Annotated in this window: 48 protein-coding genes and 2 pseudogenes (2 of these 50 running past the window's edge); 31 read left to right on the top strand and 19 right to left on the bottom strand. The window is 71.3% G+C overall.

Translation table 11 applies throughout. The features are described 5' to 3' along the window. Positions 1 to 2,364: the 3' portion of a beta-N-acetylglucosaminidase domain-containing protein gene (locus ACIOHP_RS37135; protein WP_401894452.1), read on the top strand. It extends 657 nt beyond the left edge of the window; the window shows 2,364 of its 3,021 coding nt (coding positions 658–3,021); its start codon lies beyond the left edge, outside the window; its stop codon occupies positions 2,362 to 2,364. 78 nt (positions 2,365 to 2,442) lie between these two features. On the opposite strand, the gene ACIOHP_RS37130 is transcribed toward ACIOHP_RS37135, so the two are convergent. Next, entirely contained in the window at positions 2,443 to 3,207 is a 765-nt protein-coding gene (locus ACIOHP_RS37130; RefSeq protein ID WP_401894292.1) for a sugar isomerase domain-containing protein, read from the bottom strand. Positions 3,208 to 3,392: 185 nt separating this feature from the next. On the opposite strand from ACIOHP_RS37130, the gene ACIOHP_RS37125 reads away from it, so the two are divergent. The 6 genes from ACIOHP_RS37125 (at position 3,393) to ACIOHP_RS37100 (ending at position 12,692) form a co-directional block, all read left to right on the top strand. Further along, positions 3,393 to 4,274: a MurR/RpiR family transcriptional regulator gene (locus tag ACIOHP_RS37125; RefSeq protein WP_307024634.1), complete on the top strand. Its 882-nt coding sequence runs from the start codon at positions 3,393 to 3,395 to the stop codon at positions 4,272 to 4,274. Between the two features lie 109 nt (positions 4,275 to 4,383). Next, positions 4,384 to 8,610 (top strand): NEW3 domain-containing protein, encoded by a 4,227-nt coding sequence (locus tag ACIOHP_RS37120; RefSeq protein ID WP_401894289.1) that lies wholly within the window; start codon positions 4,384 to 4,386, stop codon positions 8,608 to 8,610. Continuing rightward, a complete protein-coding gene (locus tag ACIOHP_RS37115) occupies positions 8,607 to 9,263 on the top strand; it encodes a peptidyl-prolyl cis-trans isomerase (RefSeq protein ID WP_401894287.1) in 657 nt (218 codons plus the stop codon). Before ACIOHP_RS37120 ends, ACIOHP_RS37115 begins: the two co-directional genes overlap by 4 nt. Positions 9,264 to 9,427: 164 nt before the next feature. After that, a complete protein-coding gene (locus ACIOHP_RS37110) occupies positions 9,428 to 10,804 on the top strand; it encodes an extracellular solute-binding protein (RefSeq protein WP_361548032.1) in 1,377 nt (458 codons plus the stop codon). A 2-nt stretch (positions 10,805 to 10,806) separates the two neighbouring features. Continuing rightward, positions 10,807 to 11,814, top strand: coding sequence for a carbohydrate ABC transporter permease (locus ACIOHP_RS37105; protein WP_401894284.1), 1,008 nt, complete (start codon positions 10,807 to 10,809; stop codon positions 11,812 to 11,814). After that, positions 11,811 to 12,692: a carbohydrate ABC transporter permease gene (locus ACIOHP_RS37100; protein ID WP_361548026.1), complete on the top strand. Its 882-nt coding sequence runs from the start codon at positions 11,811 to 11,813 to the stop codon at positions 12,690 to 12,692. The genes ACIOHP_RS37105 and ACIOHP_RS37100 overlap by 4 nt, the downstream gene beginning before the upstream one ends. On the opposite strand, the gene ACIOHP_RS37095 is transcribed toward ACIOHP_RS37100, so the two are convergent. Both ACIOHP_RS37095 and ACIOHP_RS37090 read right to left on the bottom strand, forming a co-directional pair. Then, positions 12,682 to 14,901: a glycoside hydrolase family 3 N-terminal domain-containing protein gene (locus ACIOHP_RS37095; RefSeq protein ID WP_401894281.1), complete on the bottom strand. Its 2,220-nt coding sequence runs from the start codon at positions 14,899 to 14,901 to the stop codon at positions 12,682 to 12,684. The two genes, ACIOHP_RS37100 and ACIOHP_RS37095, sit on opposite strands and share 11 nt — an antisense overlap. A gap of 353 nt (positions 14,902 to 15,254) precedes the next feature. After that, positions 15,255 to 16,478: an N-acetylglucosamine kinase gene (locus ACIOHP_RS37090; protein ID WP_401894280.1), complete on the bottom strand. Its 1,224-nt coding sequence runs from the start codon at positions 16,476 to 16,478 to the stop codon at positions 15,255 to 15,257. A gap of 8 nt (positions 16,479 to 16,486) precedes the next feature. On the opposite strand from ACIOHP_RS37090, the pseudogene ACIOHP_RS37085 reads away from it, so the two are divergent. Beyond that, positions 16,487 to 17,754 (top strand): annotated as a pseudogene (locus tag ACIOHP_RS37085) (glycosyl hydrolase). A 46-nt stretch (positions 17,755 to 17,800) separates the two neighbouring features. Here ACIOHP_RS37085 and ACIOHP_RS37080 read toward each other — a convergent pair. Beyond that, positions 17,801 to 19,276, bottom strand: coding sequence for a glycoside hydrolase family 3 N-terminal domain-containing protein (locus ACIOHP_RS37080; protein WP_361548017.1), 1,476 nt, complete (start codon positions 19,274 to 19,276; stop codon positions 17,801 to 17,803). Positions 19,277 to 19,373: 97 nt separating this feature from the next. Next, a pseudogene (locus ACIOHP_RS37075) lies at positions 19,374 to 20,247 on the bottom strand (nitrate/nitrite transporter); the annotation flags it as partial. A 128-nt stretch (positions 20,248 to 20,375) separates the two neighbouring features. On the opposite strand from ACIOHP_RS37075, the gene ACIOHP_RS37070 reads away from it, so the two are divergent. Continuing rightward, positions 20,376 to 21,002, top strand: coding sequence for an RraA family protein (locus ACIOHP_RS37070; RefSeq protein WP_401894277.1), 627 nt, complete (start codon positions 20,376 to 20,378; stop codon positions 21,000 to 21,002). A 26-nt stretch (positions 21,003 to 21,028) separates the two neighbouring features. On the opposite strand, the gene ACIOHP_RS37065 is transcribed toward ACIOHP_RS37070, so the two are convergent. Continuing rightward, positions 21,029 to 22,669, bottom strand: a complete 1,641-nt coding sequence (locus ACIOHP_RS37065) for an esterase/lipase family protein (protein WP_401894275.1) — start codon at positions 22,667 to 22,669, stop codon at positions 21,029 to 21,031. A 659-nt stretch (positions 22,670 to 23,328) separates the two neighbouring features. Here ACIOHP_RS37065 and ACIOHP_RS37060 point away from each other — a divergent pair. Then, positions 23,329 to 23,673 (top strand): hypothetical protein, encoded by a 345-nt coding sequence (locus tag ACIOHP_RS37060; protein ID WP_401894273.1) that lies wholly within the window; start codon positions 23,329 to 23,331, stop codon positions 23,671 to 23,673. 115 nt (positions 23,674 to 23,788) lie between these two features. Here the strand turns inward: ACIOHP_RS37060 and msrB are convergent, their stop codons facing one another. The 4 genes from msrB to ACIOHP_RS37040 all read right to left on the bottom strand — a co-directional run bounded on the left by msrB (position 23,789) and on the right by ACIOHP_RS37040 (position 27,125). After that, a complete protein-coding gene (gene msrB, locus ACIOHP_RS37055) occupies positions 23,789 to 24,196 on the bottom strand; it encodes a peptide-methionine (R)-S-oxide reductase MsrB (RefSeq protein WP_307024659.1) in 408 nt (135 codons plus the stop codon). A gap of 19 nt (positions 24,197 to 24,215) precedes the next feature. Next, positions 24,216 to 25,604 carry a UDP-N-acetylmuramate--L-alanine ligase gene (gene murC, locus ACIOHP_RS37050; protein WP_401894271.1) on the bottom strand — a complete coding sequence of 463 codons (1,389 nt, stop codon included), beginning with the start codon at positions 25,602 to 25,604 and terminating at the stop codon, positions 24,216 to 24,218. 159 nt (positions 25,605 to 25,763) lie between these two features. Beyond that, positions 25,764 to 26,237, bottom strand: a complete 474-nt coding sequence (locus ACIOHP_RS37045) for an indole-3-glycerol phosphate synthase (protein ID WP_199924593.1) — start codon at positions 26,235 to 26,237, stop codon at positions 25,764 to 25,766. Positions 26,238 to 26,369: 132 nt separating this feature from the next. Then, positions 26,370 to 27,125, bottom strand: a complete 756-nt coding sequence (locus ACIOHP_RS37040; protein ID WP_401894449.1) for a pyrimidine reductase family protein — start codon at positions 27,123 to 27,125, stop codon at positions 26,370 to 26,372. A gap of 286 nt (positions 27,126 to 27,411) precedes the next feature. On the opposite strand from ACIOHP_RS37040, the gene zapE reads away from it, so the two are divergent. From zapE to ACIOHP_RS37005, 7 genes are all read left to right on the top strand, one after another. After that, positions 27,412 to 28,518: a cell division protein ZapE gene (zapE, locus tag ACIOHP_RS37035; protein WP_361548000.1), complete on the top strand. Its 1,107-nt coding sequence runs from the start codon at positions 27,412 to 27,414 to the stop codon at positions 28,516 to 28,518. 395 nt (positions 28,519 to 28,913) lie between these two features. After that, positions 28,914 to 29,492: a carbonic anhydrase gene (locus ACIOHP_RS37030; protein ID WP_361547997.1), complete on the top strand. Its 579-nt coding sequence runs from the start codon at positions 28,914 to 28,916 to the stop codon at positions 29,490 to 29,492. 5 nt (positions 29,493 to 29,497) lie between these two features. After that, a complete protein-coding gene (locus ACIOHP_RS37025; RefSeq protein ID WP_401894269.1) occupies positions 29,498 to 30,955 on the top strand; it encodes a SulP family inorganic anion transporter in 1,458 nt (485 codons plus the stop codon). A 107-nt stretch (positions 30,956 to 31,062) separates the two neighbouring features. Beyond that, the gene (locus ACIOHP_RS37020; RefSeq protein ID WP_401894266.1) at positions 31,063 to 31,839 is read left to right on the top strand and encodes a slipin family protein; all 777 of its coding nucleotides are present in this window, start codon (positions 31,063 to 31,065) and stop codon (positions 31,837 to 31,839) included. A gap of 90 nt (positions 31,840 to 31,929) precedes the next feature. Beyond that, complete coding sequence (locus ACIOHP_RS37015) at positions 31,930 to 33,297, top strand: PhoX family protein (RefSeq protein ID WP_401894263.1); 1,368 nt, start codon at positions 31,930 to 31,932, stop codon at positions 33,295 to 33,297. Positions 33,298 to 33,422: 125 nt separating this feature from the next. After that, positions 33,423 to 34,265, top strand: a complete 843-nt coding sequence (locus tag ACIOHP_RS37010; protein ID WP_401894260.1) for a polysaccharide deacetylase family protein — start codon at positions 33,423 to 33,425, stop codon at positions 34,263 to 34,265. 18 nt (positions 34,266 to 34,283) lie between these two features. Beyond that, positions 34,284 to 34,463, top strand: a complete 180-nt coding sequence (locus tag ACIOHP_RS37005) for a hypothetical protein (RefSeq protein ID WP_361547982.1) — start codon at positions 34,284 to 34,286, stop codon at positions 34,461 to 34,463. Here ACIOHP_RS37005 and ACIOHP_RS37000 read toward each other — a convergent pair. Then, positions 34,455 to 35,126, bottom strand: coding sequence for an ABC transporter (locus ACIOHP_RS37000; protein WP_401894256.1), 672 nt, complete (start codon positions 35,124 to 35,126; stop codon positions 34,455 to 34,457). The two genes, ACIOHP_RS37005 and ACIOHP_RS37000, sit on opposite strands and share 9 nt — an antisense overlap. Then, the gene (locus ACIOHP_RS36995) at positions 35,123 to 35,983 is read right to left on the bottom strand and encodes an ATP-binding cassette domain-containing protein (RefSeq protein ID WP_401894254.1); all 861 of its coding nucleotides are present in this window, start codon (positions 35,981 to 35,983) and stop codon (positions 35,123 to 35,125) included. Before ACIOHP_RS36995 ends, ACIOHP_RS37000 begins: the two co-directional genes overlap by 4 nt. 96 nt (positions 35,984 to 36,079) lie before the next feature. Between ACIOHP_RS36995 and ACIOHP_RS36990 the strand changes: the two genes are divergently transcribed. The 7 genes from ACIOHP_RS36990 (at position 36,080) to ACIOHP_RS36960 (ending at position 43,323) form a co-directional block, all read left to right on the top strand. Continuing rightward, complete coding sequence (locus tag ACIOHP_RS36990; protein ID WP_401894448.1) at positions 36,080 to 36,781, top strand: aminoacyl-tRNA hydrolase; 702 nt, start codon at positions 36,080 to 36,082, stop codon at positions 36,779 to 36,781. Next, positions 36,778 to 37,416, top strand: coding sequence for a TetR/AcrR family transcriptional regulator (locus ACIOHP_RS36985; protein ID WP_401894252.1), 639 nt, complete (start codon positions 36,778 to 36,780; stop codon positions 37,414 to 37,416). The genes ACIOHP_RS36990 and ACIOHP_RS36985 overlap by 4 nt, the downstream gene beginning before the upstream one ends. A 128-nt stretch (positions 37,417 to 37,544) precedes the next feature. Further along, entirely contained in the window at positions 37,545 to 38,126 is a 582-nt protein-coding gene (locus ACIOHP_RS36980) for a TIGR03086 family metal-binding protein (RefSeq protein ID WP_401894251.1), read from the top strand. Between the two features lie 216 nt (positions 38,127 to 38,342). Next, positions 38,343 to 39,710 carry a DUF692 domain-containing protein gene (locus ACIOHP_RS36975; RefSeq protein WP_401894249.1) on the top strand — a complete coding sequence of 456 codons (1,368 nt, stop codon included), beginning with the start codon at positions 38,343 to 38,345 and terminating at the stop codon, positions 39,708 to 39,710. A gap of 250 nt (positions 39,711 to 39,960) precedes the next feature. Beyond that, positions 39,961 to 40,728 carry a DUF4142 domain-containing protein gene (locus ACIOHP_RS36970; protein WP_401894246.1) on the top strand — a complete coding sequence of 256 codons (768 nt, stop codon included), beginning with the start codon at positions 39,961 to 39,963 and terminating at the stop codon, positions 40,726 to 40,728. Between the two features lie 85 nt (positions 40,729 to 40,813). Beyond that, positions 40,814 to 41,602, top strand: a complete 789-nt coding sequence (locus ACIOHP_RS36965; protein ID WP_361547962.1) for a TIGR04222 domain-containing membrane protein — start codon at positions 40,814 to 40,816, stop codon at positions 41,600 to 41,602. Between the two features lie 98 nt (positions 41,603 to 41,700). Next, positions 41,701 to 43,323, top strand: a complete 1,623-nt coding sequence (locus tag ACIOHP_RS36960) for an alpha/beta hydrolase (protein WP_401894244.1) — start codon at positions 41,701 to 41,703, stop codon at positions 43,321 to 43,323. Here ACIOHP_RS36960 and hemQ read toward each other — a convergent pair whose 3' ends face one another. Beyond that, positions 43,324 to 44,055 carry a hydrogen peroxide-dependent heme synthase gene (hemQ, locus tag ACIOHP_RS36955; RefSeq protein WP_327719971.1) on the bottom strand — a complete coding sequence of 244 codons (732 nt, stop codon included), beginning with the start codon at positions 44,053 to 44,055 and terminating at the stop codon, positions 43,324 to 43,326. A gap of 5 nt (positions 44,056 to 44,060) precedes the next feature. Continuing rightward, entirely contained in the window at positions 44,061 to 45,512 is a 1,452-nt protein-coding gene (gene hemG / locus ACIOHP_RS36950) for a protoporphyrinogen oxidase (RefSeq protein WP_401894242.1), read from the bottom strand. Positions 45,513 to 45,669: 157 nt separating this feature from the next. On the opposite strand from hemG, the gene ACIOHP_RS36945 reads away from it, so the two are divergent. Together ACIOHP_RS36945 and ACIOHP_RS36940 are read left to right on the top strand one after the other, a co-directional pair. Continuing rightward, positions 45,670 to 46,653, top strand: coding sequence for a DUF4349 domain-containing protein (locus tag ACIOHP_RS36945; protein WP_401894241.1), 984 nt, complete (start codon positions 45,670 to 45,672; stop codon positions 46,651 to 46,653). A 27-nt stretch (positions 46,654 to 46,680) separates the two neighbouring features. Then, positions 46,681 to 48,066, top strand: a complete 1,386-nt coding sequence (locus ACIOHP_RS36940) for an FAD-dependent oxidoreductase (protein ID WP_401894238.1) — start codon at positions 46,681 to 46,683, stop codon at positions 48,064 to 48,066. 3 nt (positions 48,067 to 48,069) lie between these two features. Here ACIOHP_RS36940 and ACIOHP_RS36935 read toward each other — a convergent pair whose 3' ends face one another. Then, complete coding sequence (locus ACIOHP_RS36935) at positions 48,070 to 48,393, bottom strand: hypothetical protein (protein WP_361482638.1); 324 nt, start codon at positions 48,391 to 48,393, stop codon at positions 48,070 to 48,072. A 125-nt stretch (positions 48,394 to 48,518) separates the two neighbouring features. On the opposite strand from ACIOHP_RS36935, the gene ACIOHP_RS36930 reads away from it, so the two are divergent. Continuing rightward, positions 48,519 to 49,337, top strand: coding sequence for a rhomboid family intramembrane serine protease (locus ACIOHP_RS36930; RefSeq protein ID WP_401894235.1), 819 nt, complete (start codon positions 48,519 to 48,521; stop codon positions 49,335 to 49,337). A gap of 1 nt (position 49,338) precedes the next feature. Here the strand turns inward: ACIOHP_RS36930 and hemE are convergent, their stop codons facing one another. Then, positions 49,339 to 50,397: a uroporphyrinogen decarboxylase gene (hemE, locus tag ACIOHP_RS36925; RefSeq protein WP_351678205.1), complete on the bottom strand. Its 1,059-nt coding sequence runs from the start codon at positions 50,395 to 50,397 to the stop codon at positions 49,339 to 49,341. A 122-nt stretch (positions 50,398 to 50,519) separates the two neighbouring features. Here hemE and ACIOHP_RS36920 point away from each other — a divergent pair, with 122 nt between their 5' ends. The 3 genes from ACIOHP_RS36920 (at position 50,520) to ACIOHP_RS36910 (ending at position 53,571) form a co-directional block, all read left to right on the top strand. Continuing rightward, entirely contained in the window at positions 50,520 to 51,188 is a 669-nt protein-coding gene (locus ACIOHP_RS36920; protein ID WP_401894232.1) for a DUF3000 domain-containing protein, read from the top strand. A gap of 246 nt (positions 51,189 to 51,434) precedes the next feature. Then, positions 51,435 to 52,097, top strand: coding sequence for a response regulator transcription factor (locus ACIOHP_RS36915; RefSeq protein WP_046260003.1), 663 nt, complete (start codon positions 51,435 to 51,437; stop codon positions 52,095 to 52,097). A 169-nt stretch (positions 52,098 to 52,266) separates the two neighbouring features. Then, positions 52,267 to 53,571: an HRDC domain-containing protein gene (locus tag ACIOHP_RS36910; RefSeq protein WP_401894229.1), complete on the top strand. Its 1,305-nt coding sequence runs from the start codon at positions 52,267 to 52,269 to the stop codon at positions 53,569 to 53,571. Between the two features lie 25 nt (positions 53,572 to 53,596). Here the strand turns inward: ACIOHP_RS36910 and ACIOHP_RS36905 are convergent, their stop codons facing one another. The 3 genes from ACIOHP_RS36905 to ACIOHP_RS36895 are packed head-to-tail and all read right to left on the bottom strand — an operon-like array spanning position 53,597 to position 56,697. After that, positions 53,597 to 54,427 (bottom strand): carbohydrate ABC transporter permease, encoded by an 831-nt coding sequence (locus ACIOHP_RS36905; protein ID WP_361482653.1) that lies wholly within the window; start codon positions 54,425 to 54,427, stop codon positions 53,597 to 53,599. Beyond that, entirely contained in the window at positions 54,424 to 55,380 is a 957-nt protein-coding gene (locus tag ACIOHP_RS36900; RefSeq protein WP_361482656.1) for a sugar ABC transporter permease, read from the bottom strand. Before ACIOHP_RS36900 ends, ACIOHP_RS36905 begins: the two co-directional genes overlap by 4 nt. A 3-nt stretch (positions 55,381 to 55,383) precedes the next feature. Further along, the gene (locus tag ACIOHP_RS36895) at positions 55,384 to 56,697 is read right to left on the bottom strand and encodes an ABC transporter substrate-binding protein (protein WP_401894225.1); all 1,314 of its coding nucleotides are present in this window, start codon (positions 56,695 to 56,697) and stop codon (positions 55,384 to 55,386) included. Positions 56,698 to 56,858: 161 nt separating this feature from the next. On the opposite strand from ACIOHP_RS36895, the gene ACIOHP_RS36890 reads away from it, so the two are divergent. Beyond that, positions 56,859 to 57,363: the beginning of a glycoside hydrolase family 2 protein gene (locus ACIOHP_RS36890; protein ID WP_401894223.1), read on the top strand. 1,868 nt of this gene lie beyond the right edge of the window; only the first 505 of its 2,373 coding nucleotides appear in the window; the start codon lies at positions 56,859 to 56,861; the stop codon falls past the right edge of the window.

Genomic DNA, 57,363 nt, shown 5'->3' with positions numbered 1-57,363 from the left:
GAACTGGCCCGGCTCGAGGAACTGGTCGACCGCGCCGCCGCCAACCACGTCCGCTTCACCTACGCCCTCTCCCCCGGTCTGTCGGTCTGCTACTCGTCCGAGTCCGACATCGCGGCCCTCACCCGCAAGTTCGACTCGCTGTACGCGATCGGGGTGCGGTCCTTCGCCGTCCCACTGGACGACATCAGCTACACCAAGTGGAACTGCCCCGCTGACGAGCGGGAGTTCGGCACGGGCGGAGGCGCGGCGGGCACGGCGCAGGCCCATCTCCTCAACGAGGCGTGGAAGTCGTTCTCGGCCGGCCACACCGGCCTCGACCCCCTGGAGATGGTCCCCACCGAGTACTCCGACCTCGCCGACTCCCCCTACAAGACGGCCCTGCGCGAGAAGCTGGACCCGTCCGTGGTCGTCGAGTGGACCGGCGCGGGAGTGATCGCGCCGACCATCACCGCCGCGCAAGTCGCGCAGGCCCGTGAGGTGTTCGGCCACCCGATCCTGATCTGGGACAACTACCCGGTCAACGACTACGTCACCAGCCGTCTCCTGCTCGGCCCCTACACGGGACGGGAGGCCGACGTGGCCGAGGCGGCGACCGGCGTCACCGCCAACCCGATGGTCCAGGGCGAGGCGAGCAGGCTCGCGCTGTTCACCTCGGCCGCCTACCTCTGGAACCCGGACTCCTACGATCCCCGGGCCGCCTTCCTCGCCTCGGTACGCGACCTCGCCGGTCCCGGCGCCGCCAGATGGCTGCGGATCTTCGCCGAGAACAACTACTCCTCCCAGCTCGACCCGACCGAGTCCCCCACCCTGACCGAGCTCATCGCCGACTTCCGCACGGCGTACGAACAGGACCGCGGGCTCGACCGGGCCGCCGCCGCGCTGCGCTCGTACTTCACCGACATGGCCGCCACACCGGCCGAGTTGCGCGCCCGCCTCGACAACCCGGGGTTCCTGGACGAGACGTCCGCCTGGCTGGACAAGCTCGGTCGGTACGGGAGCGCGGGGCGGACGGCCGTGGACCTGCTGCTCGCCAACAAGCGGGGCGACGCGGCGGCGGTGTCGAAGTACTGGGCCGAACTACGGGACGCACGCAAGGAGTTGGACGCCATACCCGAGCAGGTCTCGCCAGGTGTGATGGACCAGTTCCTCTATACGACGATGCTGGAGAACGCCCCCGACCCGGGCGTCGACGCCGTCTTCTCTCCGCGCTCGCTCTCCCTGAAGCCCGGCGCCTCCGAGACGGTGACACTCGACTTCTCGGACAAGGAGGCCCGCACGGTCACCTGGAAACTGGCCGTTCCGGACGGTGTCACCGCCTCGCCGGACCAGGGCACCGTGACGGTTCCGGCCGGGGGCCGCGCCTCGGCCACCGTCACGCTGACCGGGGTCACCGAAGGCGTCCACTCGGTCGTGGTGTCAGGCACGGGCATCCTCGACCGGGCGATCCCCGTCCAGGTCACCGAGAACATCGGTTCGTCGAAGGCGCTGACCGCCAACTTCAGTGGCGCGTCGGTCAGTTCGATCGACCTGGCCACCGGCACGTCCAAGAACATCGCGGTCGGCGACAACCCCGGCGAGGTCGTCGTGAGCGCCGACGGCCGTACCGCCTACGCCGCCAACCAGGGCTCGAACACCGTCAGCGTCATCGACGTGGCGAGCGGCTCGGTCAGCGGCACGGTCGCCGTGGGCCGCGTCCCCGCCGGGCTCGCTCTCACCCCGGGCGGCGGGACGCTGTGGGTGGCCAACTACACGGACGGGACGGTCCAGCCGGTGAACACCTCGACCCTGGTGGCGGGTACGCCGGTCACGGTGGGCGACGGTCCCGAGAACATGGCGATCACGCCGGACGGCACGACCCTGTACGTGGCCAACATCCACGACAACACGGTCAGCCCGGTCGACCTCGCCACCGCGAAGGCGGGTACCGCGATCCCGGTGGGCCCGAGGCCCTTCAACGTCGTCGCCGCACCCGACGGCAGGACGGTCTACGTGTCCAACTCCGGCGGCTCGACGGTGACCCCGATCGACACCGCCACGAACGACACCGAACCGACCCTCCTGGTCACCGGCCAGGCGTACGGACTCGGCCTGTCACCGGACGGCCGGACCCTGTGGGTCAGCCCCAGCACCGGCGACTACGTCACGCCGGTCGACACGGTGACCGGCGCCCCGGGCACCAAGGTCACGGTAGGCAGGTCGGCCTTCGACGTGGGCCTGGACTGGAGCGGCAGCACGGCGTACGTCACGACAGCCGACGGAAACAAGCTGATCCCGATCGACACGGCAACCGGGACCCCGGGGACACCCCTGACGACCGGCGCCTATCCATTGGCCGTAGCCCTGACACCAGTGCCGATGAAATAACGTCCGGCTTCCGCACCCAAGGGGCGCGGGGAACTGCGCGGCCAGCCCCCACCGGCCCGCAGCTTCCCCGCAACCTCCTCAACTCGCCGTACGCCTGATCCGCCCCGCGTACTTCGTCTCCAGCTCCAGATTCCCCTCGAAGCCCCCCGGCACATTGGCCGAGACATACACCGGCGGCCGCTCCCCCGCGGCAAGCAGCACAGCCGACGCCTCCGCCACCGCCATCTGCACCAGCATCACTCCGGTAAGCGTCGACAACGCACACACCGCACCCCCACCCGGCAGCTCCAGCAGCGCGTCCCCGCGCGGGGCCGCGTTGTCGAGGACGACGTCGGCGAGGTCGGCGAGCTTCTTGCCGCTGGGGTGGCCGGCCGGGACCGCGCGGGTGTGGGAGAGGGAGGTGATGGCGAGCAGCCTGTGGCCCTGCTGCTTGGCGTGGAGGGCCATCTCGACGATGACGTTGTTCACGCCGGAGTTGGAGATGATCACGAAGAGATCCTGGGGGCGGGGGGCCGCGAGCTCGTACAGCCGTGCGGCCACGCCCGGCTGCCGCTCCAGGAGCGGGTCGTCGAGGACGGACGGGGCGTCACCGCCGTACAGGACGAGGTCGGCGATGCTCAGCCGGTTCGTGGGCACCAACCCGCCCGCCCGGCCCGCGACTTCCAGGACCATGGCCTGGGAGTGGCCGGTTCCGAAGGCCTGGATGACGCCGTCGGCGCGTACGCAGTCGGCGATCAGTTCCGCGGCGCGGGCCACGTCGGCGCGGGCGGACTCGGTGATCTGCTGAAGGACGGCCAGGCTCTGCTGCGCGAAGCCCTGGGCGCTGACGGACTCGACGGACACGCGGCACTCACTCCCCACTGATGGATTGAACCACCCTATACATCTCCATCGGTGAATCAATAAACCATAGGATGGCCACTGCATTCAATCGCCTCCCCATCGGTGCCGATCCCACCCGTACCTCACCGTGAATCCGGTCCTGGTATTCAATGAGTGGCCTGAACGGTGGCTGATACCTTCTTCTCATGCCTCCGACGGACGTCACGACACTGATCCGCACCGAGCTGCCCCGGCTGGCCGGCTCCCTGCGCAAGGTCGGCGAGCTGATCCTGGAGGATCCGGCCGCCGTCACCCACTGCTCGGCCGCCGAACTGGGCCGCCGCACCGGCACCTCGCAGGCCACGGTGACCCGCTTCTGCCGGGCCATCGGCCTGGACTCCTACCAGCATCTGCTGATCGAACTGGCCAAGGAGCACGGCCGGGGCGAGGTCTCCGACTGGGGCACCGCCGAGATCGGCCCGGACATCTCCCCGGACGACAGCCTGGAGCGGGTCGTGCAGGTCGTGGGCAACGCCGACCTGCGGGCCGTCCAGCAGACCATCGAGCGGATCGACCTCGACGCGATCGAGCGCGCGGCCCAGGCCATGGCCCGGGCCCGCCGTATCGACCTCTACGGCACCGGAGGCAGCGGGGCGGTGGCGCTGGAGACGGAGACCCGGCTGTTCCGCATCGGCTGCTCGGTGCGGGGCTGGACCGAGGTGCACGGCGCGGTCACGTCCGCCGCCCTGCTCACCCCGGCGGACGTCGCCGTGGGCATCTCGCACTCGGGGGCCACCCGGGAGACCATCGAGCCGTTCGAGCTGGCCAAGGAGCGCGGCGCGACCACCGTGGCGATCACCTCCGACCCGCGCTCGCCGCTCGCCAAGGCCGCCGACATCCGGCTTGTCTCCTCCGCCTCGGAGACCAACTTCCTCACCGGCATCGGCGGCCGGCACTCCGTCCTGGTGCTGCTCGACTGCCTCTACGTCCGGGTCGCGCAGCTCTCCTACCAGCGCGCGAGCGCCTCCCTGGCGCTGACCGACCACATCGTGCCGCAGCACTCGGCGAAGGGTCGGCGCACCCGCTGACAGCAGTGATATTGCATAGATGATTCACCGAGAACACGCGTAGATGGTTGTTTGAACCATCCCTGCGGTGCCAGGATGGTGCTCCGCCGAGCATCCTCGTAGGAGACCCATGCGCGTCACCTCTGTCGAGTCGACCGAGCTTTTCGTCGGAACCGTCGAGCAGCCGTACCAGGTGGTGGTCGCCGAGATCAGCCACGTTCCCGGCCGCACGGTCCGTCTCACGGCCGAGGGCCCGGGCGGTCTCCGCAGTGTCGGGGAGACGCTGGCCATCACCGCCGACGACGGCACCGCACGCGCCGAGATACCCGTGACCGGCGAGGGCGACGAGATCACGGTCGTCGCCGTCGACGGTGAATTCAGCGACCGGCACACCGCCCCGTTCACGGCCGCCGAGCCCGGCTGGACCATGTTCATGGTCAGTCACTTCCACTACGACCCCGTCTGGTGGAACACCCAGGCCGCCTACACCGAGACCTGGGACGTCGCCGACGACCCGGCCGCCTCCGGCCTCCCGGCCCGCACCTTCGACTCGCGCGGCCAGTCCGGGATGAGCCTGGTGCGCGCCCACTGCGACCTCGCGCGACGCGACCCGGCGTACACCTTCGTGCTCGCGGAGGTCGACTACCTCAAGCCTTACTGGGACGCCTTCCCGGAGGAGCGCGCCTTCCTGCGCCAGCTGATCCGCTCCGGCCGCGTCGAGATCATGGGCGGCACCTACAACGAGCCCAACACCAATCTCACCGGCGCCGAGGCCACCGTACGGAACGCGCTGTACGGCGACGGATACCAGCGCGGGATCATGGGGGCGTCGCCCGAGACCGCCTGGCAGCTGGACGCGTTCGGGCACGATCCGCAGTTCCCCGGGCTGATGGCGGACGCCGGGGTCACCTCCAGCTCCTGGGCGCGCGGGCCCTTCCACCAGTGGGGGCCGACGCTCTCCGTGTTCGGCGAGGAGCCCCGGGATCCCCAACGGATGCAGTTCCCGGCCGAGTTCGACTGGATCGCCCCCTCGGGGCGCGGCATCCTCACCGCGTACATGGTCAACCACTACGGCGCGGGCTGGGCGATCGACAACGCGCCCACCCTGCCGGCGGCCGAACAGGCCGCGCTCAAGCTGTTCAAGGGCCTGAAGAAGGTCGCGCTCACGCGTAACGTCCTGCTTCCCGTCGGCGGGGACTACGCGCCGCCGTGCCGCTGGGTGATGGGCATCCACCGTGACTGGAACGCCCGTTACGTCTGGCCCCGGTTCATCAGCGCGATACCCCGGGACTTCTTCGCCGCCGTACGGGCGGAGCTGGCGGCGGAGGGCCGCAAGGCCTCCCCGCAGACCCGGGACATGAACCCGGTCTACACCGGCAAGGACGTCTCCTACATCGACACCAAGCAGGCCCAGCGGTACGGCGAGAGCCTCCTCGCCGACGCGGAGGCCTGGGCGACCCTCGCCTCCCTCACCACCGGACACCCCTACCCGGACGCGGCGCTCGACAAGGCGTGGCGCCAACTCGTCTACGGCGCCCATCACGACGCCATCACCGGTTCGGAGTCGGACCAGGTCTACATCGATCTCCTCACCGGCTGGCGGGAGTTGTACGACCTCGCCGAGACCGTCCACGCCGACGCGACGCAGGCCCTCGCGGACCGGGTCGTCCCGCTGCCGGGCGACGGCGCCGACCTGGTGGTCTTCAACTCCGCGACCTGGACGCGCAAGGACGTGCTGAACGTCCGGGACGAGGGGCTCCTGCCGGTCGACGAGAGCACCGGGCTCCCCCTGCCCGCCGTGCGCGAGGAGGACGGCCGGCTGAGCGTCGTCGTACCGGACGTGCCCGGACTGGGCCTCAAGGCCGTCCCGCTCGCCGGGGGCACCGCCTCCGGGTGGACACCGGCCGAAGGGGCCACGATCCGCAACGAGTTCTACGAGCTGACCGTCGACCCCGCGCGCGGCGGCGGCGTCAGCAGCCTGCGGGCCCTTCGGGAAGGGGCCCGGGAACTGCTGCGCGCCGGCGACATCGGCAACGAACTCGTCGTGCAGGAGGAGTACCCGAGGCACCCACGCTTCGGCGAGGGCCCCTGGCACCTCACGCCGACCGGCACAACCGCCGCGCGCAGCGGGGATGTCAGGGCGGACATCGATGTCGAGCACTCCCCCGCCGGACAGCGCGTCACGGTCCGCGCCGACCTCGGCCTCTTCACCTATACGCAGCGGCTGACCCTGTGGAAGGGCGTCGACCGTCTGGACGTCTCCACGACCGTCGACGGGTACGACGGTGCCGACCGGCTCATCCGGGTGCGCTGGCCGTCCGACGTGCGCGGCGGGCTGCCGGTGCACGAGGTGGCGGACGCGGTGATCGGGCGCGGGTTCGGGTTCGTGGAGGTGGACAGCGAGCAGTTCCCCTGGACGCTGGACAACCCGGCCAACACCTGGTTCGGGCTGGGGTCCACCGCGCGGGTCGCCGTGCACGACGACACCGGCGCGCTCCTCGGGCACCGCTCGATCGGGGTCGCCGAACTGATCTACGCCGACTGGGACATGGCCGGTGAGCTGGGCGCCGGGCTCGCCGCCGCCCTAGTCCGCGCCGGGGTCACCGCGACCTCGACCATCGCGGGCGGGCCCCGTTACGGCGACCTGGAGGTCGACTCCAACCTTCCCGACATCCGGATCGCCGTCGGCGGCCCGGACCGCAACTCCGTGGTCGCCGAGGCCCTCGGCTGGGACCCGGCCGCCGGGCGCGAACTCCGGCGGCAGCTCGCCGAGGGGGACGTGGCGGCCGTGTGGGTCGCGCCGCGCGCCTCGCTGCGGGAGGAGTGGGTGCCGGGCGCCGATCTGCGGGACCTGGAGCGGCTGCCGCTGCTCGTCGTGGCGGGCGGCGAGGATGACGCCAAGGCGGTCGACGCCCTCGTCGCCGACCTGGACGACTTCACCGTCACGGCGACCGCGGCGGGCGGCGGCGAGGCCCTGCCGCCAGGCGACGCCTGGGACGGCCGGAGCTTCTCGGTCCTGAACCGGGGTACGCCCGGCTGTGTGGTCACCTCGTCCGGCGACCTCCACATGTCCCTCATGCGCTCCTGCACCGGCTGGCCCTCCGGCATCTGGGTCGACCCGCCGCGCCGCACGGCCCCGGACGGGTCCGCCTTCCAGCTCCAGCGCTGGTCGCACACCTTCGACTACGCCGTCGTCGCCGGCGAGGGCGACTGGCGGGAGGGACAACTGCCCAAGCGCGGGCACGAGTTCAACCGCCCGCTCACCGCCCGGCTGCGGACCCGGCCCAAGGACGCGCTCCTGCCCCGGAACAGCTCCCTGCTCCAACTGGAGCCCGCGGGCGAGGTGTTGCTGGACGCCCTGAAGCCGGCCGGCTCCCCGCTCGCCCGGGGCGGCACGGCACAGCCGGACCCGGGCAGCGGTGTCGTCGTCCGTGTGCACGAGGTCAACGGCCGTCCGGTGCGGGCGCGTCTGGCGCGGCCCGGCGGGTGGACGGAGGGCGCCCGGGCCAACGTACTGGAGACGCCCGGGGAGCCCCTCGCACCGGATACGGACGGGATGCTGCGGGTCGACCTGGACGGCTTCGAGGTGGCCACCGTCCTCGCCACGCCCGCGGATGCCCTGGAGACACCGCCGGACCCCGGAGTCGCCGCCGCCGAGCCCGCCCAGCCCGTCCACACCCGCTACTGGCTCCACAACTCCGGCCCCGCCCCGCGCGGCAACATGCCGGTCGCCGTATACGTCTCCCCCACCACGCTCACCGTCTCCGGCCCCGTCACGGCGACCGTCCGGATCGGCTCGGAGCTCACCGACGCTCCGGTGTCGGGCACGGTGACCTTCGAGGCGCCTCCCGGCTGGTCCACCGAGCCCACCGAACTCCCGTACACACTCGGCCCCGGCGGCTTCAGCCTCACCGAGGTCACGGTGACCCCGCCGCCCGATCCCGAACCCGGCCGGCACTGGCTGGCCGCACAGCTGTCGTACGGCAGGCAGACGTACGAGGACGTGGTGGCGCTGGACGTGCCGGACGGACACACAGGGCCGACGCTCGTGTCATGTCTGGGAGTTGACAGGGTCGTCGTACGACGGGACGAACGCGTCCACGTGCCCGTCACCCTGCGCAACACCACCCGGGGCCCCATCAGCGGCACCCTCTGGGCGCTGTCCTCCTGGGGCACCTGGCCCGGGGTCGGACCGGGCGTCCAGGGCTTCACCGTGGCCGGCGGAGCGGAGGCCGACTGCGTGATCGAGGTGGACGGCTCGGCGGTGCCACCGGGTTCCTACTGGCTGATGGCGAAGGTGGGCTGGCACGGCTGCGTGGCGTACACGGAGGCCGTGGAACTGGAGGTGAAGCCGTGACGGACGAATACGCGGCTCAGGTGCTCGGCAGACCGGTGCCCAAGGACCGCGTGGACGCTCTCCTGGAGACCGTCCCGGCCCGCGACCGAGAGACCCGGCCAGAAGCGCTGGCCCGGGCCGAAAGGCAACGCCGGCGGTGGGCGACGCAGGTCGTAGTGATCGACGAACTGGCCCGGCGGGCCTGCGCGCAGCGCGGCCCGCTCAGGGGCGCGGGGAACTGCGCGACCAGCCACGACGGCGCCGCACCCGAGAAACGACCCATCACGGCCCTCCCCGCGGAGCGCGACGTCGCCGACCTGGGCAGCATCGTCGCGGTCGCCCTCGCCCACTCCCCGGCCGCACGCGCCCTGCTGGACGAGTTGGAACGCGAGCAACAGATCCCCGAGGAGGCGGTGTACGACTACTACGACCGCAACCGCGACCGCTTCCTCACCCCCGCGGAGCTGACCCGCGGCGCGGACCCCTTCCACGAGACGTCGGACCTCCTCCCCTACGCCCAGGTCCGCGAGGGCATCATCGTCGAGCTGCGCCGGGCGGCAGGCCGTCGCGCCTTCTTCGACTGGCTGGACCGGGCACGGGCCGACGTCGTGTACGCACCGGGCTACGAGCACCCCGGCGATCCCTCGCACCCGGACCACGAGCACCGGCACTGATCGGGTCGTTGACCTCTCACGGAACCACCACGGAACCGAAAAGCAACACGGCTAGGCATTGACCTCCGATGAATTCTGGTCCACCTTTTCATCAATCGGAGTCGAAGTTGGTTCATTGAACCAGCCACATCCCTGACTCGCCCGGTCGCAGGAGGGCCCATCACATGCGCGCACAGAGACTGACCCGCACCTTGACCTGTCTCGCCGTTCTGTCGCTGACCGCCGCCGGCTGCGGCCTGTCGGGCGGCGGTTCGGGCGACGGGGACGCCATGGCCGGCGGCTGCAAGGTCGACAAGGGCAACGTCGGGTCGGGCAGGCTGACCGGGGACGTCAAGGGCACGATCACCTTCCAGACGACGAATCTGAAGAAAGACTTCGGGGACTTCTTCAACGGAGTGATCGCCGACTTCGAGAAGGCCCACCCCGGCGCCAAGGTCAAGTGGATCGACGACCCCGGCGACAACACCTTCACCAGCCGCACGGTCGCCGACGCCCAGGCCTGCACGCTGGCGGACGTCATCAACGTCAACGCGCCGACGGCAACAGCCCTCACCAAGGCCGGCTACCTGCTCGACGTCGGCACCAAGGACCCCGACGCGTCCAAGCCCTTCGTCCCGTCGTTCTGGAAGTCCGGCACCTTCAACGACGCCGACGGCAAGGCGATCCACACCACGCTGCCCTGGTACACCGGCGGTGTCCTCCTGACGTACAACAAGGACCTGCTGGCGAAGGCGGGCATCGACCCGGCGAAGCCGCCGACGAGCATCTTCGGGCTCTTCGCCGACTACGAGAAGATCGCCAAGGCCTCCGACGGCAAGTACTTCGCGACGATGGCCAACCCCATCTGGCGCATCCCCGCCGACTTCGACCAGATGGGCATCAAGGTCCTCTCCGCCGACGGCAAGTCCGCCGTCTTCGCCGACGACCCGCGCACCACCCAGTGGGTCGCGTGGATGGCGAAGCTCTACAAGGCGGGCGCGATGCCGAAGGACTCGCTGTCCTCCAGCAACGACCCATCCACGCTCTACAGCCAGGGCAAGGTGGCCTACGGTTCGACGAACCCGAGTTTCGTGCGGTTCGTGAAGCAGAACAGCCCGTCGGTCTACGACAAGACGGCCGTCGGCCAGCAGCCCTACGACGCGCTCGGCCGGGCCTCCGCCGGCGCCCCGCAGTACATCTCGGTCGCCGCGACCAGCAAGCACGCGTCCACGGCACTGTCGTTCGCGGAGTTCCTCACCAACGCCGAGAACCAGACGGCCTGGTGCAAGGACCCGGCCGTGGTGATCTTCCCGACGACCACGGAGTCGCTGAGCGACCCGTTCTTCCAGAACACCACCGGCAGCGACCCGTTCTCCCAGGCCCGCAAGCTCGTCGCCGACCAGCTGAAGACGGCCAGCACCAACCAGACCAACCTCTCCCCGGCCGTGCAGAACGCGATCGTCTCCCAGGTGCAGCTGGCCATGCAGGGCAAAAAGAGCGCGGCGGACGCGGTGAAGGACGCCCAGGAGAAGGCCGACGAGCTGCTGAAGCAGGCGGGCTGACCGTGACGGCTCAGATCACGAAGCCGGTGTCCGTGTCCGGCGCGGAGCGCACCCCCGCCGCGCCGGGCGCGAAGCCCTCCCGACTCCGGGCCCTGCTGCCGGGCCCGGCAGCAGGTGCCAACGGGGCCGCGATGTACCGCCGTTGGTGGCTGCCCTGGCTGTGGACGGCCCCCGCGATCGTCTGCGCCGTGGTGTTCGGCGTGTTCCCGTTCCTCAACACGCTCCTGCTGTCGTTCACTGACGCCAAGCCACTGGGCGGCGCCGCGAGTTTCGTCGGGCTCGACAACTACACGCGGATGCTGGACGACTCCGACTTCTGGCTGGCGACGCGCAACAGCATCCTGTACGCCGTGATCGTCGTCCCGCTGATGGTCCTGCTGCCGCTGATGCTGGCGGTCCTGGTGGAGAAGAACCTCCCCGGCATCGGCTTCTTCCGCTCGGCCTTCTACACACCGGTGCTGGCCTCCAGCGTGGTCGTCGGTCTGAGCTGGCAGTGGCTGCTCGCCGACGACGGACTGGTCAACACCTGGCTCGAGAAAGCCCACTTGATCCGGTCGGCGATCCCGTTCCTGTCCGACCCGTGGCTGATCCTGCTGTCCGCGATGGGCCTGACGCTGTGGAAGGGCCTCGGCTGGTACATGGTCTTCTACCTGGCCGCGCTCGGGAACGTACCGAAGGAACTGCACGAGGCGGCGGCCATGGACGGCGCCGGCTCGGTCCGCCGCTTCTGGCACATCACGGTGCCCGGCGTACGGCAGGCCATGATGCTCGTCGGCACGCTCACCGGTATCGGATCGCTCAGGGTGTTCACCGAGATCTACATGCTCGGCAGCTCCACCGGCGGCCCCGGCGGCGCCGACCGCACCCTGCCGTTCTACATCCGGGACGTCGGCCTGGACCCCATCACCGGCAACGCCGGTTACGGCTCCGCCGTCAGCGTGGCCCTGTTCCTGCTGACGCTGGGGCTGACCCTGCTGGCGCAGCGCCTGACGAAGGAGGACGAGTCGTGACGACCGCTGTTCCGGCCACGCGCCGGCGCCTGCTGCCACGCTGGCGGGACTACGGCCGCCCGCGCGAACTGGTCGTCCGCTACCTGCTGTTGTTCCTCGTGCTCGGCCTCACCGTGGGCCCGTTGGTCTGGCAGCTGCTGGCCTCCCTGAAGAGCACGAGCGAGGACGTCTTCGGCGCCGACGCCACCCTCCTGCCGCACGACCCGACCCTGCGCGCCTACCGCACGGTCTTCGAACAGGTCCCGGTGGCCTCGTACATCAAGAACAGCCTGATCGTGGTCGCCCTGTCGGTCACCAGCCAGCTGGTCTTCTCCACGACGGCCGGCTACATGCTCTCCAAGCCGGGCTGGAAGGGCCGCAAGGCGGTTTGGGTGGTGCTGATCGCCTCCATGATGTTCCCCTTCGAGTCGATCATGGTGTCGCTGTTCCTGAGCATCCGCGACCTCGGCCTGGTCGACAGCTTGGCCGGCGTCTGGCTGCCCGGCTTCGTCGGCGCCATCAACGTCCTGCTGATGCGCGCCGCGTTCCTCGCCGTCCCGCGCGAGATCGAGGACTCGGCCATGCTCGACGGCGCGAACGAGTGGCAGCGCTTCCGGCACCTGTATCTGCCGTCCGCGTGGGGCGCGATCCTGGTGGTGGTCATCAACACCTTCATCAGCGCCTGGGACGACTTCCTCTGGCCGCTGATCGTGCTGCGCTCGGAGAGCAACATGACGCTGACGCTGGGCCTTTCACGGCTGCAGAGCTCGTCGTTCGGCTATGACCAGCGGATGGTCATGGCCGGGTCCGTCATCTCGGTGATCCCGGTGCTGGTGCTGTTCGTGATCACCCAGCGGTGGTTCTACAAGGGCGTCTCGTCCGGGGCCGTCAAGCTCTGACGCCCCGCATGTCCAGCACGATCGGCACGGCACGCAAAGCCGCCCGGGCCGACTCCGCGACACGGATCTCGGCGGAGTCGGTCCGGGCTTCCCCCGTCAAGAGGGGGAGAACGACCGTACGACGCTCGCCCGGTGCCAGGCCGACCCCCTGGAACGCGCACAGTTCGAGGGTGCGCGGCCAGGTGGACGTGATGAGGCGCCGGAGATAGACCTGCACGACCGAACGCCCGTACCGCTCCCCCGTGTTGGTGACGTCGACGGTCACGGTTCCGTCGGTGATCCGGGGTGTGCCGTACGCGAAGCTCGTGTACGACAGTCCGTGCCCGAAGGAGTGGCGCGGCTCCGCGCTCTCGTCGACGTATCCGCCGTACTCGGTGTCCTTGTGGTTGTAGTAGACGGGCAGCTGGGCGGCGGAGCGCGGGACGGAGACGGGGAGCCTGCCGGTGGGCTCCGCGAGTCCGAGCAGCACCTCGGCGATCGCCTCGCCGCCCCATGGGCCCGGGTACCAGGCCGTGAGCAGCGCACCGGCCGTGTCGGGGACGACATGCGGGCGGCCCTGGATCAGAACGACCGCCGTGGGCGTGCCCGTTGCGACGACGGCGTCCAGAAGCCGGTACTGGGCGGGGCCCAGCCGCAGATCGGCCAGGTCGACGCCCTCGCCGCAGGTCATCTCCGAAACCGCCCTGAGCGCGGCCCCGTTGGCGTCGAACTCGGTGTCGGCGGTGCGTGCGCTGCTGCCGCCCAGCACCAGCACGGCCACGTCGGAGGCGGCGGCCGCGGCGACGGCCTCGGGGATGCCGGAGAGGTCGTCGCCGGTGAGGGCGCAGCCGTGGGCGTGGCGGATGTCCACGCCGGGCGGGGCGAGCCGGCGGAGTCCGTCGAGGACGCTGCTGCCGGTGCCGGGGCGCTGTGGGGCGGTGTAGTCGCCCGACTGGTGTGCGGTGGTGGCGGATTGGGGCCCGATCACGGCGATACGGGAGACGGTGTCCGGGATCGGCAGCATCCCTTTGTTGTCGAGGAGGGTGACGGCGGCCCGGGCGAGCTCCTTGCTGATCTCCCTGCCTCCGGTCGGCGGAGGGGGTGTGGTGCGCTGTCCGTCGAACAGTCCCAGCCGGAACTTGAGCCGCAGGACGCGGGCGACGGCGGCGTCGAGCACCGGCTCCTCGACCAGCCCCCGCTCGACCGCCTCCCCGAGATGTGTGAAGCCTTCGTCCCAGAGGCTCAGGTCGATACCGGAGTTGAGGGCGAGGGCGCCCGCGGAGACCTTGTCCCCGGTGATGCGGGCCAGCCGGTCCACGGCGAGGCCGTCCGCCATGACCAGTCCGTCGAACTCCCAGTCGTCCCGCAGGAGTTCGGTCAGCAGGGCGCGATTCCCCGAGCACGGCATGCCGTCGACCTCGTTGTACGCGGCCATGACCGCGGCCGCTCCGGTCCGGACGCCGGCACGGGCGGCGGGGAGGTGGATCTCGTGCAGTTCCCGCAGGCCGAGTTCGGACTCCGCGGAGTTGCGGCCGCCGACGGTGGCGCCCTGTCCGGCGAAGTGCTTGAGGACGACGGGGGCCTTGTCGGCGGCGAAGTACTCGTTTTCGGTGCCCTGCATGCCCCGCACAAGCGCCTCGGTGAGCCGCGCCGCGAGGTGGGGGTCCTCGCCGAAGCACTCCTCGGTGCGGCCCCAGCGGGGGTCGCGGGCGATGTCGAGGGCCGAGACGAGGGCGACATGGCCACCCCTGGCGCGGAGTTCGGCGGCGGCGTGCGCGGCGGCCCGCTCGTACAGCTCAGGGTCCCAGGTGCCGCCGACGGCCAGGTTGACGGGCAGGACCGTGCCGTCGAGGGCCATGAGCCCGTGCGGCACCTCCTCGACGAACAGCACGGGGATACCGAGCCGGCTCCGCTCGACGACATGCCGCTGCACCAGCTCGGCGAGAGCCGCGGCGTCCTCGGCGCCGGGCCCGTTCCCGTGGTCCACGCCGGACCACGCGTCGGCACGCTGGAGCCCGTACAGCGCACCGAGTCCGGCGAACCGCTCGGTCTCGGCGTACAGGGCATCGGTGAGTTCGTAACTCCCGTCGGGGTTAAGGCGATAGGCGTCCCAGCCGTACATGCGCTGGTTGAGCTGGCCGACCTTCTCGGGGAGGGTCATACGAACGAGGAGGTCATGGACACGGGCGTCGAGGGGGGCGGTGGGGTCGCGGTAGAGGGGCTCGCTCATCAGCCGCCTCCACCGTGCGTGGGGCGGGCGAGGGCACCAGGGAGCTGAGGCCGATTCAATGTCCACCTCCACCGTGCGCGGAGCGGGCGAGGGCACCAGGGAGCTGAGGCCGATTCAACGTCCACCCCCCACCTTGCGCGGAGCGAGCGAGCGCACCAGGGAGCTCAGGCCGATTCAACATCCACCACTCACCTTGCGCGGAGCGGGCAGGAGCACCAGAGGGGTGAGGCCGGTTCAAAGTCCACCTCCACCGTGCGCGGAACGAGCGAACGCACCAGCGAGCTCAGGCCGATTCAACATCCACCCCCACCTTGCGCGGAGCGGGCAGGGGTATGCGCGAGGCGAGGGGCCCTTCATCGTCCACCACTCCCGTGTGCGAGCCGGGCCAGGGCCACGGCACCCCGGCAGCCGTCGGCGACCCAGTCGAGGGTCAGGCCGAGGGCGTGGAGGCGGGCGGTCAGGGGTTCGGTGAGGGGGCCCTCCGGGCCGAGCAGACCGCCGGTGGCGACGAGCGGTTCGCCCGGGCGGGGTGCCAATGCCCCTACGGTTTCCGCCAGTTGGTCGGCGGCCTCGTCGAGGATGCCCACCGCCACGGTGTCCTTCTCCCGGGCCGCCTCGACGACCAGCGGGGCCAGGCGGGCCAGCCGGATCGGGGGGTCGGTCATGACGGCGGGGAGGAGGTACGCGCGGTAGGCCTCGCGATGGGCGAGCGGCCAGTCCGGTACGGCGGGGCCGCCACCGTCGTACGAGACCGCTTCGCCGCCCGCCGAAGGGCCGCCCCCGCCACCCGACGCCCCGGTGCCACCCGGCCCCGCGGGCTCACCGAGCCCGTCCGGGGTCACGCCACCGTCCGGCACCGTGCCGACGCCAAGCAGCCCCCCATCACCCGGCGCCCCACTCGCACCCAGCACCACGCCACCCCCCGGCAGCACCCCGTCCGGCACCCCGAAAGCCCTCCCCACCAGCACCGCCAGCCCCGTCCCCGGCCCCCGCCCGTCCGCCATCCGCAACGCCGCCCGCACCGCGCTCCGCCCGATCCAGAACCCGCTGCCGTCGTCACCCAGCAGCCAGCCGTCGCCGTCCACCGTGGTCGTGGCCCGGCGCCCGGCGATACGCATGGCGACGGCACCCGTGCCGGCGACCAGGGCGAGGCCGTCGGCCGGGGTGCCGGGTGCGGAGGCGAAGGCGGCCTCGATGTCGCTGCAGAGGGCGACCGGCCCCGGCGGGACGCCCAGCCGTCGCAGGGCCCCGGTGAGCGCGGACCGGGCGTGGACGTATCCGGGGTCGTCCGCCGACGTCCCCGTCGCGCCCGCGAACCCGCCCGCCACGGCGACGACCCGGCCCCGCGCCGACTCCGGCACCGCCGCGGCGATCGCCTCGGCCAGATGGTCGGTGAGCTGTGGCTCCGGGACCGTCAGGGCGTTGCCCGGACCTCCCGAGCCCTCGCCGAGCAGGCGGCCGTCCGCGGCGGACGCGCACATCGCCCGGGTGCGGGTGCCGCCCGCGTCGAGTCCGACGACGAGGTCGTGCCGCGCGTCGCCCGAGTCTGCCAAGTTCTGGTTCAAATCATTGCCCATCACTGACTATGGTGGTTGATACATTCGCGCAGAACAAGAGCCGCCGTGCACCGAACCCGAGGAGGATCCCATCCGTACGCTCCGCTTCGGCGTCAACTACACGCCCCGCCGCGGCTGGTTCCACGCCTGGCAGGACTTCGACCCGGCGCACGCCCGCGAGGACCTGGAGCAGATAGCCGGCCTGGGGCTCGACCACGTCCGCGTCTTCCACCTCTGGCCCCTGCTCCAGCCCAACCGGACCCTCGTCCGCACCACCGCCGTCGACCAGCTGGTGCGACTCGTCGACCTGGCGGGCGAGGCCGGCCTGGACGTCCTGGTCGACGGCGTGCAGGGCCATCTGTCGAGCTTCGACTTCTACCCGGAGTGGACCCGCAGCTGGCACCACCGCAACGTCTTCACCGACCCGGACGCCATCGAGGCCCAGGCGGAGCTGCTCCGCACCCTCGGCCGCGCCCTGGCCGGCCGCCCCCATCTGCTCGGCCTCCAGCTCGGCAACGAGCTCAACAACCTGGTCGAGCACAATCCGGTGACCCCCGCCGAGGTGGACCACTACCTCGACACCCTCCTGGCCGCCGCCCGCGACGGACTCGGCGAGCGGGGCATGGTCACCCACTCCGCGTACGACGCCGCCTGGTACGGCGACGACCACCCCTTCACCCCCGAGTCCTCGGCCCGCAAGGGCGATCTGACCACGGTCCACCCCTGGGTGTTCTCCGGCGACTGCGCCCGCCGCTACGGCCCCCGCTCCCCGCAGGTACGCCATCTCGCCGAGTACGGAACCGAGTTGGCGAAGGCCTACGCCGAGGACCCGGCACGCCCGGTGTGGGTCCAGGAGACGGGCGCGCCCGAACCGCACATCCCGGCCGCCGACGCCCCGGAGTTCGCCCGCGCGACGGTCCGCAACTCCGCCGACTGCGAGGGATTGTGGGGCGTGACCTGGTGGTGCTCCCACGACGTGGACCGCTCTCTCGCCGACTTCCCCGAACTCGAGTACACGCTGGGCCTGTTCGACTCGGCCGGCCGCCCCAAGCCGATCGCCGAGGCGCTGGCGGAGGCGATCACCAAGCCGCACGCGCCCCGACCCCGCGACACCGCCCTGGTGCTGGACTGCACGCCGGGCACCCGGTCCGTGTCGGGCCCGGGCGGGGAGTACTTCGAGGAGTGGATGCGGTTGCGCACGGAAGGGGTGCGCCCGGCGGTCGTCCTGTCCGAACGGGCCGAGGACGAGGGGTACTTGGCCGCGCGCGGGATCAAGGAAGTCGTACGGCTTTCCTGACCAGGTTCCGGGATCAGGTTCCGAGGAGGTCGTACGAGCGTCCTGATCAGCTTCCGGTGAGCAGCTCCGCCACCGCCCGCAGGTTCACCCGCCCCCGGCCGTAGGAGCACAGCGCACCGCCCTCCGGCAGCCCGGTGTCCACCCGTACCGCGTCGGGCCGCCGGGCCAGGAGGGCCTCGCGCAGCGCGGCCTGCCAGGGGTGGAGCCCGGCGTCGCAGGTGGCGACGACGAGGGGCCGTTCGCGGGTGAGCATCCCGTCGACCAGGGCGGCCGGATCCTCCGGTTCACCGGCGACCGCCGTGCCCACGGCCGTGGGGTCGAGGGCACGGACCTCGGTGAGCAGGTCCTCGCCGCCCCAGTTGAGAGCGGGGTGCGGGTGCGGGAACAGGTCGACGACATGAGCGCCGCGCACCGCGGACGGCGCCCCCTGGCCGCGCACGGCCCGGCGCGCCGCCTCCAGTCCGGCGTCGGCGTCCCACGCGGCGACCTTCTCGGTCGGCGTCGCGTACCGCTCGGCGAGCCGCCGCACGCGTTCCGCCGCCTCCCACACCCGCTCCTCCGGCAGCACTCCGGAGCCCAGCGCGTCGAGGACCTCGTCCCGGCAGGCGAGCGTGACCTCCAGGTCCGGTACGGCGACGATGACCTGGTCGGCTCCGGCCGCGAGGGCGATACGCGCCCCGGCCGCCTCCCCGTACTCGTCGGCGATCGCCTTCATCTCCAGGGCGTCGCTGACCAGGACGCCGTCGAAGCCGAGGTCGTGCCGGAGGAGGTCGCCGAGGATGCGGCGGCTGAGGGTGGCGGGCCGGTTGGCGTCCAGCGCCGGGAAGACGACGTGCGCGCTCATCAGCATCGGCACCCCCGCGGCGACGGCGGCACGGAACGGTTCCAGGTCGGCGCGGAGTGCGTCGTAGGGCCGGGGGTCGACCGCGATGCCGTGGTGGCTGTCGGTGTCGGTGCCGCCGTGGCCCGGGAAGTGCTTGGCGCAGGAGGCGATGGAGCGTGCCTCGGTGGCAGTGATCCAGGCCCGCAGATGGCGGGCGGCCACCTCGGGGTCGGCGCCGAAGGAGCGGGTGCGCACGATCGGGTTGCTCGGCAGGTGCTGGAGGTCGGCGACGGGGGCGTACGAGACGCTGATGCCGAGGGTGGCCAGATGCCCGGCGAGTGCGTCGGCGCAGCGTGCGGTGAGGTTGGGGTCGTCGGCGACGCCGAGGGCGTAGGAGCCGGGCACCTCGGGCGCGCCCGCGCCCACCAGGTGTCCGATGCCGCCGCCCTCGTTGTCGATGGCCACCAGCAGATCCGGCCGGATCGCCCGTAGCGCGTCGGTGAGCTCGCGGACCTGCTCGGCGTCCCGCACGTTGCGGGTGAACAGGATGACCCCGCCCAGACCCCGGTCGACCAGCCGTTTCAGGGTGTCGGGGAACGTGGTCGTGCCGTCGAACCCGGCGACGAGACAGCGGTGCGCCGCCTCGTCCAGGTCGGACGGGAGGGCGGGGCCTGCGGCCGGGTGCGCTGAAGGGGTCACATCCGGATTCTTCTGGCTGGTTCAGCCGGAAGTCAACATTGTGATGGATAGTTTGATTCACCACACATCGCGCGGCTCGTGAGGTGGGGCCGGCCTCGCGCATCCGGCCGTAGGCGTAGACACAGCCGGCCAGGGCGAGGTCGGACAGGAGCATGAACCCGATGGAGTAGGAGTCCTTGGCGCCGCGCCGACGATGCCGGTCACGCTGCCGACCTGGGGCTGCGGGGTGACCCGGGCGACCAGGGCGAACACCGCGCCGCTGGTGGCGCCGAGGGCGGCCGCCATCACCAGGAGACAGATCGTGGCGCCCGGCATCAGGGCCGGGTCGAAGGCCTGGACGACACCGAGGACCGCCACCGCGACCAGGGCGAACCCCGGCGGCCCTGGTGCCCGCGTCGGTGGCGTCGAGCTCGTACCAGGTCTTCAGATACGTGGGCAGATGGACACCGAACGTGACGATGCCGCCGAACCCGATCGCGTACAGGGCGGACAGCTCCCAGGTCACCCGCAGCCGGGCGGCCTCGCCGAGGCGCGTGGTGAGCGGGGTGGACGGGACGGGCCGGTCGGGGCGGTCGTTGATGAGGAAGCAGGCGAGCACGGCGTAGACGGCGAGGGCGATCGCCAGGACGACGAAGGGCAGGTTCTCGCTGTGCCGGTACATGCGGGGCGTGAAGTAGCCGGACAGGGCGACCCCGCCCATTCCCATACCGAAGACACCGAGCGCCGCGCCCCGTAGCGGTCGGTGAGCGCGCCGACCGGCACCCGGCCTAGGGAACGACCAGCACGGGGATGGCGACCAGTTCGGACTGCGCGAAGGACGACATGTGCAGTTCGTCGTCGAAGTCGGCGGCCAGCGGGGCGATCAGGTTCCACGCCCAGAACGTGAGCGTGAACCCGACGGTGGCCACCACGAGGTTGCGCCAGGCGGCGACGGTGGGACGGTCGTCGCCGGACGTCGCCACGTCGGTCATACGTGCTCCCAGACTCCGTGATCCCTCGTCCATGACGGCACGACTCGGGAGGCCGGGCAACTTTTCCGAGGAGCTCTTTACCTCGCTCGATCTTGAGCGTCACGACGGAATCCGGGTCGAATGGACCCATGGACACCGCAGGCACCGACGCCTTCCAGGAGATTCCCCCCACCACCCTCGCCGACCTGCTGGGCCGTGCCCAGGTCATGGACATCGGCATCCGCCCGCTGTGGGACGCGCCGCGCGTCGCGGGCCCCGCGTACACGGTGCGCTGCGAGCCCGGCGACAACCTGATGCTGCACGCCGCCATCCATCGCGCCGGGCCCGGTTCGGTCGTCGTCGTCGAGTCGGGCGACCTGGACTACGCGCTGGCCGGCGGCAACGTCTGTGCGGTGGCCCGGCGCCGGGGCATCGCCGCCTTCGTGGTCGACGGCCTCATCCGCGACCTCGCCGAGGTCCGCGAGGCCGCCTTCCCGGTCTTCGCCCGCGGAGTCGTCCCGATCCCCGGCACGAAGAAGAAACTCGGCACCCTCGGCGAACCGGTCCACGTCGGCGGCGTCCTGATCCACCCCGGCGACATCGTGGTCGCCGACGAGGAGGGCATCGTCGTCACACCCGCGGCGCGCCGGGAGGAGATCCTCACGGCGGCGCGGACGAAGCTCGCCGAAGAGGCGGAGGAATCCCTGGACGCCTGGGAGGCCAACCATCGCGCGCGCATCGACGACGCGCTGCGCGAGCTGGGCTACACCGGCTGACGTCCCCTGGTCCCCCTGGTTCTCCCCTAGTCCTTCGCGGGCTCGGGCTCCTCCGTGAACGACACCGCCAGGGTGGCCTCGAAGCCGGTGCCCTTGACCGGGAAGCGCCACGCGCCGTCCCGCCCCGATCCCTCGGCCCGGACCACGCCCGTCGATTCGACGCGGGTGGCGGCCTCCAGTTCCTCCCGGGAGTCCGTGAGGCGTCCTTCGCCCGTGTGCAGATACAGCGCGGGCTCGTCGCCGTCGTCCGTCAGCAGCTGAAGGTAGTACTGCTTGCGGAAGACGACATTGTCCGAGAAGCCGATCCCGAACGAGTCCCGTTCACCGAGGTACACGTCGAGGCGGAACACCAGGCCCGGTGCCCCGTCCGGGGTCGCGGGCCGCACGGTCCGGTCGACCCAGCCCTCCCAGATCAGCCGGCCGGGCCCGGCCCAGCCGGTGGTCCGGTCTCCCGCGGCCGACAGCGGCTCGTTCAGCTCCTCTTCCAGAGGGGGCGGTCCGTCGGTGAGGCGGTCCGAGCGGAACGGGCCGTAGCAGTTCTCCGCCTCGGGACTCTGATGGAACAGATCGAAGTCGACTCCCCTCGGTTTCACCGAGACCCCGAAGTAGAACTCGCTGCGGCCGAAGAAGTCCTTGCCCCGCAGCACTTGCGCCGATTCGAGGTGCAGCCGCACGTGGTGGGTGCCGTGGAAGAACCTCATGGCGATCTCGAACGCCTCGCGCGAGGTGATGAGGGAGTCCGGCCCGCCGTGGCACTTGTGCACGAACGTCCGTGGTGCGCCCGGCAGTTGGGCCGACGCCTGCTTCACCAGTCCGTCACTGCGGTTGTGGACCAGGCTGCCTTCGTCGGTCAGACTCACGATCCGGTTCGCCACCGAGGCGATCGCGACCCCGAAACCGCGGTGGTCGGTCCCCACCACGGTCAGGACGCGCTCGACGGGGAACCAGTCGTTCCAGCGCCTGAACTCCGTGCTCCCCGGATCGAACGCCGCGAGTTCGTCGGCCGCCTCGGCGACCCCCGGTACATGGTCCACGAGTACGCGCGGCAGCACCTGGAAGGCGATGCCCCGGTGCGGGGTACCGAGCGTCACGATCCGGTGGACCAGTTCTTCCGGACGCGGCTCCCCCGCGGGGGCGTCGCTCATCTGCCGGAGCGCGGCCCGTACGACGAGCCCTCCCATGCTGTGCGCCACGATGTCGACGCCCGGGAACGGTTCCCCGCCACCGCCGTTGCGGGCGGCGGCCCGCCGAATGATGTCGATCAGGCGCACCAGACCCGCCCCGTATCCCTCGATCGTCCTCGGTTCGAGGTCGTAGTAGCGGTAGATCCACAGCGTCCCGTCCACACCGTCGCGCAGCACCCGATCTGCCATACCCGGATCGAGGACCACGCTCCCGGACAGCAGATCGTCGTCCCAGTCCCACGCGCCCGGCGGTACGGGCAGCGGTCGGGTGTAGTAGCCGACGACGTTGGTGGCGTCCCGGTAGGGATGCTCCGGGTACTTCAACGCCCGGAGCACGAAGCCCTCGTAGATGAAGTTCTCACCGCGACGGCTGGGATACACGGTCCCTTCGTTGAAGCCCTGGTAGGCGTTGCGCCGAACGCCACCGACATCCGGTCCGCCGAACCCTCGCACCAGAATCAGTGGCCGTACGAAAGCGGTCATCGCGCCCTCCCCCGATCGTGAACGTGGGCACCTCCGCAGTCCCGCCCTACCAGAGTCCCGGCCGCGTGAACACACTGGCTCCGGCAACTACGCCCCGAATCAGGCTCGTTCAGGAGGTCATGCGCAGAGACCGTGCGCCCGACGACGTACCGGCCGGCGGACCGGGAGGCCTCGCGAAGGCGACACCGGAAGGCCGGACCCTGGTGGTGGTGTCCCAGCCGAACGGCAGGGCCACATCGAAGCGACCGTCGTGACCGGCGCCCTCGACGCGAGACCACGGGTCCACGCCTTCCAGAAGCCGAGCCCCGAGGACGCCGGCCGGCACGCACGGGTGCGGCTGTGGGACCCGGAGACCGCTCGCCCCCTTCCCGCGTCCCAGCGGTCGGTCGCCCAGGACAGGCCGAGCAGGGCCTGGCTGTTGGGGACGGGCGACCGGATCGCCGTCTCCGTCACGCGCCAGGCGCGCGACGGAGAGAACGGCGCCCACACCTACCTCGGCGTCCACGCCACACCGGAGGACGTGGTCCGGACGGCCGACGGAGAGATCGTCCTGCTCTGCCTCAACAGCGCGCTGGTCCTGCTGGATCCCCGCACCGGACTCCAGAGCTGCGGCCCTGTCCCCGTGGCGCCCGCCTCGCCGTCGGGCAACGAGGCCTGGGGTGGACAGCTCACCGCGCGGCCGGGCCCACCCGGACCAGGTGGCGGTGGTCACGCGGGAGTGGGCCGGGGACGGCCGGATCGAGGTGTGGGACGTGCGCAGGGGTACCGGGCTGTCCCGGCTGGAAGGCGCCCCGCTCGCTTATGCCTCGGACGACTTCGACCGGCTCACGGTCTTCACCCCGGACGGCGACCGGCTCGCCGCCCGCGGCGAGGACCACCGGGTGAAGTGGTGGCAGGTGGACGACGAGCGCGGCACGGGACGCACCGGTCGCCTGGAGGAGGTGAGCAGTCTGCTGAGCGCGCCGGAGGACGGGACCTCACGAACGACGACCACGACACCGTGACCCTGCGCCGCGGCACCCGGCCCCTGCAGCCCCGCGCAGCGCACGGCACCGCGCCTGCGTCCGGCCCGGGACACGTCACCGTGCCCGGGCGGCTGACGCCGCGACCCCCGTCGGATCAGCCCTCGTCGGGTGTCAACCGCAACGAGATGCTGTTGATGCAGTACCGCTGATCCGTCGGGGTGGCATACCCCTCGCCCTCGAACACATGCCCGAGATGCGACCCGCACCGGGCACACCGCACCTCGGTCCGCACCATCCCGTGGGACCGGTCGGACACCAGTTCCACGGCGTCGGTGTCCTTCGGGTCGTAGAAGGAGGGCCAGCCGCAGTGGGACTCGAACTTCGTGGTGGAGGTGAAGAGTTCGGCGCCGCAGGCGCGGCAGGAGTAGACGCCCGTCGTCTTGGTGTCGGTGTACTCACCGGTGAAGGCGGGCTCCGTGGCGGCCTGGCGCAGCACGGCGTACTCGGCCGGGTTCAGCTCCGCACGCCACTGCTCGTCCGGCTTTTCGACGTCGTACGACATGTTGCTCAGCCCCTATCCACTACGCGAGACGGTCCAGGATGCGCGGGCCGAGGTCCGTGACGTCGCCCGCGCCCATGGTGAGAACGAGATCGCCGGGCCTCGCCATTCCCGCGACCACCGCGGGGACGTCCGCCTTGTCGTGGACCGGTGTCACGTCCGCGCCCGCGGCGCGCGCCGCGTCGATGATCAGGTCGCTGGTGACGCCGGGGATCGGGTCCTCGCGGGCCGGGTAGATGTCCAGGACCAGCGAGGCGTCCGCGAGGGACAGCGACTGGCCCATCTCCTTGCCCAGCTCCTGGGTGCGGGAGAAGAGGTGGGGCTGGAAGACCACCAGGATGCGGGCGTCGCCGGCGGCCCCGCGCATCGCCTCCAGGTCGGCCGTCATCTCGGTCGGGTGGTGGGCGTAGGAGTCGATGACCTGGACACCGGCCACCTCGCCCTTGAGCTGGAGGCGCCGCTTCACGCCCGTGTACGCGGCCAGGGCGGGGGCGAGGTCCGTCGCGGGGATGCCGAGCGCGACGCCCGCCGCGAGGGCGGCGACCGCGTTGTGCGCGTAGTGGCGGCCGGGGACGGAGACCGTGAAGGTGAGCGGCGTGCCGTCCAGCTCGACCGTGACCTCGCTCTTCAGACCCTGGGCCACCACCGACAGCACCCGTACGTCGGCGTCCTCCGCCTCGCCGTACGTCACCGTCCGCACCGAAGGAGCCACCCGTCGCGTCAGCTCCCGCGCGCCCTCGTGGTCGGAGGAGATCACCAGCGTGCCGCCGGGGACGATCTTTCCGGTGAACGTCTCGAAGGACTCGTAGATCTCGTCCATGGACGCGTAGTTCGCGTGGTGGTCGAGCTCGACGTTGAGGACGATCGCGACCTCGGGGGCGTACTTGTGGAAGCTGCGGTCCGATTCGTCCGCCTCGGCGACGAAGATCTCGCCGTCGCCGTGCAGCGCGTTGGAGCCGGGGGCGTCCAGGTCGCCGCCGATCGCGTACGAGGGCCGCAGGCCGAGCTCCGACAGGGAGACCGCCAGCATCGAGGTGGTCGTGGTCTTGCCGTGGGTGCCCGCCACCGCGATCGGACGCAGGCCTTCCATCAGGGCGGCCAGCGCGTCGGAACGGTGCACCACCGGGATGCCCAGCTCGGCCGCGCGGGCCAGCTCCGGATTGTCCTGGCGGATCGCGGACGACACGACCACACAGCTCGCGTCGTCCGCGAGGTGCTCCGCCGCGTGCCCGATGTGCACGGTGGCGCCCAGCGCCCGCAGCGCCTCGGCGGTCGCCGACTCCTTGGCATCGCTGCCCGCCACCTTCGCCCCACGCTGCGCGAGGATCTTCGCGATCCCCGACATCCCGGCGCCGCCGATGCCGATGAAGTGCGGTCGGTCCATGGCGGTGGGAAGGGTGCCGGGTGCCACGTGATGTCTCCCTGTGCATACAGATACGGCGGACGTACAGGCGCCCCAGCCTAATTGCCCACGGTGCCGCGACCGACCCAGGGGCGCGGGGCTGTATCGATTCGCGGCCACCGCCGCGTGGGCGCGACCAGCCCCCACCCGCCCGCACCCGAAGAACGGCTACGCCTTGCTGTGCGAGAACAGCTTCAGCACCGGCACCCCCACCTTGTGCCGAGCCCGAGAAGCCCAGTCCCGGTGGAAGAACTCCTCCACGTAATGCGGATCGGTCAGCACGATCACCTCGTCCGCCCCGACCTCCTCCACCAGCCCCTTCAGCGCGTCCAGCGGATGGTCCTCGATCAACCGCCCCTCCGCCGCGTTCCCGGAGCCCCGCAGCGCCTGCAGGGACACCTCCAGCGCCCGCTCCCCGAAGGGCCTCGCGGCATCGCCCTCGGGTACTTCACGTTCCTTCGCCGCCTCGTCCAGTTCGCCCAGGGCGACGTCGTCGATGGCCCGCAGCAGGCGGTCCGCCTGGTCGCCGCGCGGCTGGAGCAGTACATGGAAGGAGACCTGCTCGTCGCCGTGCAAGGTGGTGACGAACTCCACGTCGGCGGACGTCAGGGCCTTTTCGATCATCAGTACGCTTGTGAACACCGAGCGCCCCTTCTGCGGAAACCATCCTGCCCCGTGATCTCACGGGGCTGCGAGATTCAGTGTGCCCGTCGGAAGCTAAACGGAACGGTAGATTCCGCCGATTTCGGGACCGGCGGTACCGCTGAACGAATTTCAAGTGCGCTGGTAGCGGCCGAAGAGAAACCCCTCCTCCTCCAGCAGGGACGCCAGTGCGAACCGATGCGGAACCGCGACGGACGGTCCCCCGGCGATGCGCTGGGCATCACCGGCGGTGAGCATCGGGGAGACGGTCAGACAGAGCTCGTCGAGCACGTCGGCGGCCACGAACTGACCGAGCAGCCGCGGGCCGCCCTCGGTCAGCAGCCGGGTGAACCCGAGGTCCGCGAGAGCCCGTACGGCACGGGCGGGCTCCACACCGACGCCGGCACCGGCGATCACGACCCGGGCGCCCGCCTTCTCGGCGGTCGCGATCCGGTCGGGTGCGGCCGCCGCGCCGGTCAGGATCAGGGTGGGGACGAGGGGGGAGGTGAACAGCGGAAGGGAGAAGTCCAGCTCCAGACTGGCGCTGACCACCGCGATCGCCGGTGCGGGTCCCTGCCCGGCCGCCTCCCGGCGCTCGGCGAACTCGGCACGCGCGCGTGCGGGCCGGTAACCCTCCTGCCGTACCGTTTCCGCGCCGACGACGACCACGTCCGCCAGCCCCCTGAGCGTCCCGAAGATCCGCATGTCGGCCGCGGTGGAGATGGGCTGCGACTTCCCGTCGTGCTGAGCGGCACCGTCGAGCGTCGACACCATGTTCGCCCGCAACCAGGCCACCGGCGCCCCGCCGGTCACGGTCTCGGGATAGGCGTAGGCCTCGGCCAGCTCGTCGAGACTCCACTCACGGTCGACGAGATCGGCACCGGGCAGGACACCCGTGCCGGAGTCGGCCGACGAGGAAGGACCGGCGCCGGTCCCACCCAGAGCACGCACCCCTTGGCCCCCCTCTCCGACGACACCGGACCCGTCCGTCCCGGATACCCCACCGAAGCCTTCTGTCACAGCGACGCCGGTACCGCCGTCCGCGGCGCCGGACACCACGACCGCACCCACGTCCCCGGGCCCACCGCCGGAGGCCCTCGTCATTGTCTGGTCGGTCACAGGGAACAGGCGTCGCATGTCGTGCAGTGTGGCACGGCGCTTAGCATGGGGAACCGTGTCGTCCTCCACCACCGCCTCCGGGATCAGCCCGATAGCAGACGCGGCCCCGATGTCCCTGTGCTCCCGTGAGCCGCACGTCCCCGCGGACCGGCTCGTCGCCGAGATGGTGCCGCCGCCGCGGTTCGACTCGGTGCGGTTCGGCACGTACATCCCGGACCCGAACCAGCCCAGCCAGTTCGAGGCCGTCCGGGTGCTGGAAGGCTTCGCCGGCGGACTCGGCGGGGCGCATGCCGTCGGCGGCGGGAAACGCGGGCTCTTCGGGTTCGGGAAGGCCAAGGCGCCCAAGGTGCCGGCCGGCCCCCGCGGCGTCTACCTCGACGGCGGCTACGGCGTCGGCAAGACCCATCTGCTCGCCTCCCTCTGGCACGCCACCCCGGCGGAGCCCTCGCTCAAGGCGTTCGGCACCTTCGTCGAGCTGACCAACCTCGTGGGCGCCCTGGGCTTCCAGAAGACGGTCCAGACGCTCTCCGGCCACCGTCTGCTGTGCATCGACGAGTTCGAGCTCGACGACCCGGGCGACACCGTCCTCGTCTCCACCCTGCTCGGCAAGCTCGTCGACGCGGGTGTCGCCCTCGCGGCCACCTCCAACACGCTCCCCGGCAAGCTCGGCGAGGGCCGCTTCGCCGCGGCCGACTTCCTGCGCGAGATCCAGGGGCTCAGCGCCCACTTCCGGCCACTGCGCATCGACGGCGAGGACTACCGCCACCGCGGTCTGCCCGCGGCACCGGCCCCCTACTCCGAGGAACAGGTCACCAAGGCGGCGTACGCCACCGAGGGCTCCTCGCTCGACGGCTTCCCGCAACTCCTCGAGCACCTCGCCCGCGTGCACCCCAGCCGGTACGGAGCGCTGACCGATGGCTTGAAGGCGGTGTGCCTCACCGACGTACAGCCGATTCCGGACCAGTCCACCGCGCTGCGGCTCGTCGTGCTCGCGGACCGGCTGTACGACCGTGAGGTTCCGGTCCTCGCGTCCGGACAGCCGTTCGACCAGCTGTTCAGCGAGGAGATGCTCAAGGGCGGGTACCGCAAGAAGTACTTCCGGGCCATCTCCCGGCTCACCGCACTGGCCCGCGACGGCAAAGGTCTCGTCGGGCCCGCCTAACCGGTGAACTCTCGCAGGTCAAGGGCTGGTTCCCGCCAGCGGACCTACGCTTTTCAGGCTCTCTTCAGCTCGAAACGTTAAGTTAACCCTGCAAACAACTTTGCAGGGTTAACGTGTTTCTTGACCAGGCATTGACCATGTCTTGGCAAGCGCGTGAGCCGTGAACCACGGGGAGGGGGACGCATGTTGCGGGACAAACCGACATGGATCGGGATCTCAACCTCAGCCGTGAGTCCACTCCCCCTCACCCTCTTCGCTATCTCGGCATCGTTCGCGACCGCGCACACAGCCAGTGAGGCTTCGACCAGAGCTCTGCCTCGCAGATAACGGCAGTACCCCCCACCTGTCATGCACGTCCGACGCGCCGCTGCAGGCGCGCCAGGAGGAGTCACCACATGCAGCCCCTCATCGACAACGCCCGTCTGTTCGGACAGCGCCCTGAGGAGTTCGCCAGGCTCGCAGAAGGCCAGTCCCCTCAGGTCCTGTTCATCACCTGCTCCGACTCCAGGGTCGTCCCGGCCCTGATCACGGGCGCCGGCCCCGGCGAGCTCTTCGAGCTGCGCACCGCCGGCAACATCGTCCCGCCGTACACCTCCGAGCACCCCACCAGCGAGGCGGCCACCATCGAGTACGCCGTAGAAGTGCTCGGCGTCAGCGACATCGTGGTCTGCGGCCACTCGCACTGCGGCGCCGTCGGCGCCCTGGTGCGCGGCGACGACCTGACCGCCGTGCCCGCCGTGCGTGACTGGCTCGCGCACGCCGCGCCGCGCCCCTCGGGAGCGCCCGAGGACCCGTGCGTCACCGAGGGCGTACAGAGCCACGTCCTGACGCAGCTGCTGCGGCTGCGCTCCTACCCGTTCATCGAGAAGAAGTTGACGGATCGTCAACTCACCCTCCGCGCCTGGTACTACGAGGTTCACACCGGCGCCGTGCGGGAACACCGCACGGACACCGACACGTTCGAAGCGCTGTGATCGCGATGATGACCAAATACCCTCATCTGCGGCAGGACTTCGCCGCCTCCCTGGTCGTCTTCCTGGTCGCGCTCCCGCTGTGCGTGGGCGTCGCGGTCGCCTCCGGCGTGCCGGCAGAGCTCGGACTTGTCACCGGCATCGTCGGCGGCATCGTCACCGGTCTGATGCGCGGCAGCAGCCTCCAGGTCTCCGGACCGGCGGCGGGCCTGACCGTGCTGGTCTTCGAGGCGGTCCAGGAGTTCGGGCTGCCCGTGCTCGGCGTGATCGTGCTGGCCACGGGCGTGCTCCAGATCCTCATGGGCACCCTGAAGCTGGGCCGCTGGTTCCGGGCCATCTCGGTCTCCGTCGTCGAGGGCATGCTCGCCGGCATCGGCCTCGTGCTGATCGCCGGACAGCTGTACGCGATGGCCGACGCCAAGGCGCCCGCCTCGGGCCTCGGGAAGATAGCCGGGCTGCCCGGCGCGCTCGCGGACGCCGTCGGGAACACCGGGGCGCTGGCCTCGCTCGGCCTCGGTGTCGGCACCATCGCCGTCCTCGTGCTGTGGAAGCGCATGCCGGCGAAGGTGCGCACCGTGCCCGGCCCGCTCGCCGCGGTCGGCCTGGCCACGCTCGCCGGTCTGGCGTTCTCCATGCCGGTGGCGACCGTCGAGGTGCAGGGGCTGCTGGGTTCCATCCAGCCGCCGTCCTTCACCGCCTTCGGTGAGCTCGCGAACATCGGCGTGCTCGCCACGATCGTCGCGTTCACCCTGATCGCGTCCGCCGAGTCGCTGTTCAGCGCGGCGGCCGTGGACCGGCTGCACGACGGGCCGCGCACCGCGTACGACAAGGAACTCGTCGCTCAGGGCGCGGGCAACGCGCTCTGCGGTGTGCTCGGCGCGCTGCCGATGACCGCGGTGATCGTGCGCAGTGCGGCGAACGTCCAGGCGGGCGCGAAGACCAAGGCGTCCCGGGTCATGCACGGCGTATGGCTGCTGCTGTTCGCGGCGCTGCTGCCGGGCGTCCTCGCCTACATCCCGATCCCGGCGCTCGCGGGCATCCTGGTCTACTCCGGGGCCAAGCTGATCCCCGTGCGGGAGATCGTGTCGCTGTGGCGCGAGCACCGCGGTGAGGCGCTGATCCTGGTGGTCACGGCCGTGTCGATCGTCGCGGTCAGCATGTTCGAGGGCGTCCTCATCGGCCTCGCGCTGGCCGTCGCCAAGACCGCCTGGGAGGCCTCGCACCTGAAGCTGGAGGTCGTGGACAAGGGCGCCGGACCCGTCCAGGCGTATCTGTCGGGCAACGCGACCTTCCTCCGGCTGCCGAAGATCCTCGACAGCCTGGAGTCCCTGCCGCAGGACCGTCCGGTGGAGCTGGACCTGTCCGGTCTGCACCACCTGGACCACGCCTGCCGTACGGCGCTGGAGAACTGGGCCGAGCGGCACAGCGCGGTCGGCACGGAGCCGGTGCGGGTCACCGCGCAGTAGGACGCGGTACGCGATCCACCCCCGGTGCCCGGTCCGTAGCCTCGGACCAGGCACCGGGCATATCGTTGCAGGAGCGGACAAACAGGCCTCTCAGTGAGGGGGTCGTCATGCTCCAGGAGCTCCTGACCGTGGCCGTGGCAGCCGGTTCCGCCGCCGTGGTCTATGTCGCCGCCGGGGCGCGGGTCGTCAAGCAGTACGAGCGCGGGGTGGTCTTCCGGCTCGGGCGGCTGATGGACGGCGTGCGGGCACCCGGGTTCACGATGGTGGTCCCGTTCGTGGACCGGTTGCACAAGGTCAACATGCAGATCGTCACGCTGCCGGTCCCGGCCCAGGAGGGCATCACCCGGGACAACGTGACGGTGCGCGTGGACGCGGTCGTCTACTTCCGGGTGCTCGACGCGGCGAACGCGCTCGTGAAGGTCGAGGACTACAAGTTCGCCGTCTCCCAGATGGCGCAGACGTCCCTGCGCTCGATCATCGGCAAGAGCGAACTGGACGACCTGCTCTCCAACCGCGAGAAGCTCAACGAGGGCCTGGAACTGATGATCGACAGCCCGGCCGTCGGCTGGGGCGTGCAGGTCGACCGCGTGGAGATCAAGGACGTGTCGCTGCCGGACGCGATGAAGCGCTCCATGGCCCGGCAGGCGGAGGCCGACCGCGAGCGCCGCGCCCGGATCATCAACGCGGACGCCGAACTCCAGGCGTCGAAGAAACTCGCCGAGGCCGCGAAGGAGATGTCCGAGCAGCCGGCCGCGCTCCAGCTGCGGTTGCTCCAGACGGTGGTGGCGGTGGCCGCCGAGAAGAACTCCACCCTGGTCCTCCCCTTCCCGGTGGAGCTGCTGCGCTTCCTCGAGAGGGCCCAGGAGCACCCCACCGACAGGTGACACCTCTACGCGCGTGGTTCCCGCGGCCCGCGCCAGGTGATAGACACAGCGGCGTCACATCCTGTCCGCCAGCAGGAAGGTTGCTGCTCCATGTCCGCAACACGACGTCAGGTGCTCGCCCGCTCCGGTGCCTTGGGGGCGGGAATCGCCTTCACCGGTGCCCTCTCCGAGCTCTTCACGGGCACCGCCGCCGCTCAGAACCTCGGCCACACCGGCTACGGCCCGCTCGTCCCCGACCCGAACGGCCTGCTCGATCTGCCGGAAGGTTTCCGCTACAAGGTCCTCTCCCGTGAGGGCGACCAGCTCCGCTCCGGCGAGGGCCAGGTCCCCTCCAACCACGACGGCATGGCCGCGTTCGCCGGCAGACACGGCCGCGTCCACCTGGTCCGCAACCACGAGAACCGCGTCACCGGCAGGATCGCGGTCCCGACGATCGACGGCCTCACCTACGACCCGATGGGCAAGGGCGGCTGTACGGCCCTGACGCTCGACGGCCGCAACAAGGTCCTGTCCGAGCGGGTCGCCATCGCCGGCACCGCCGTCAACTGCGCGGGCGGGCCCACCCCTTGGGGCACCTGGCTGACCTGCGAGGAGACCGAGGACAAGGCCGGCACCAACGGCTACACCAAGGACCACGGCTTCATCTTCGAGGTCGACGGTGCCGACCCGCGCCGCTCCGGAGCCGTCCCGCTGACCGCGATGGGCCGCTTCCAGCACGAGGCGATCGCCGTCGACCCCAAGCGCGGCATCGTCTACGAGACCGAGGACGCCTTCCTCAAGCCGTTCGGCCTCTTCTACCGCTTCCTGCCGAACAAGCCGCTGGGCGGCCTGGGTTCGCTCCGCGCGGGCGGAAAGCTCCAGGCGATGCGCGTGCCCGGCGTACCGGACCTGTCCTCGATCCAGGAGACGGGCGCGTGCTTCGAGGGCGTCGAGTGGGTCGACGTACCGGACCCGCTGGCCGCCCAGACCCCCATCCGCCTCCAGGACTTCGGCCCGAAGGGCATCACGCACGCGCAGAAGCTGGAGGGCTGCTACTGGGGCGGCCGGTGCGTGTACTTCGTGTCCTCCTTCGCCCACAGCGCGGAGGGCTCGGCCGCGGACCACTTCGGCCAGATCTGGCGCTACGACCCGTCCTCGCGCCGTCTGACCCTGGTGATCGTCTTCGGCCCGGACACCGACATCCAGCTGCCCGGCGAGTCCCCCGACAACATCTGCCTCGCCCCCAGCGGCGGCCTGATGGTCTGCGAGGACGGCAACGGCGCGCAGCACGTGTACGGCGTGACGCGCCGGGGCGAGGTGTACGCGATGGCTCGCAACGCCCAGAACATCGGGACACCCGAGGCGCCGGAGTGGGGCGAGTTCGCGGGGGTCGCCTTCTCCCCGGACGGCGACACGATGTACGTCAACTGCTACACGCCGGGGACGACGTTCGCGGTGACGGGCCCCTGGCGCAGGTAGGGCCCCCGCGCCGGGAGGCGGGCCCCGCCTCCCGGCGCGTGATCGGGGCACGACCGGAGCAGGCGAGCGGCGCGTGAGCGGCCACAATCCGGGAAGTGCCCGATTCGTCCCGTTATGTTCATGCGGTGATCATTCGAGTACGCCACGTGGCGGCCGCCTGCGCACTCGGCGCCGCGCTCACCGCCTGCACCGCCGCCCCCGAGGTACCCCGCGCCGCCCGTCCGGCCCCCTCCGCCCCCGTCGCGCCCTCCCGGCCCCCGACCCTCGCCCCGGGCCCCGCCGGGCTCACCCCCGTCTTCAGAAACGGCCCCCGCACGCACGGCAGGACGGTCGCGCTCACCTTCGACGCCGACATGACCGCGGACCAGGGGCCCCGGGCCGCGGCCGGCGAGCACTTCGACAATCCGCGGCTCATCACGGCACTGCGCGCGCTGAAGGTGCCGGCCACCGTGTTCATGACGGGACGCTGGGCCGAGGAGTACCCGGCACAGGCGCGGTCGATCGGGCGGGACCCGCTCTTCGAGGTGGCGAACCACTCGTACAGCCACTACGCCTTCACCGGCGACTGCTACGGGCTGCCGACGGTCTCGCGGGCCCGCATGCGGGCCGATGTCGAGCACGCGTACGCCGCCTTCCGGAAGGCGGGCGTCCCCGACGCGCGGCCGTACTTCCGCTTCCCCGGCGGCTGCTACGACCGCGAGGCCCTCAAGGCGCTCACCCCGGCCGGTGTCACCGCCGTGCAGTGGGACGTGGTCAGCGGGGACGCCTTCGCGACGGACGCGGACGCCGTGGCCCGGCAGGTGCTGGACGGGGTCCGGCCCGGTTCCGTGGTCGTCATGCACTGCACCCGCAGCGCCGCCCCGGCGACCGAGCGGGCCGTCCGGACGATCGTGCCGGAGCTCCGGGCCAGGGGGTACCGGTTCGCGAAGGTGTCCGAGCTGATCGGGGCCGCGGGTGGACGGCGCTGAGCCCCCTACGCTGGAGGCATGAGCGACGACTACTGCACGATCGGAGACGTGCCGAAGCCGCCCGTCGCCGACGGTCCGCCGTACGCCGAGTGCGTGCTGTGCCGGAAGCCGACGGAGTACCCGGAGTCGTACAAGGGGATCACCCTGTGCCCCGTCTGCGAGTGGCAGGAGGCCCAGCGGACCGCCTGCTCAGGGTGATCTCCGGGACGTCAGCACACAGGCCACGGCGGTCGCGCCCGCGGTGAGCAGGGCGGCCGCGGCCAGGGGCAGCAGCGGCAGCGGGGCGGTGCCCTCGCGGGAGCCGGTGACCAGACCCTGGACGGCCGCCTGGGCCGGGGAACCGGTCGTCACCATCGTCAGCAGGGCCGCGAGCAGCATCGCGGGGACCGCCCGTCCCGGCGAGCGCAGCAGCGGCCAGGTGGTGAGCGCGCCGACGGCCGTGCCGAGCAGGGCGCAGGCGAGGGTGGCGATCAGCCCGGCCGCACCGGCAGGGAACCGTGGCACCCGCATCTGGTGGTCGGCGCTCACCGGATCGCTGATCAGCGTCACGACCAGAGTCGCCACCGCGCCGAGCAGCGCCGCGGTGGCGAACGCCACCAGCAGGGAGGCGAGGTGCGCCCGCGCGGGTCCGACCGCCGCGGACACACAGGCACGGGCCGCGGGCGGCTCGTTGGACACACAGATCCGCACCAGCCAGGCGGCGACGGGCAGCAGCGCGGCGGCCGCGTACCCGAGCGAGTCGAGGATCGGCTGGCCGCTCTGCACACCGACGCCCAGGAACGCGACGTACAAAATGAACGGCGGCAGCCAGCGCTGGGAGCGTACGAGCAGAGCGGCCTGGTAGCGGAGCAGAGCGGTCATCGGCCGCCTTCCTGTGTCTCGTGGCTCACGCTCACCACGTGCCACGGCGGGCGGGCCGCCAGCAGGGCGCGGAGCAGGACGTCCGAGTGGGACACGGGGACGGCGAGCCGGTAGGTGCCCGGTTCCGTCTCCTCGGCTGTGGTGGCGGCCCGGAGCGCGTCCGCGGGCAGCCGGCCGCCGGCCGGGCCCTGGGCCACGACGGCCACCTGCGGGCCGGTGGGTGCGCTGTCTTGTGCCGTACGACGGTGGAGGCCGCCCCCGTGCACGGCGTACGTCGCGTCGGGCACCCCCGCCAGCCGGCCCGGGTCGTGGTCGACGAACACCACCGCCCCGCCCGCCGCGGTGCGCTCGGCGACCGCGCGCTCCAGTTCCGCCCGGGCGTCCGCGTCGAGGCCGGTCCAAGCCTCGTCCAGGACGAGCAGCTCCGGTTCGGCGAGGAGGGCCTGGGCGACGGCGACCTTCTGGCTGCTGCCCTTGGAGAGCTGCGCCATGGGGGTGCGGGCGTAGGGGGTGGCGCCGAATCGCTCCAGGGTGTCGGCCGCGGCTCGCTCCGCCGAGGCTCGGGTGAGGCCGTGGATGGTGGCCAGGTGCGTCAGGTAGCCGAGGGCGGTGAACGGGAGGGCCGAGGGGAAGCGCTCGGGGACGTAGGCGGTGCGGGGGCGGCCCTTGATGCGGCCCTCCGAGGGGGCGTCGAGGCGGGCGAGTACGCGGAGCAGCGTGGATTTGCCGGTGCCGTTCGGGCCTTCAATGCGGGTGAGGGTGCCAGGGGTGAGGGTGAGGTGGACGCCTCGTAAGACCCAGGGGCCGCGTAGGCCGTAGCGCCGGCCCACGTTGTCCAGCTGCAGATCGCGTTCCATGTGGGTCATGATGTCGTCTTGCGGCTACGGGTTGTCCGTGGCTGGTCGCGCAGTTCCCCGCGCCCCTTAGGGTTGGCTGGTGTGAGCCCTGATTCCATGCCGACCGGCGACAGTCCCTTCCAGCACTCGGCCACCGCTCGCGATCAAGCGCCGCAGTTCGTGCTGCCGTTGGTCGTGCGCATCGAGCGAGATGCACCTCCCGCCCGTACCGACGCTCTCGAAACCGCCGCCCGTGCCGTTCTCGTCATGCTCAGTGATGAACGCTCCCTCGGGGACGGCGAATGGGCTCAGGTCATGCGGGACTGGCAGGACGCGCGCATTCGGAAGGTCGTGCGGCGGGCCCGTGGGGGTGAGTGGCGGAAGGCTGAGGCGTTGCCCGGGATCACGGTGACCGGGAAGTCCGCGGAGGTGCGGGTGTTTCCGCCGGTGCCGTTGGACGGGTGGCCCAAGGAGTTGGCCAAGCTTCAGGTGTCCGGCACCGACCTCGACGACCCCGAGCCGCCGGTCGACACCGATCCCGGTGTCCCCGTGCTGTGGATGAGCCCGGACGTCGACATGTCGGCCGGGAAGGCGATGGCTCAGGCCGGGCACGGGGCTCAACTCGCCTGGTGGGAGCTGTCGGATGAGGAGCGGGCCGCTTGGCGGGACGCCGGTTTCCCGGTCGCCGTGCGGACCCCCGGACGGGACCGGTGGCGTGAACTCGTCGGCAGCGGGCTGCCGTTGGTCCGGGACGCCGGGTTCACCGAGATCGCCCCGGGCTCGTGCACGGTCGTCGCCGACCACCCGGCGCTGCGGTGACCCGGCTCGACGGCAGGGTCGAACGGGGCAATCGCACCCGGCAGTCGGTGCTGCGCCGTACCGTCGAGATCGCCTCCGTGGAGGGTCTCGAGGCGCTGTCGGTGGGACGGCTCGCGACCGATCTGCGGCTCAGCAAGAGCGGGGTGTTCGCCCTGTTCGGCTCCAAGCAGGAGCTGCAGCTGGCTGCGGTGCGGGAGGCCTCGCGGGTGTTCGTCGCGGAGGTCGTGGAGCCCGCCGCGAAGGCCCCGGCGGGGATCGGACGGGTGTGGCGGCTGTGCGAGGCGTGGCTGGCGTACTCGGAAGGGCGGGTCTTTCCCGGCGGCTGCTTCTTCTACGGCGTGATGGCCGAGTTCGACGCCCGGGAGGGGGCCGTGCACGATGCCCTGGTCCGGGCCCAGCGGGACTGGGGCGCTCATGTGGAGGGCTGTGTCGAGGAGGCGCGGGCCGCGGGCGAGCTGCGCGCCGGCACCGATGCCGCGCAGCTCGCCTTCGAGCTGATCGCCCTCATGGAGTCGGCGAACGCGCTGTCCGTGCTGCATGGGGAGAACGTCGCCTATCGACGGGCGCGGGTGGGGATCGCGGCGCGGCTGCGGGCGGTGGCGGTGGACGTCGCGTCGGTGCCCCAAGTGGGCTGAGGGCAGCGGACATTGGTTGCTCGCCATTCGGGGTCGGCCATCGAAAACAAGTAGCACGATCGTTCGGTTACTTTTATTCTCGGCCCCCTGCGGGCCTACGCCCTGGACCTGCCCACCTAGGAGCATCGATGGACGTCGTGGAACTCGACCGGATCGCCGTGCACGAGGCCCTGCGGGTGGTGGAACTCTCGCGGGACGGGGACTGGGAGCGGGACAGCCCCTGCGCCGGGTGGACGCTGCGGCGGCTGGTGGCGCACATGACCGCGCAGCACCACGGGTTCGCGGCCGCCGCGCGGGGTGCGGGCGGCGATCCGGCGTACTGGGCGGAGCCGGCGGACCTGCGCGAGCCGGCCAAGGCGCACCGGGCGGCCGCGACGAGTCTCCTCGGGGCGTTCGCCGAACCGGGCGCCGTGGAGCGGGAGTTCACGCTCCCCGAGCTGGGCGGGCGATTCCCCGGGCGGCTCGCGATCGGCTTCCATTTCATCGACTACGTGGTGCACGCCTGGGATGTGGCCGCCACGCTGGGGGTCGGGCTGGAGCTGTCCGACGAGGTCCTGACGGCGGGCCTGGCCGTGGCCCGGTTCGTCCCGGCCGATCCGGAGGGGCGGGGTCCGGGGTTCGCGTTCGCCGCGGCGCTGGACGTGCCGCCGGGCGCCGGGCCGCTGGAGGAGACGCTGCGGCTGCTGGGGCGGTCCCCGGAGTGGGGGTGAGCGTTCCGCCCGTTTGAACGGGCCGCCGCCGCGTTGCGTACCTCCTGGCACGGATGGCCGGAACCTCAAATGTTCCTCTGAACGACCGGGCGGGGGGATTCGCGGCCGGACACCGGGGCCATACCCCCGTCACGCCGGAAACAACGAGCCGTCGAAGGGGACGACACAGCGGATCCAGGTGGAGCGGAGAGTCGGCCGGAGGAGGGGACGGGGACGATGGAGCGACTGGGTACGGGAATCGGATGGCGGCCGGAGATCGCGGACGCCGTGGAGCGCATGCCGGGTATCGACTGGGTCGAGGCCGTGGCGGAGAACGTCTGCCCCGGGCACCTCCCCGAATCGCTGCTGCGGCTGCGCGAGCGGGGGGTGACCGTCGTCCCGCACGGCGTCTCCCTCGGGCTCGGCGGCGCGGACCGGCCCGACGAGGACCGGCTGACCGCCCTCGCCGAGCGCGCCACGGCCCTGGGCTCACCGCTGGTCACCGAGCACATCGCGTTCGTCCGGGCGGGCGGGCCCCTGACGGCCTCACCGCGCCTGGAGGCGGGCCATCTGCTGCCGGTGCCGCGCACCCGCGACGCGCTCGACGTGCTGTGCGAGAACGTCCGTATCGCCCAGGCCGCGCTGCCCGTACCGCTCGCCGTCGAGAACATCGCCGCGCTGATCTCCTGGCCGGGCGAGGAGATGACGGAGGGGCAGTTCCTGTACGAGCTGGCCGACCGCACGGGCGTACGGCTGCTGATCGACGTCGCGAACCTCCACACCAACCACGTCAACCGCGGCGAGGACCCCGCCGAGGCCCTCGCCGACCTCCCCCTGGAGGCCATCGCCTACGTCCATGTGGCAGGCGGCTTCGAACGCGACGGCGTCTGGCACGACAGCCACGCCCACCCCGTCCCCCGCCCGGTCCTCGACATCCTCACCGACCTCGCCTCCCGCGTCTCCCCGCCGGGGGTCCTGCTGGAACGGGACGAGAACTTCCCCGAGCCGAGCGAGCTGGAGGGGGAACTGACGGCGATCCGTGGCGCGCTGGAGAAGGGGCGCGAGCAGGCCGGGGTGGGCTCGGAGGAGGGCGGCGGGGAGTCCGTGGCAGTCGCCGCGGGGCGGGTCACGACGACCCGCCCCGGCACCACCGCCGACGCCCCCCTCGACACCGCCGACGCCGCCTCCGCTCCCGCCCGTCAGCGCCTCGCCCTCGCCCAGACCGCCCTGCTCTCCGCGCTCGTCGCCGGGACGCCCGTGCCCGAGGGGTTCGACCGGGTGCGGGTCGGGGTGCAGGCGCGGGCGCTCGCCGGGAAGCGGGCGGACGTCGTGGCGAAGGTCGCGCCGGAGCTGCCGGAGATTCTCGGGGCGGGGTACCGGGCGGCGTTCCTCGGGTACGCCCACGGGCACCCGATGGGCGCCGGCTACCGGCGGGACGCGCTGGACTTCGCCGGGTACCTCCTCGGCTCCGGCCTGCCGGAGGACCCGCACGCCCGGGCCGGGCTGCGCGAGTGGTGGCTGGAGCGGTCGGGACCGCGGCCGCGGTCCCACCGGCCCGCCGTACGGCTGGCACGGGCGACGCGGCGCGTGCTGCTGCGACGGTGACCGGCAGCCGTCGGAGCCGACGCCGCGGCCGAGTGTGCCGGGATTAACACCCGTGCCTCGACACATCTCCCACACACTCGGTTGGCCCCTCTTTGATGCCATATGCCACCGACTATCCCTTCACCATTCGCCCCTGGTGTCCGGGATGCAACCATTCGCTCCTGTACGGCAGTTGGTGCGGACCGCGCAGTAACATGCCAATCCCGCACTCGAAATCTCACCAACGTGCGGTGCCGTGACAGGAGGCACCATGCGACCGCGACCCCCCGTCCAAGGCCGAGGAATTCTCAGCGGCACGGGGCTCATCATCACCGGTCTGGCAGCGACCCTGGTGGCGCTGATCTTTCCGATCTGGTCGTACGCCGACCGGTCGGGAACCGCAGCCGACCTGCTCAACGCCGAGACCGTGTCGACCCAGTACGGACCGCTGTCCGCGCTCGACCGGGAGTTCGTCACGAAGGTCCGGCTGGCCGGGCTGTGGGAGCTGCCCGCCGGACAGCAGGCGCAGCAGAAGGGCACGACACAGGCCGTACGGACGGCCGGACAGCACCTCGTCGAGGGGCACACCTTCCTGGACGAGCGGGTCCGTGACGTCGCCTCGCAGCTGGGCCTGGCGCTTCCCAACGAGCCGAACGACCAGCAGAAGGGGTGGCTCGCCACCCTGAACGCGGCCCAAGGCGTCGAGTACGACCGCGAGTTCGCCAACATCCTGCGTCTCGCCCACGGGAAGGTCTTCTCCGTCGTCGCCCAGGTCCGCGCGAGCACCCGCAACTCCCTGGTCCGCACCCTGGCCGACGACGCCAACACCACCGTCCTGGACCACATCAAGATCCTGGAGGCCACGGGCTACGTCGACTTCGACGCCCTGGCCCAGGACATGGTCGCCGGCAGCACACCCCCGATCACCAACTCCCCGGCCCCGCCCGCCTTCACGGCTGCCCCGACCCCGGCCGTCCCGGTGACCCCGAGCTACTCGCTGCCCCCACCCGCCACCAGCCCGCCCCCGCGCGAGCCCTGAGCGGAACGTCACATACCGGCAAACACTTGTCCGGATTGTGAACAAGGCATGGCGCAGTCCAGACCATCTCGCATAGAACAGCGTCATGTTCTGGGTCCTTCTCCTGCTGCTGGCCTGGGCCGCCGCCGGAACCGCGTGCACCCGGTTGTGCCTGGCCGCCGTGCACGCCGCGGCCGACGACGCGGACGCGGGTCACGGACACGACCTCACGCTCTACGAGGCGGCGTTCCTGTCCGGCGGCCCACGCCGGGTCGCCGACCTCACCCTCGTCTCCATGGCCCGCCAGCGCCGGCTGCTGCTCGCGCACACGGGCTGGGCGACGGTCGTCGATCCGCGCGGCCGGGACGAGATCGAGCGCTCCGTCATAGGGGCGATCGGGCCGGAGGGGCAGTCCCGTATCGCCCCGGTCCGGGACGCCGCCGCCACCGCCGCCCCGGTACGCGGTCTCGCCGACCGTCTCGTCCGCGCCGGTCTCGCCGTGCCCGACGGGGCGCGCACAACGGTCGCGGCCGCGGTCCGCCAGGTGCAGATCGCCGCGGTCGTCGTCCTCGCGCTGGGCGCGACCGCGCTGCTGACGCCCGCCCCGTCGGACGTACCCCGCCATCTGATCGCCCTGTGGTTCGCGCTCCCCCTCGCACTGACCCTGAGCTGCCTGGCCATCGCCCGCGTCGAGGTGCACCCGTACTCGCGCTGGGCCTCCCCGGCAGGGCAGCGGCTGCTCGGCGCCCTGCCCCGGCGTGCCGCCGGCGGCGACGACCGGACCTACCTCACCACCGTCGCCGTACGAGGTGTCAGCGCGGTCGGCGAACCGGACCTGCGCGCGGCCTTCGCCGACCGCGAGCACTGGCGCGCCGGGCACACCAGGGGCGCATAGGGGGCATTGGCGCCGACACCGGCCGGGTGGTGCTTGCCTTCGCCGACAACCGAACGAAACATCCCTTTTGTTGCTGCCGTGCACCGAAGGGATTCGCCATGAGAGCCCCCGCCCTCTACTCGGCCGCCGGGACCTTGCTCCTGACCGCTCTCGCGGCCGCCCCGGCCGGCAGCGCGTCGGGCGCGTCGGGTGCTCCCGTCGCGGCCGAGGTGCGCGGCACCGCGACGGCCGCCGCGCGCGCCGAGGCCGAGGGCATCGCCTTCGGCACGTGCGCCGAGGTGGAGGACCTGCCGGGCAACGTCCAGTGCGGCACGGTGTCCGTCCCGCTCGACTACGCACGCCCCGACGGGAAGCAGATCAAGCTCACCGTCAGCCGCGTGCGGGCCACCCACAAGGACCCGCACAACAGCAAGCGCAAGGTGCCCCGGCAGGGCGCCCTGGTCTTCAACCCGGGCGGCCCGGGCGCCTCCGGCATGTACTTCCCGCTGATCGGCGTGGTGCCCGAGTGGAAGCGGCTCGCGGCCGCGTACGACCTCGTCGGCTACGCCCCGCGCGGGGTGGGCCGTTCGGCGCCCCTGTCCTGCCAGGACCCCCGGCACTTCTTCAAGGCGCCGACCCTGGCACCGACGTACCCCTCGGAGTCGTACAAGCGGGAGCGCATCGCGCAGGCGAAGGCGTACGCGCGCGGCTGCGCCAAGCGGGCGGGCGGCGCGCTCCGGCACTACACCTCGCTCAACAACGCCCGTGACCTCGACGTCCTGCGGGCCGCGCTGGGCGAGGAGAAGCTGACGTTCATGGGGGCGTCGTACGGCACCTACTTCGGGGCGCTGTACGCGACGCTGTTCCCCTCGCACGTACGGCGGATGGTGTTCGACTCGGCGGTGAACCCGGATCCGACGCAGGTCTGGTACCGCAACAACCTCGACCAGTCGGCCGCGTTCGAGGGCCGCTGGGCGGACTTCCGGGACTGGGTCGCCAAGCACGACAAGGTGTACGGGCTCGGCGACACGGCGGAACGGGTGCAGCGCAGCTACGACAGGGCGGCGGCGCAGCTGGCGGCGGAGCCGGCGGGCGGGAAGGTCGGGCCCGGGCAGTTGCAGGGGGCGTTCCTGACGGCCGGGTACTACGACGACTACTGGCCGCACCGGGCGGAGGCGCTGTCGGCGTATCTGAAGGGCGACCCGAAGCAGCTGATCCTTCAGGCGGGGCCGCACCCGGAGGCGGCGAAGGAGGCGGAGAACGGCAACGCGGTCTACACGGCCGTCGAGTGCAACGACGCGTCCTGGCCGACGGAGTGGAAGGTGTGGGACCGGGACAACACGCGGCTGGCGCGGGTGGCGCCGTTCGAGACGTGGGACAACGTCTGGATGAACCTGCCCTGCGCGTACTGGTCGGCGCCGCGTCAGGAGCCGCTGGATGTGCGGACCGGTCCCGGTGAGCTGCCGCCGACGCTGATCCTGGCGGCCGAGCGGGACGCGGCGACGCCGTACGACGGCGCCCTGGAGATGCACCGGCGGCTGTGGGGCTCGGTCCTGGTGACCGAGCGGGACGCGGGCACGCACGGCATCGCCGGCGGCCCGAACCCGTGCGTCAACGGGCACGTGGACGCGTACCTGCTGGAGGGCATCCTCCCGGTGCGGCGCGCGGCCTGCGCACCGCACCCGGAGCCCAAGCCGCGCGAGCACTCCCGGAAGAAACCGGCCACCCGGCCCGCGGCCTGATCAGGCGAGGCCCGCGACCAGCTCCGCGATGTCCTTGCGGCGGCCCGTGTAGAACGGGACCTCCTCGCGGACGTGCATGCGGGCCTCGGACGCGCGCAGATGGCGCATGAGGTCGACGATGCGGTAGAGCTCGTCGGCCTCGAAGGCCAGCATCCACTCGTAGTCGCCGAGCGAGAACGAGGCGACCGTGTTGGCGCGGACGTCCGGGTAGCCGCGGGCCATCTTGCCGTGGTCGGCGAGCATGCGGCGGCGGTCCTCGTCGGGCAGCAGGTACCAGTCGTAGGACCGCACGAAGGGGTAGACGCTGACGTAGTTGCGCGGCGTCTCGTCGGCGAGGAACGCCGGGATGTGCGAGCGGTTGAACTCGGCGGGGCGGTGCAGCGCCATGTTCGACCAGACCGGCTCCAGGGCGCGGCCCAGCCTGGTGCGGCGGAAGAGGTTGTACGCCTCCTGCAGCTGGTCGCTGGTCTCCGCGTGCCACCAGATCATGAGGTCGGCGTCGGCGCGCAGCCCGGACACGTCGTAGGTGCCGCGGACGGTGACGTCCTTGGCGGCGAGCTGGTCGAACAGCTCCTGGACCTCGTCGGCGTAGCCCGCGCGGTCCTCGGGGAGCACGTCCTTCAGCTTGAAGACGGACCAGAGCGTGTAGCGGATGACCTCGTTGAGGTCCTTGGCCAGCTTGCCCTTGTTCGGGATCCGGCCGGCCTCGGGGGTGGGGGCGTCGTTGCTCATGGTCCTTATTCTCCTGCTCCTCCGTGCAGACTCTGCACCGGGTTGGCGGTGAGCTCCTGCACACCGCGGTCGTCCCCATGGATCTGGTCGACCGCCGCGTACGCGCTCGCGACGCACGCCGGGATGCCGACGCCGTCGTACTGCGCGCCGCAGACGGCCAGGCCCGGGAGCGTGGCCACGTGTGCGCGGATGCGGGCCACGCGCGCGTGGTGGCCGACGGGGTACTGGGGCAGGCCGTCGGTCCAGCGGGTGACGCGGGTTTCGAGAGGTGTGGCGTCGAGGTCGGTGGCGGCCTTGAGGTCGTGGCGGGAGACGTCCACGAGCTCGGCGTCCTCGCGCTCCAGGACGGCCGTCTCGCCGTAGCGGCCGACGGAGGTGCGCAGCACGACGACGTCGGGGTTCTCGTCGGCGATCCAGTCCCACTTCTGGGAGGCGAACGTGGACGCCTTGATGGTGCGGCCGTCGACCGGCGGCACGAGGAAGCCGCTGCCCGCGGGGAGGGCGGTGTCGGCGCGGCGGTAGGCGAGGGTGATCAGGGCCATGGAGGCGTACTCCACGGTGGCCAGTTCGGCGGCGGCCTCGGGAGCTTCGGCGCGCAGGAGGTCCGCGGCGGCGGGAGCGGGAACGGCGACGACCACGGAGTCGGCGTGCAGGACCCGGTCACCGGCGACGACCCGCCAGCCCCCGGCTGCTTCGCGGCGCAGCCCGGTCACGGGTGTGCCGGTGAGGATCTCGCCCCCACGCGCGCGTACGGACTCGGCGACGGCGAGCGGCAGACTGCCCACACCGCCCTCGATGCCCATGAACACGGGCCCGGTCTGCTGGTTGTCGGCGACCTTCGCCTGGATCTCGCGGACCGCTTCCGTCAGCGAGGTGTGGCTCTTCGCGGCCTGGAAGAGCTGCGGGATCGCCGACCGCATCGAGATGCGGTAGGCGTCGCCCGCGTACACGCCGCCGAGCATGGGCTCGATGAGCCGGTCGACGACCTCGCGGCCGAGGCGCTCCGCCACGTACGCGCCCACCGCCACGTCGTCGCCGATCTCCGTGGGCGGCAGGTCGGCGTCGCGCTCGATGCGGGCGAGGCCCTCGTCGGACAGGACGCCGGAGAGGGCGGCCGCGGTGCCGGGGACGCCCATCACATGGCCCCTGGGCATGGGGCGCAGGGCGCCGCGGGTCCAGATCGAGGCGGTCGCGGTGGCCGGCGGCCGGAGGCGGCCTTCGAGTCCGACCTCGCGGGCGAGCGCGATCGCTTCCGGTCTGCGCGCCAGCATCGACTCGGCCCCGAGGTCCACGCGCGCGCCGGCGATCTCGCCGGGCAGCAGCTTGCCGCCGACGCGGCCGGACGCCTCCAGGACCGTCACCCGTGCCCCGCGCTGCAGCAGCCGGTGCGCGGCGGCGAGGCCCGCGATTCCGGCTCCGATGACGACGACGTGCTCCGGCGTACCTGATCCGCTCATGGCCCCACCCTCTCAGACGCCAGCGGCACACCGGCCGGGGCCGTATGGCCCGTCCGAGTCCTGACCGTGACCGCATCGGGACCGTTGTGCCCCAACGTTCCGGTGCGTCCCGGCGTCGAAGGAGCGTCAGTTCGTCACGACCCCCGGGGGTAGGCCCATGCGCGCACGACGTTCCGTACGACCTGTCCGGGCCTTGGCCGGGCTCCTGCTGGCCGCGGCTCTCGCCCTGACCGGCTGCACCGGCGCGGGGGACGACTTCGGCGGCGCCTCGGGTGACTCCGACGTCGCCCGGTCGGGGGCCAAGGAGGCCGCACCGGGCGCCGCCGCGGACGACGCGGCCGGCGGTGGCAGGCAGGCCACCACCGCGCCCAAGCTTCCGACGAGCCACATCATCCGCACCGCCGAACTGACCGTGCAGGTCAAGAACGTGCCGAAGGCGCTGGAAGCGGCCCGTACGGCCACCGTGAACGCGGGCGGATACGTCGGCAAGGAGGCCACCTTCCGCGACGAGGAGGGCACCGAGGAGACGCAGGTGACCCTGCGGGTGCCCGCCGACCGGTACGAGGAGGTCCTGGCCGAACTGGAGGGCTCGGGCAAGCTGCTGGAGCGTACGGCGAAGGCGCAGGACGTCACCGAGCAGGTCGTCGACGTGGAGAGCCGCATCAAGACGCAGCGCGCGAGTGTGGCCCGGATCCGGGAGCTGATGGACCAGGCCACCAAGCTGAGCGATGTGGTGACCCTGGAGGGCGAGCTGAGCACCCGTCAGGCCGACCTGGAGGCGCTGCTCGCCCGGCAGGCGTCACTGAAGGACCGCACGAGCCTGGCCACGATCACCCTGTCCCTGTCCGAGAAGCCGGTCGAGAAGGTCACCGAGGACGACGACCCGGGGGTCCTCGACGCGCTGGCGGGCGGCTGGGGCGCGTTCGTGTCGATGCTGCGCTGGATCGTGGTCGCCCTGGCCGCGGTGCTGCCCTTCGCCGCGGTGCTGGCCCTGATCCTGATGATCTGGCTGCGCTGGGTACGCCCCCGGCTGCCCCGCCGCCCGGCCCCGGCGGGCGCGTCGAGCACCCTGGGCCCGCTGCCGACGGCCCGCCCGGCACCGCAGCCCGGACGCACCGAGCAGCAGGGTGAGCAGGACTGAAATGCCCTGCGCCCGTAGCGTGTTCGCATGAGCATGAGTGCTGCGAGCGAACGGCTGGTCGTGATCGGCGGCGACGCCGCGGGAATGTCCGCGGCGTCGCAGGCGCGTCGGCTGAAGGGGCCCGGGGAACTGGAGATCGTGGCCTTCGAGCGGGGCCACTTCACCTCGTACTCGGCCTGTGGCATCCCGTACTGGGTGGGCGGCGACGTCGAGGAGCGCGATCAGCTGATCGCCCGTACGCCCGAGGAGCACCGGGCCCGTGACATCGATCTGCGCATGCGCACGGAGGTCACGGAGATCGACGTGGCCGGACAGCGGGTACGCGCGCGTGACGTCGATTCGGGGGCCGAGTCCTGGACGTCGTACGACAAACTCGTGATCGCGACCGGCGCCCGCCCCATCCGCCCGGAGATGCCGGGGGCGAACGCGCCGGGCGTCCACGGTGTGCAGACCCTGGACGACGGCCAGGCCCTGCTCGACACGCTGGCACGCACGCGTGGCCGCAACGCGGTGGTGGTCGGCGCCGGGTACATCGGCGTCGAGATGGCCGAGGCCCTCATCAACCGCGGCTACGAGGTGACCGTCGTCAACCGCGGCAGCGAGCCGATGTCCACGCTCGACGCGGACATGGGCCGCCTGGTGCACGAGGCGATGGAGGGCATGGGGATCACCATGGTCAACGACGCCGAGGTCACCAAGGTCCTGGCCGGCGACGACGGCCGGGTGCGCGCGGTGGCCACGGAGGACGCGGAGTATCCGGCGGACGTGGTGGTGCTGGGCATCGGCGTACGCCCGGAGACCTCGCTCGCCAAGGCGGCGGGCCTGCCAGTGGGACACCACGACGGGCTCCTGACCGACCTGGCCATGCGGGTGCGCGGCCACGAGAACATCTGGGCGGGCGGCGACTGCGTGGAGGTCCTGGATCTGGTCTCCGGACAGGAACGGCACATCGCGCTCGGCACCCACGCCAACAAGCACGGCCAGGTCATCGGCGCGAACGTGGGCGGTGGTTACGCGACCTTCCCGGGCGTGGTCGGCACGGCGGTGAGCAAGGTGTGCGACCTGGAGATCGCCCGCACGGGTCTGCGGGAGAAGGACGCGCGCCGGGCGGGGCTCCGGTTCGAGACGGTCACCGTCGAGTCCACGTCCCGCGCGGGCTACTACCCCGGCGCCTCCCTCATGACGGTGAAGATGCTCGCCGAGCGCCGCACGGGGCGGCTCCTCGGTGTGCAGATCGTCGGGAGGGAGGGCGCGGGCAAGCGGGTCGACATCGCGGCGGTCGCGTTGACGGCCGGGATGACGGTGGAGGCGATGACGGCCCTGGACCTGGGCTACGCCCCTCCGTTCAGCCCGGTGTGGGACCCGGTACTGGTGGCGGCCCGCAAGGCCGCTCTGAAAGTGCGGGCCTCCTGACGGTTATGCCGAGCCGTTGATCCTCTCGATGGCCTGGCGGGCCTGGTCGGCGGCCGGGCGGGGCGGCAGGGACGAGACGGAGGCGCTCGGGGCGGTCACCGCCGGCGGCTGCTCCCCCGCCGGTTTCGCGTGGGCCGCGGGCCGGGTCGACCGCAGCCGGTGGCTCACCGCCTCGTCGAGGGTCACGGGTCGCTGCATCTGCGAGGCGAGCCGCCCCGCGTCCTGGCCCAGCCGGGCCACGTCTTCCCAGGGCAGCCGCAGCACGACGGCGACTTCCGCCTCGCCGTCCGGCAGTGCGTGGATCGGAGGGGTAACTCGGTCGTTCATCGCCTGTTCCTCACGTTTACCCCGCGACCCGCCTTCCCCGTGCCGCGGACGGTTGAGGAGTCATACGCACGCGTGCGTGCCGGTGTTCACCGATTCGCGGACCACATCGGGGGCAGTACTTCCTTGTGGTCATCCCCGTCCATGACGTGAACCCGGTGCGTCGCACCCCCGTGGTGACGTACGCGCTCATCGCCGCGAACGTACTGGTCTTCCTGTACATGCCCGGCCTGGCCGGCTCCGTGGCGGGCGACAGCAGCCTGTCCCAGCTCTGCCATCTGCAGGCGTTCCTGGATCACTACGCGGCCGTGCCGCAGGAGCTGATCCACCATCAGCTGCCGCAATTGGTCCCCACGGGTGACGTGGGTCCGGGCGGCGCGGGCTGCGCGGTCGGCCCGCCGGGGTACGACAAGTCACCCGTGCAATCCGTGTTCACCGCGATGTTCCTGCACGGCGGCTGGCTGCACCTGCTGGGCAACATGCTCTTCCTGCTGATCTTCGGCAACAACGTCGAGGACCGCATGGGCCATGTGCGGTTCGCGCTGTTCTACCTCGTCTGCGGCTACGCGGCGTCGTACGGCTTCGCGCTGCTCAACGACGACTCGGGCGACCCCCTGATCGGCGCGTCCGGGGCCATCGCCGGGGTGCTCGGCGCCTATCTGGTGCTGTATCCGAAGGCCAGGGTGTGGGTCCTGGTGCCGTTCCTGGTCTTCCTGCCGCTCCGGCTGCCGGCCTGGCTGGTGCTGGGCTTCTGGTTCGTGCTGCAGGCGGTGTACTCGTCCGGCGAGGGCGTCTCCGACGCCGGGACCGTGGCGTACGCGGCGCACATCGTGGGCTTCCTCGCGGGCATGCTGCTCGCCTGGCCGCTCAAGGCGGGCACGCCCCCGCCGCCGGAACCGCGCGGTCTGCTGTTCGGCAGGAAGGCACGGCCCCGGCAAACCTGGTAGATCAGCGGGCGGTCCGCGTGTGGACGTACTCCACGAGCCGGGTCAGCGCGTCCGGGTCGGTGGACGGCATCACGCCGTGACCGAGGTTGAAGACATGGCCCTCGAGGTCCTTCGCCGTCTCCAGCACCTCACGGGTCTTGGCCTCGACGGCCTCGGTGCCGGCGAACAGGACGGTCGGGTCGAGGTTGCCCTGGAGTGCCTTGCCGGGGCCGACCCGGCGGACCGCCTCGTCGAGCGGGACACGCCAGTCGACGCCGACGACGTCCGCGCCGGCCTCGCCCATCAGCCCGAGGAGCTCACCGGTGCCGACACCGAAGTGGATGCGCGGGACGCCGTACCCGGCGACCGCGTCGAAGACCTTGGCGGAGGCGGGCATCACCGAGCGGCGGTAGTCCACCGGGGCGAGGGCGCCGGCCCACGAGTCGAACAGCTGGACCGCCGAGGCGCCCGCCTCGATCTGCACCTTCAGGAAGGCGGCCGTGATCTCCGCGAGACGGTCGAGCAGGTCCGCCCAGAGCTCGGGGTCGCCGTACATCATCGCCTTGGCGTTCTCGTACGTCCGCGACGGGCCGCCCTCGACGAGGTAACTCGCAAGGGTGAAAGGTGCGCCCGCGAAACCGATCAGCGGGGTGGCGCCGAGCTCGCGGGTCAGCAGGCCGATCGCCTCGGTGACGTAGGAGACGTCCTCGGGGGTGAGGTCTCGGAGCTGGGCCAGGTCGGCGCGGGTGCGGATCGGCTTCTCGACGACCGGGCCGACGCCGGGCTTGATGTCGAGGTCGATGCCGATGGCCTTGAGCGGGACGACGATGTCGCTGAAGTAGATCGCCGCGTCCACGTCGTGCCGGCGCACCGGCTGGAGGGTGATCTCGGTGACCAGCTCGGGCCGCATGCAGGACTCGAGCATGCCGACGCCCTCGCGGACCTTGCGGTACTCCGGCAGTGAGCGCCCGGCCTGCCGCATGAACCACACCGGGGTGTGCGGCACGGGCTCGCGCCTGCAGGCCTTGAGGAAGGCGGAGTCGTACGTGGCGGTCGGCGGCTGGCTCTCGTTGGCACTCACGGGGAAAGTCTCGCACGGTGGCAAGGGCGGTTCTCCACGCCGGTCGGCATCCGCGAGGGCCCCCGCGCCGGGCCACGGGGTGTCTGGCCCGCGCCGAGCCATGGTTCCCCTAATCTTCCCGCATGGCTGCGGCTCAGGGACGACTGTCGGACGGCGCTGGCGGAATGGACGACGCGAAGGAGGGGGACCGGAATGCGGGCAGTGACGCTCCGCCGCTCTTCCGGGCCGCCGTCGATGCACTGAGGGCGGCCCGGCTCCGGCCGCAGATCGAGGTGGAGCCGACGCGCGCGCCGCAGCGGCTCGCGCCCTTCGCGTACGCGCTGGAGGCCGCGGTCGTCGACGGCGACCAGGATCTGGCCGACGGCCGGCTGGTGCTGCTGCACGACCCGGACGGTCATGACGCCTGGCGGGGCACGTTCCGGCTGGTGACGCTGGTGCGCGCGGAGCTGGAGCCGGAGATGGCGGCGGACCCGCTACTGCCCGACGTGTGCTGGTCGTGGTTGACGGGCGCGCTCCAGGCCCGCGGTCTGGCGTGCGGTGAGCCGAGCGGCACGGTCACGCGTGCGAGCTCCCACTACTTCGGGGGCCTCTCCGAGCGTCCGCCCGCCTCCCAGATCGAGATCCGGGCGTCCTGGACGCCTCGTGAGGGCCTGGGCGGCGTACCGGACACGGCGGGTCATCTGGCGGCCTGGTGCGATCTGCTGGCCCAGGTCGCGGGCCTGCCGCCGGCCGGTCCGGGCGACGCGTCGGTGGTGACGCTGCCGCAGCGGCGGGGACCGCAGTCCCGCTGACACCACCCCCTCGGCATGGTCTTCGCGTCGCCTTTTGACGCCCTTTTTGACATCACTTTGTCGATACGGCCACTTTCAGTCGAGAACGAGCCCTCGAACGAACCGATTCGTTCACCGAACGATCGACCGCGTGTCCGAATTGCACGGATTGTTACTCACTAGATCGTGATCTTTCTCTAAAGGCCTACGGGTTTGATGCCGAAGACGTCTGTGACCTCACAGCCGTCCCCCACCCCAGGAGGCCTGGTGTCCGTTCTCCTCGAGCAGCCCGCAAGCCTGGTCGCCTACCGCCCGAACAAGCCGACCGCGATGGTGGTCGTGGCCGACCCGCGCGTCCGCTCCACCGTCACCCGCCACCTCTGGGCGCTCGGTGTACGCGACGTCATCGAGGCCTCGTCCGTCGCCGAGGCTCGTCCCCGCATCGGCAACCCCCGTGACATCTGCGTGGCCGACGTCCACCTGCCCGACGGATCCGGCCTGACCCTCCTGTCGGAGACCCGCGCCGCGGGCTGGCCCAACGGCCTCGCCCTCTCCGCGGCCGACGACATCGGCGCCGTGCGCAACGCCCTCGCGGGCGGCGTCAAGGGCTACGTCGTCACCGGCACCCGTACCAATGTCGGACTCCCCTCCCGGCCGGGCGCCGCGCCCATCGGCTCCCGTGCCGCCGGAATGCACCGCCGCCCCCCGGGTGCCCCGAGCCACCCGGGCGGCTACCGCGAGCTCTCCGGCCGCGAGGTCGAGGTGCTGCGACTGGTCGCGGAGGGCCAGTCCAACAAGGCCATCGGCGTCTCGATGGGCCTGTCCGCGCTGACCGTCAAGAGCCACCTCGCCCGTATCGCCCGCAAGCTGGGCACCGGCGACCGCGCCGGCATGGTCGCGGTGGCCCTGCGGACCGGCATCATCCACTGACCTTCCACCCTTCACGGACGTGAACCGGATCAGTCCTGGATCCGGGACACGCCCCCGATCGGTCGTGAACCCGAGGGATTCACCGACCTGACTGGTTTACGACCCTCAGGCGCCCGTCGACGGAACGTTCCGTCGGCGGGCGCTGTCCATACACAGATACCCTTGACAGGTGACCGACGCCCAAGAGACCGCAGCAGACAGCTCACTGCGAACCACCGGAGGCGCCCCTCCGGACGACGGCGGATCTTCTGTTACGGGGGCGCCCGAACCCGAACCGGGTCCAGAGCCGATTCCTTTGCTCGAACCGCGCGAGGGCATCCCGCCCGTGGTCGCCGACGAGGACAGCCTCGCCCGGGTGATCGCCGCGTTCGCGGCCGGCTCCGGCCCCGTCGCCGTCGACGCCGAACGCGCGTCCGGCTATCGCTACGGACAGCGCGCCTACCTGGTCCAGCTGCGCCGCGAGGGCGCGGGGACCGCGCTGATCGACCCCGTCGCCTGTCCCGACCTGTCCGGGCTCGGCGAGGCACTCTCCGGTGTGGAGTGGGTGCTGCACGCCGCCACGCAGGACCTGCCGTGTCTGCGCGAGATAGGTATGGTGCCCACCTCCCTCTTCGACACCGAGCTCGCCGGACGGCTCGCCGGGTTCCCCCGGGTCGGCCTCGGCGCGATGGTCGAGGGCGTCCTGGGCTTCGTACTCGAGAAGGGACACTCCGCCGTCGACTGGTCGACCCGTCCGCTGCCCGAGCCGTGGCTGCGCTACGCGGCCCTGGACGTGGAGCTCCTCGTCGACCTGCGGGACGCGCTGGAGAAGGAGCTGGACCGGCAGGGGAAGCTGGAGTGGGCGCGGCAGGAGTTCGACGCGATCGCGGCGGCGCCGCCCGCCGAGCCGCGCAAGGATCCCTGGCGCCGGACGTCCGGGATGCACAAGGTGCGGCGGCGCCGGCAGCTGGCCGTGGTGCGGGAACTCTGGCAGACGCGGGACCGGATCGCCCAGCGGCGGGACGTGTCGCCGGGCAAGGTGCTGTCCGACCTGGCCATCGTCGAGGCGGCGCTGTCACTCCCGGCCGACGCCCAGGCCCTTTCCGCGTTGAACGGGTACGGGCAGCGGATGGGGCGGCGGCAGCTGGAGCAGTGGCAGGCGGCGGTGGACCGGGCCAAGGGGCTGGCCGAGGCGCAGTTGCCCGCGCCCGGGCAGCCGGTCACCGGGCCGCCGCCGCCACGTGCCTGGGCCGACAAGGACCCCGCCGCCGCGGCTCGGTTGTCCGCGGCCCGCGCCGGGGTCTCCGCGCTGGCCGAGCGGCTCAACATGCCGCAGGAGAACCTGATCACTCCGGACACGGTCCGACGGGTCTGCTGGGAGCCGCCGAAGGTTGTCGACGCGGATTCGGTGGGAGCCTCCCTGGCCGGCTACGGGGCTCGGCAGTGGCAGGTGGAGCTGGTCACTCCGGTTCTCGTGAGCGCCTTGTCCGCCTAGTCCCCCGCGCCCCTGCCGGGGCGCGTCACCTCGTCGCTCCTCGCATGAAGCCGTTGTAGATGAAGCGTTGCAGGCTCAGGAAGACCACCAGCGTCGGCAGGATCACCAGCACCGCTCCGGCCGAGATGACCTCCCAGTGCGCCGCGTACGGGCCCCGGAAGCGGAAGAGGGACGTCGAGATCACGCCAAGATCTTCCGATGGCATATAGAGGAAGGGGATGTAGAAGTCGTTGTATACGGTGATCCCCTTCACGATCACCACCGTCGCGATCGCGGGCTTCAGCAGCGGGAAGATGATCCGCCAGTAGATGGTGAACGTGTTGGCCCCGTCCAGGCGGGCCGATTCGTCCAGGGAGATCGGGATCGACCGGACGAACTGCAGGAAGATGTAGATCGAGACGATGTCGGTGCCCATGTAGAGCGCGATCGGCGCCCACAGGGTGTCGAACATGCCGAAGCTGTTGACGATCTGGAAGGTCGCCACCTGGGTCGTGACGCCGGGGACCAGCGCGGCGATGAGGAAGAGCGCCACCACCAGCTTGCGGAAGCGGAAGGTGAAGCGGTCGATGGCGTACGCGGTCATCGAGCCGATGAGGACCGTGCCGCCGATCGAGACCAGCAGGATGAGCGCCGTGTTGGCGAAGGCGGAGAGCATCTCGCCGTCCCGGAACGCCGACGCGTAGTTGCCGAAGTTCAGCAGGTTGTCGGGGAGGTCCAGGGCGCCGCTCGAGTTCGCCATCTCCGTCTCCGACTTCAGGGAGGTCAGGAGGACGACGACCAGCGGGAGCAGGACCACCACGGTCGCGGCGATCAGGGACAGGTACACGAGGGTGCGGGACACCGCGTGGCGTGTCATACGAGATCCACCTTGTCGTCGGGCACGAGGCGCCGCTGGACCCAGGTCACCAGCAGGATGATCAGCAGCAGGACCACCGCGGCGGCCGAGGCGAGGCCCGTCTTGTTGAAGCGGAAGGCCAGGTTCACCGTCTGGATCACGAAGGTCTCGGTGCCGGTGGCGCCGCCGGTCATGATGTACGGGATCTCGAAGGCCGAGAGCGAGCCGGAGATCGAGAGGATGACCGTCAGGGTCAGCACGGGTTTGATGCCCGGCGCGATGATGTAGCGGAACTGGTGCCAGCGGTTCGCGCCGTCCAGTTCGGCCGCCTCGTACAGCTCCCCCGGGATCGACTGGATCGCGCCCAGGAACAGGACGAAGTTCAGGCCCAGATAGCGCCACATCGAGACGCCGGCGAGCGAGGTGTTCGCGGAGACCGGGGTGCCGAGCCAGGCGTGGTCGGTCGTCACTCCGAAGAGGCTCAGGACCGAGTCGAGGGTGCCGCCGTCCTGGAAGAAGTACAGGAAGACGAAACCGATCGCCACCCCGTTGATCAGATACGGGAAGAACAGCACGCCCTTGAAGAAGTTCCGGAAGCGGATGTTGAAGCTCAGGATCGTCGCGAAGTAGAGCGCGGCGACGATCTGGAGGGCGGAGGCGGCCAGGTAGTAGCCGCTGACCCAGAAGACCTCGAAGAGTTCCGGGCGGGTGAAGATCTCCTCGTAGTTCCCGACGCCCGTGTAGTGCAGTTCGGGACTCACGCCGTCCCAGTCGGTGAGGCTGTACGCCACCATGTTGGCGATCGGCGCGTAGGTGAAGGTGATCAGCAGCGCGAGCGGGGCCAGGAGGAAGAGCCACGGGGTGACCCCGCGCCACACGCGGTGCCTGCGGGCGGCGGGGGCCGGGACGGGGGCGGCGGCCGGTGCCGCCCCCGTGGCGGTCTTCACTGCCGCCTTCCGAGTGGTGTCCGTCATCGGTCAGGACCCCGCGGTCTTCTGGGCTTCCGTCCAGCGCTCGCTGAGGTCGGCGAGGAAGTCCTCGAGGCTGCCCTTGCGCGCGCCCCGGGCCAGGTCGACCAGGTTCTGGCGGTACTCGGGGGCGTAGATGCCGACCTCCGAGGTGTTGTCGATCTGCTTGACCTCGGCGCCCTTGGCGTCGTCCACCTCGATGAGCTCGACGCCCGCCTCCTCGTACGGCTTGAGGACCTCGGGCATGGAGGCGTCCTTGAGCGGGGAGATGGCCAGGTTGTCCTCGACGTAGCTCGACTTGTCGGTGAACCAGTCGATCCAGGCGCGGGCCGCTTGCTTGTGCTTGGAGTGGACGTTGACGGCCTGGTTGTAGTCCGGGGCGACGGTCGCGCAGTACTTGCCGTTCGTCTGCGACGGGAAGGGCATGAAGCCGATGTCGTCGGGGTTGGCCCCGGCCTTCTTGGCGGCGTCCTGGAACTGGACGATGGCCCAGGTGCCCAGCCACTGTGTCGCGATCTCGCCCTTCGCGGTCCGGGGCTTGGACTCCTCCCAGTTGCTCGTCGTGGGGTCCTTCTCGATGAGGCCCGACTTCACGATGTCGTGGAGCAGGGTGTCGCCGACGCGCAGGTCGGCGCCCTTCGCCCACGGGTCGCCCTCGGCCAGTTTCGTGGTCGCCTGCGGGTCGCAGTGGACGGCGCCGTCGACGTACGTCCACGAGGTGAGCGTCCAGCCGGCCGAGAAGTTGGTGTAGTACGGGATGGCGTCGGTCTTGGCCTTGATGGCTTTGAGGCTCTCGAGGAACTCGGCCGGGGTGGTGGGCCATTCGGTGATCCCGGCCTCCTTCCAGACGCGCTTGTTGTAGACGAACCCGGGCATCACACCGACCGGGCTCTGGCCGTAGACCTTGCCGTCGACGGTGGTGAAGTCGGTGAAGCGGTACTTCTTGCCGCGCTCGGCCTGGGTGCCGAGCGAGGCGAAGAACTTCGGGTAGTCGGCCTTCTTGATGACCGCGGGGATCAGCAGGACGTCGCCGTAGTTCTCCGTGTTCATCCGGATCTTGACTTCGGCCTCGTAGTTGGTGAGGGCCTCGAACTCGACCTTGACCTTCGGGTAGGTCTTGTTGAACTCGGCGGCGTACCTCTTCATGGTGCCGTCCTGCACGAGGTCGGTCCGCACGGTGAGGACTTTGATGGTTCCGGTGACCTTCGACGGGTCGGCGGCTGCCTTGGCGTCGGCGCCTTTCGTGGAACCTCCGGTGCCGGTGCACCCCGGGATGAGCAGGGCGGCTCCCACGGTGAGGGCCAGGACTGTACGGCGGTTCATGTGCGTCAGCTCCGTTCTTGGGACGGACGAGCACGAGCGGGTTGGCTGGTTCCGAACTCTGACAACGTTTTCTTAACCGGTAAAGTCCCTATCTCGCCAACGATGCCAAACTGTTTCCGTCGCTTCTCGGCAACTGGACTTGATCGGTTTAGGGAGTGCGCATGCTTCAGGACACACCGCTCGGCGAGGGATGGATCCTGCTGCACGAGGGGAGCGAACTCCCCGCCGCGGTGCCGGGCTGCGTGCACACCGACCTGCTGGCGGCGGGGGTGATCCCGGACCCCTTTCTCGGGCGGAACGAGACCGAGGTGGCGTGGGTGGGGCGGCGGGAGTGGACGTACGAGACGGAGCTGCGGGCCGGCTCGGGACACTCGGCCCACGAGCAGACCGACCTCGTCTTCGAGGGTCTCGACACCGCCGCCGAAGTCCGTCTGGACGGGCGGCTGTTGGGGCGGACACGGAACATGCACCGCTCGTACCGCTTCGACGTGACCGGCCTCGAAGGGCGGCTGTCGGTGCGGTTCGCCTCCGCCTATGCCGAGGCCGAGGCGGTGCGCGGGAAGCTCGGGGAGCGGCCGGCCGCGTACCAGGAGCCCTTCCAGTACATCCGCAAGATGGCCTGCTCCTTCGGCTGGGACTGGGGGCCGACCCTGGTGACGGCCGGGA

This window comes from Streptomyces sp. NPDC087859, from assembly GCF_044742595.1.
GTDB classification, from domain to species: domain Bacteria; phylum Actinomycetota; class Actinomycetes; order Streptomycetales; family Streptomycetaceae; genus Streptomyces; species Streptomyces canus_F.
The sequence above is the reverse complement of the archived record's forward strand: the minus strand, read 5'-3'. Positions and strand labels throughout refer to the sequence as shown.

What these genes read in the sequence shown, in the direction of transcription:
- ACIOHP_RS37120 (WP_401894289.1), top strand. Translation starts at nt 4,384, where the DNA reads ATGCGCGTCACCTCTGTCGAGTCGACCGAGCTTTTCGTCGGAACCGTC.
- ACIOHP_RS36895 (WP_401894225.1), bottom strand. Translation starts at nt 56,697, where the DNA reads ATGAACCGCCGTACAGTCCTGGCCCTCACCGTGGGAGCCGCCCTGCTC.
- ACIOHP_RS37020 (WP_401894266.1), top strand. Translation starts at nt 31,063, where the DNA reads ATGCTCCAGGAGCTCCTGACCGTGGCCGTGGCAGCCGGTTCCGCCGCC.
- ACIOHP_RS36935 (WP_361482638.1), bottom strand. Translation starts at nt 48,393, where the DNA reads ATGAACGACCGAGTTACCCCTCCGATCCACGCACTGCCGGACGGCGAG.
- ACIOHP_RS37025 (WP_401894269.1), top strand. Translation starts at nt 29,498, where the DNA reads ATGATGACCAAATACCCTCATCTGCGGCAGGACTTCGCCGCCTCCCTG.
- ACIOHP_RS36970 (WP_401894246.1), top strand. Translation starts at nt 39,961, where the DNA reads ATGCGACCGCGACCCCCCGTCCAAGGCCGAGGAATTCTCAGCGGCACG.
- ACIOHP_RS36975 (WP_401894249.1), top strand. Translation starts at nt 38,343, where the DNA reads ATGGAGCGACTGGGTACGGGAATCGGATGGCGGCCGGAGATCGCGGAC.
- hemG (WP_401894242.1), bottom strand. Translation starts at nt 45,512, where the DNA reads ATGAGCGGATCAGGTACGCCGGAGCACGTCGTCGTCATCGGAGCCGGA.
- ACIOHP_RS36905 (WP_361482653.1), bottom strand. Translation starts at nt 54,427, where the DNA reads ATGACACGCCACGCGGTGTCCCGCACCCTCGTGTACCTGTCCCTGATC.
- ACIOHP_RS36990 (WP_401894448.1), top strand. Translation starts at nt 36,080, where the DNA reads ATGCCGACCGGCGACAGTCCCTTCCAGCACTCGGCCACCGCTCGCGAT.
- ACIOHP_RS37090 (WP_401894280.1), bottom strand. Translation starts at nt 16,478, where the DNA reads ATGGGCAATGATTTGAACCAGAACTTGGCAGACTCGGGCGACGCGCGG.
- ACIOHP_RS37110 (WP_361548032.1), top strand. Translation starts at nt 9,428, where the DNA reads ATGCGCGCACAGAGACTGACCCGCACCTTGACCTGTCTCGCCGTTCTG.
- msrB (WP_307024659.1), bottom strand. Translation starts at nt 24,196, where the DNA reads ATGTCGTACGACGTCGAAAAGCCGGACGAGCAGTGGCGTGCGGAGCTG.
- ACIOHP_RS37030 (WP_361547997.1), top strand. Translation starts at nt 28,914, where the DNA reads ATGCAGCCCCTCATCGACAACGCCCGTCTGTTCGGACAGCGCCCTGAG.
- ACIOHP_RS36920 (WP_401894232.1), top strand. Translation starts at nt 50,520, where the DNA reads ATGGCTGCGGCTCAGGGACGACTGTCGGACGGCGCTGGCGGAATGGAC.
- ACIOHP_RS37125 (WP_307024634.1), top strand. Translation starts at nt 3,393, where the DNA reads ATGCCTCCGACGGACGTCACGACACTGATCCGCACCGAGCTGCCCCGG.
- ACIOHP_RS36980 (WP_401894251.1), top strand. Translation starts at nt 37,545, where the DNA reads ATGGACGTCGTGGAACTCGACCGGATCGCCGTGCACGAGGCCCTGCGG.
- ACIOHP_RS36960 (WP_401894244.1), top strand. Translation starts at nt 41,701, where the DNA reads ATGAGAGCCCCCGCCCTCTACTCGGCCGCCGGGACCTTGCTCCTGACC.
- ACIOHP_RS36940 (WP_401894238.1), top strand. Translation starts at nt 46,681, where the DNA reads ATGAGCATGAGTGCTGCGAGCGAACGGCTGGTCGTGATCGGCGGCGAC.
- ACIOHP_RS37000 (WP_401894256.1), bottom strand. Translation starts at nt 35,126, where the DNA reads ATGACCGCTCTGCTCCGCTACCAGGCCGCTCTGCTCGTACGCTCCCAG.
- ACIOHP_RS36945 (WP_401894241.1), top strand. Translation starts at nt 45,670, where the DNA reads ATGCGCGCACGACGTTCCGTACGACCTGTCCGGGCCTTGGCCGGGCTC.
- ACIOHP_RS36965 (WP_361547962.1), top strand. Translation starts at nt 40,814, where the DNA reads ATGTTCTGGGTCCTTCTCCTGCTGCTGGCCTGGGCCGCCGCCGGAACC.
- ACIOHP_RS37095 (WP_401894281.1), bottom strand. Translation starts at nt 14,901, where the DNA reads ATGAGCGAGCCCCTCTACCGCGACCCCACCGCCCCCCTCGACGCCCGT.
- ACIOHP_RS37015 (WP_401894263.1), top strand. Translation starts at nt 31,930, where the DNA reads ATGTCCGCAACACGACGTCAGGTGCTCGCCCGCTCCGGTGCCTTGGGG.
- ACIOHP_RS37065 (WP_401894275.1), bottom strand. Translation starts at nt 22,669, where the DNA reads ATGACCGCTTTCGTACGGCCACTGATTCTGGTGCGAGGGTTCGGCGGA.
- ACIOHP_RS36995 (WP_401894254.1), bottom strand. Translation starts at nt 35,983, where the DNA reads ATGGAACGCGATCTGCAGCTGGACAACGTGGGCCGGCGCTACGGCCTA.
- ACIOHP_RS37070 (WP_401894277.1), top strand. Translation starts at nt 20,376, where the DNA reads ATGGACACCGCAGGCACCGACGCCTTCCAGGAGATTCCCCCCACCACC.
- hemQ (WP_327719971.1), bottom strand. Translation starts at nt 44,055, where the DNA reads ATGAGCAACGACGCCCCCACCCCCGAGGCCGGCCGGATCCCGAACAAG.
- ACIOHP_RS36900 (WP_361482656.1), bottom strand. Translation starts at nt 55,380, where the DNA reads ATGACGGACACCACTCGGAAGGCGGCAGTGAAGACCGCCACGGGGGCG.
- ACIOHP_RS37005 (WP_361547982.1), top strand. Translation starts at nt 34,284, where the DNA reads ATGAGCGACGACTACTGCACGATCGGAGACGTGCCGAAGCCGCCCGTC.